Genomic DNA, 57,671 nt, shown 5'->3' on the forward strand with positions numbered 1-57,671 from the left:
GGGTACATCAGGTTAAACCCTACATAGGCATAGGTTATCAACCCTATGGCGGGAATAATGGTATTTTTAAACAGGATATTCACGGTGTTTTTGGCCCTGGTCATTCCTGCTTCCAAAGCTGCAAATCCCAAGTGCATGATAAATACCAATATGGTGGCAACCAATATCCAAAGGTTGTTTATCGTAAATAGTTCTTGATTCATAATTGTAACGTTTTGATGGTTTTAAGCAAGGGGTGATTATGTCTAGCCATTGTAAGGATTACAGGGCTTCTTCCCCCGTATCGTCGTTCCGAATCCTGAAGGCCTCCTGCACATCATAAATGAATATTTTCCCATCGCCTATTTCTCCCGTACGGCCCTCTCTAAGAATACAATCCACTACGGAGTCTTTCAATGAGTCCTGTACCACAATTTCCAGCTTTGTCCTAGGAATAAAAGTAGGCTCGTAGGCTACCCCCCTATAATGCTGTGTCTTGGCGTGTTGTAGTCCCATCCCTTTCACTTCGTAAAACGTCAGGAATTTTACACCCAAGCCCGAGAGACACTTATGAATCTCGTCAAATTTGGAGGTTCTAATTAATGCTTCAATCTTTTTCATTTTATCAATCAAGTCTAAGGATGGTTACTAAATTAGCCTATTTAATCGATTATTTTTGACAAAAGTAAAAAAATAGGTTTAAAAAACAATCATATTATAACTAAAATATGTGGTTTAGTTTGAAAAAGGTTTGAAAAATTACCAAGTAAATGAATTTATGCGTTTTATGCCTATTTTAGGGTATAAAATACCCGAAAATACATGTAAATTAGTCATAAAAAGTAATTTGAGTTTTTGATCCGTAATTAAAATTCAATTAAAAGTTTGAAAAAGATATTTATGAAATAAAATTGGATCAAAATCTGGGTAGATAAAGTCTGTGGTGCCACAATAACTTGATAATTTGATTAATTTTGGGTTTTAAACACTTTTGAACATAAACGTAGCGAAAATGAAACCTACTTTATTGATTTTGGCTGCCGGCTTGGGTAGCAGGTATGGAGGAGACAAACAAGTGGATGGCTTTGGGCCAAATGGAGAGACTATTTTGGAGTACAGCATGTTAGATGCCCTTCGAGCTGGTTTTGGAAAAGTGGTTTTCATTGTAAGGGAAGAAATCCTGGAAATGGCCCGGGAGATGTTTTTGCCAAAACTGAAAGGAAAGGCGGAAGTTGAGTTTGTGGTACAGTCCTTGGATTCCCTGGTTCCGGATAAGTTTAAAAACCCCGAAAGAAAGAAACCATACGGGACTGCCCATGCCCTGCTGTGCGCCCATGAAGCAATCGAAGGACCCTTTGCGGTGATCAATGCGGATGACTTTTATGGTAGAGAAGCTTTTGAAGCATTGGCTTCCTTTCTGTCCCATGAAGTGAGAGAAAACTTGCATTGCATGGTGGGTTATGCCATACAAGACGTCCTTAGCACCTATGGCACCGTAAGCAGGGGGGTATGTGAAGCCGATCCAAATGGAAACCTTATCGGAATGATTGAGCGCACCTCCATTTCCAAAAAAGGAGATAACATTATACATGAGGAAGGGGAAGATCAGGTTGAGATTGCCTTTAACACCCCAGTTTCCATGAACTGCTGGGGCTTTCATCCCTCTATATTTAAAGAAACCCATGCGATGTGGCAGGCATTTCTAGAGAAGAGAGGAAAGGAGCTAAAATCTGAATTTTATATTCCAACGGTTGCCAACCATTTAATAGAGGAGGGAAGAGCCAATGTTAAAATTCTTAAGGGTGGGAAAATATGGTTTGGAGTTACCTATACCGAAGACAAGCCTACTGTAATTGATTCCTTGAAAAAACTACATGCTTCGGGCGTTTATCCCGGAAAACTTTGGTGAACCCAGATACTTACAGGAGAAAAGAACCTGTTATGGAGTTTTTATTGGTTTTTGTTTAGATTTTGTCCTATTTTAATTAGATTTAAAACACCTGTATATTCGGGCTAAAAAACACATCCTAAAACGCAAGAACAATGAAACAACTTTTTTTTTCCAACCGACCTATCGCAACGGATATAGCTTTGCTACTGTTGAGAGTGGGGTCGGGCCTAATGCTACTTACCCACGGCTGGGGTAAAATCACTAACTTTAGTGAAAGGTTGAATAGTTTTGCAGACCCTATCGGTTTAGGCCCTGCCCTTTCCCTTCAACTAGTCATATTTGCAGAATTTTTCTGTGCGATTTTTCTGGCTCTTGGGCTTATGAGCAGGGCGGTACTTATACCCTTGCTGATAAATATGGCTGTCATCACTTTTATCGTTCATGGGGATGACCCATTCAACAAGCAGGAGCTGCCCCTTTTCTTTTTCATTTCCTTTTTGGTACTGTTTCTTACAGGACCAGGGAAGTTCTCCATTGACAATTTAATTCTCAAAAGGAAAAGATACTAAACAATACTAAGGTGGAGGTGACCTAATTTTGGTTCGCCTCTGCCTAAATTATTTATCCAAGGGAATGAAATTGGCTGGAATGTTTAGCGACTTCATGATTTTTTCGGAGCGCTCCGGCCTGGCGTCGGTAATGAACAATTGGCCAAAATCTCCCTTTGCCACCAGCTCCATAAGATGGGCAATCCTGGCATCGTCCAGCTTGTCAAAAATATCATCCAGCAACAACAGCGGCTTAAACCCTTTCTCTTCCTTAAACACCTCAAACTGCGCCAACTTCAACCCAATAAGAAAGGATTTCTGTTGGCCCTGGGATCCGAATTTTTTTAAGGGATAGCCATTTATCAGCAATCTGAAATCATCCTTGTGCGTACCCATGTTGGTTCTTTTGAGTGCTACGTCCTTGTGCAGGCTTTTCCTAAATTGGGCTGGAAAATTATCCTCCTGCATGTTGCTTTTGTAGTGGATGTCAGCCTGTTCTTTTTGCCCCGAGATGGTTTGGTAGTGGCGTATTACTTTTGGTACATAGGTAGCCAAAAATGAACGGCGTTTTTCGTAAATCTCTTGGGAAAGATGTAGGAGTTGCCGATCAAAGGGTTCCAACAAGAGTAGGTCGGTCTTTCCCCTGTCATGGAAAGTTTTTAGCAGCATATTTCTGTTTTTAAGTACCTGTTGATAGGCTAATAAAAACTGGAAATAGCCTTTGTCTATTTGGGAAAGCATGCTGTCAAAAAACTTTCTCCTTTCCTCGGCACCGTCTCTTATTAAGGCATCGTCCCCGGGTGAAATGAGAACCAAAGGCAGAAGGCCGATATGTTCGCTCATTTTAGGATAGGGGCTCCCATTAATGCTAAGTTGCTTTTTTTTGCCCATTTCCACTCCACAGGTTACCTCTAATGGTTTATCCGCCCTTACAAATTGCCCTTTGATGAGAAATCCCAGTTCATCATGGGTGATTTGATGTTGGTCCACTGGGTTAAAGGCACTTTTGGTAAGGCAAAGGTAATGGATGGCATCTAGGGTGTTGGTTTTACCCACGCCGTTCGGGCCTACCAGACAGTTGACGCCTGGGGAAAAATCCCTTTTGGCTTCCGGGAAGTTTTTAAATTGGAACAGGCGTATATTTTTTAGGTACATGGCTAAAAATCCAGGTCGATTTTCACTATTTTCGCAGTAGGGCCTGAAATTTCCTCATTTTGATTATCTTTGGGTCCCAAAGTTAGCATATTTTACACGAATTGATATGGCAAAAAAGAGTTCTAGTACGACAAAATCTAAAGTAAAGTATTCCAAGGAAACCTACACTTTTTGGTACGAGAGTATGTTGTTGATGCGCCGATTTGAAGAAAAGGCGGGTCAGCTTTACGGTCAGCAAAAGATCAGGGGTTTCTGCCATTTATATATTGGGCAGGAGGCTTGTGCCTCAGGAGCCATCACCGCACTGGAAAAAGACGACAAGTGGATTACCGCTTACCGGTGTCACGCCCACCCTCTGGGGCTGGGTACAGATCCAGGAGCCGTAATGGCGGAACTGTTTGGAAAGGAAACAGGTACCACCAAAGGCAAGGGTGGTTCCATGCACATTTTTGACAACAAGGTGAATTTTGCCGGTGGACATGGCATTGTGGGGGCGCAAATCCCCATGGGCCTGGGATTGGGCTTTGCAGAAAAATACAAGGGCACCAAGAACCTTTGCATTTGCTATTTAGGTGATGGTGCCGTAAGGCAGGGGGCATTTCATGAGGCCCTTAATTTGGCCATGTTATATAAGACACCGGTAATATTTGCCATAGAAAACAACGGATATGCCATGGGTACCTCCGTAAAGCGTTCTTCTAATGTAAACGAACTGTACACGTTGGGGGAGGCATATGATATGCCGTCTTTTCCTGTGGATGCCATGAACGTGGAAGAAGTGCACGAAGCTGTGGCAGAAGCTGCGAGCAGGGCCAGAAAAGGGGAAGGCCCCACCTTATTGGAATTTCGTACGTACAGGTACAAAGGGCACTCCATGTCCGACCCGCAGAAATATAGGACCAAAGAAGAGGTGGAGGAATACAAACAAAGGGATCCCATTGAGCAAGTGAAAAAAACTATCATGGACAACAATATCCTTTCCGAAGACGAGATTAAGGAAATTGATGCTAAAGTGAAGAAAAAAGTGGCCGATGCTGTGAAATTTGCGGAAGAATCCCCCTGGCCAAATGGGGAAGATGCCTTCCTGGATGTATATGCAGAGGAAGATTATCCCTATGTAAGGGAATAGCGGGGAAGAAATGCTATTGCCCATTCAGCCATTCCGTATTCCTCTCTTGGAAGCTTTTCGGAATGGCTTGTTTTTTCTTATTGTTTGTGATTCAAGGAAAAACCCTATATTTGCGACTGAAAATTTCGAATCATGTCAAAGAGTAAAGTAAAAAAGCCTAGGAGTAAGGCAGATGAGTCCAATGAACTGTTGGAGAACCCTGACGCCATAGCCACCCGCTTAAGTAGGGGAGAGACATTTCTAAAGCAAAACACCAGGATAGTAGCAGGTGCCATTGTGCTTATGATTTTGATCATAGCAGGAATCCTGTTTTATCAGATTCACAAAGCCAACCAGAATAAAACGGCCCAGGCAGAAATGTTTCAAGCCGTTTATTATTTTGAGCAGGACAGCGTGGAGCTAGCTTTGCAAGGGGACGGTTCCAATAGGGGGTTTTTGTATATTTTGGACAACTATAGCGGGACTGACGCTGCCAATTTGGCCAATTATTATGTAGGGTCTATTTACCTTTCGCAAGGGGAATTCCAAAAGGCTGCGGATCACCTAAAAAAGTTCTCCTCATCCGACTACTTGATACAGGCTCAGGCCTATGCGCTTACCGGGGATGCCTATGTGGAACTTGGTGATACCAGGGAGGCTATACGTTATTACAAGCGTGCCGCTGACCATAAACCTAACCAGTTTTTCACGCCGAAATACCTTTCCAAACTGGCCATTGCTTACGAAGACGCCGGGGAAATCAATAATGCCATATCCACCTATGAACGCATAGAAAACGAATATTTTGATTCTTATGAGCAGACCAATGCCCGAAAGCATCGGGCTAGATTGGAAGGCCTAGCTTCAAATTGATATCCAATTTATCCATTGAAAGAAGAGTATGGCCATCGGTTTTACTCTTTTTTATTTTACCTTAACCTAACAATTAAGATGGCCACTTCACTAAAAAGCCTAAGCACACATTCAGAAAAGAACATTCAGGACATTTCTGATAAAAAATTTGGTATTGTAGTAGCTGAATGGAACGAGGAGGTCACTGAGTCCCTGTACAATGGGGCATTGGAGACCCTGCTTAAATATGGTGCTAAGAAGGAAAATTTATTCCGAAAAAATGTACCCGGTTCATTTGAGTTGCCTTTAGCGGCGCAGTGGCTGGCGGCTCTAGAAGAAATCGATGCGGTAATCTGTCTGGGGTGCGTAGTGCAGGGTGAGACCAGGCACTTTGATTTCATCTGTGATGCAGTAGCGCATGGAATCACCAACGTTGGGTTAAAATTCGACAAACCAGTCATCTTCGGCGTCCTGACTCCCAATACCCAGCAGCAAGCCTTGGATAGAGCCGGTGGAAAGCATGGTAACAAGGGAGATGAGGCAGCTATTACTGCCATAAAAATGCTTGGTTTTTGAATAGCCTGATATTCCTATCCTGAAATTTTTATTCGGTTAAAAAATCGAGCCTGTCCTGACGGCAGTCAGGGCAAGAGGAGAACCTCACACGGAGGGATGATTATCAAAGCGAGATTCCCCCGAAACAAGTTCCCCGAAACGAGTTCGGGGCAGGCTATATGACCGCTGAAAAGAAAATTTAAACACATGAAAGTAATGAAGTTTGGAGGGACCTCCGTAGGGAGGCCCGAGCGAATGCATCAGGTAAAGGACCTGATTACTAGAAGTGAAGATAGAACGATTGTCGTTTTGTCCGCCTTGTCGGGGACTACCAATGAACTGGTGAAAATCGGGGAAGCGCTGGCGGCAGGCAAAAAGGAGGATGCTAAATCCATAATCGACGGGCTAAAGCAACACTACAAGGCTTTTTGCGAGGAACTTTTTCAAAGTTTCAATGGTAAAAACAGGGCATCAAAAATCATTGAGGAACATTTTGAATTTTTGAACATCATTCTCAAAATCTCCTTTAACGAGTCCATCAACAAAGATATATTAGCACAGGGAGAATTGCTATCCACTAAATTATTTTATTCCCTGCTTGAGGAGTTAGGGGTCAAGGCAGTGTTTCTTCCCGCCTTGGAGTTCATGAGTATCGATGAGTACCATGAGCCGGAATTGCAGAAAATCAGGGAAAAACTAGAGAAAGTCCTTTCCAGGTACAAGGAAGATACTATTTTTGTCACACAGGGGTACATTTGCAAGAATCACCGAAATGAGGTTGACAATCTCAAAAGGGGAGGCTCTGACTATACTGCCTCTCTGATAGGTGCGGCGATTTCCGCATCTGTGGTGGAGATTTGGACCGATATTGACGGTATGCATAACAACGACCCCCGTATTGTGGAAAAAACAAAGCCGATCGCAAAACTGTCCTTCGATGAAGCTGCGGAACTGGCCTATTTTGGGGCCAAGATCCTTCATCCCGCCTCCATTTGGCCGGCGCAGTTGCACAACGTTCCCGTGAAGCTTCTGAATACGATGGATCCTGATGCAGATGGTACCACAATTACCTCAGAGGTAAGTGAAAAAGGAGGGGTAAGGGCCATTGCTGCAAAGGATGGAATTACAGCCATAAAGATCAAATCCAGTAGGATGCTTTTAGCCTACGGGTTTCTGAGAAAGGTATTTGAGATATTCGAGCAATACCAAACCTCTATCGACATGATTACCACCTCAGAAGTGGCCATATCCTTGACTATCGATGACGTAACGCACCTGAAGGTAATAAACAATGAGCTTGAGCAGTTTGGCATGGTGGAGGTGGATCATAACTTGTCCATTATCTGTATAGTTGGGAATTCCATAATGGATCAAAAAGGGGTATTGCAGCAGGTGATGAACTGTCTAGAGCCCTATCCTTTACGCATGGTTTCGTACGGGGGCAGTAGACACAATGTTTCGGTTTTAGTGGAGGCTAAATTCAAGGCCGAAGTATTAAAGAGCCTGAATGCAGGACTTTTCAGTTTTGATTAATTAAAACAATAGAAAGTAGTCTGTAAAAACCCCTGAAATCGAGCCTGCCTGGACGGCAGTCAGGCATGACGCAAGCGACGCTCGAAGGGATGATTATCATGGCGAGATTCCCCCGAAACAAGTTCCCCGAAACGAGTTCGGGGCAGGCAGGGGCAGGCTATGTGGCCGCTGAAAAGAAAATTTAAACACATGAAAGCAATGGAAGCAAACCCTCAAAAACCTGGTAAAAGGAAGAGCTGGCTCAAGGATTTGCAAAGTAAATGGGGACTAAATAGCCTTTGGCAGGTGGTGTTGGTTTTGATCGTCTTTGCCTGTACGGGTATGACGGTTCTCCTGATTAAGCAGCCCATTTTTGACCTGCTTGGTGTGGATATGAGCAGGGGTGGTTTCTGGAAAACAGTCCTCTACTTATTGCTAGTGTTACCATTGTACCAATTGTTTCTGCTGGTGTATGGGTTTATTTTTGGCCAGTTTACTTTTTTTTGGAATAAAGAAAAGCAGTTTTTTAACCGGATTGGAAAACTTTTTAAAACCAAAAAGGGGTAAGGCAAACATTGTGGACCTGTTTGGGTTAAACTACTAAAATGGAATTGGGATGAGTTTCCATTTTTGCTTTTTCAGCTTACCTTTGTGCCCGTCCTTTAAAAACCTAATACATGCCAAAAACCAGAGGTCTTCCCTTGGAGGAAGGAGAGAAGCGCAAGCTCAATAAGGAAAGTTTCAGTAAGTTGGCGGGGATATTCAAGTTTGTCCTTCCATATAAAATGCCCTTTGCCATTGGCATGGCATTTTTGCTGTTATCTAGCTTAATGCTGTTGACCTTTCCCTTTGTTGCGGGTAAACTTATTGATGCCGCTACCGGCGAAGGTTGGTGGTTGCAGGATATCAATTCCATAGCTTTGTTGCTGTTGGGGATACTGCTCATTCAGAGTTTTTTTTCCTTTTTCCGGGTCTTGCTTTTTGCCCAAGTGAGTGAAAAATCAATGAGGGATGTACGTCAGGCATTGTATAAGCGACTGGTACAGCTGCCAATGACATTTTTCGACAAGAGAAGGACCGGTGAGCTTATCAGTAGGATCACCTCGGATGTCACGCTGCTACAGGATACCTTTTCTATTACTTTGGCAGAACTGCTAAGGCAGATAGTAACCTTGATGGCGGGGATTGGGTTTTTGTTATATACAACACCAAGGTTAACTCTCTTCATGTTGGCAACTATTCCGGTATTGGTGGTTCTTGCAATGGTGTTTGGCCGTCATATCCGTAAACTTTCCAAAGCAACCCAAGATGAGTTGGCAAGTGCAAATGTAGTAGCAGAAGAAACGCTGCACTCCATCGTCACAGTAAAGTCCTTTTCGGGCGAACAATATGAATCTGACCGCTATGGAAAGGGGCTGAATAAAGTGGTAAAGGTTGCCTTAAAGGCGGCTGGTTTCCGTGGGGCTTTTATCTCATTTATTATTTTTGCTCTATTTGGGGGTATTGTGGCCGTGATTTGGTATGGGGCAACCTTGGTAAGTGAGGGAGCCATGAGTGTGGGAGACCTGGTAAGTTTCGTGCTCTATACCACTTTTATTGGAGGCTCTATAGCAGGCCTGGGTGACATTTATGGTCAGGTTCAAAAGGCCATTGGTTCTTCGGAGAGGATTTTGGAAATCCTAGAAGAGGTACCCGAATCTTTGGATCTTCCCTTTACCGAAAATAGCATATGCGGAGAAATCAGGTTTATGAATGTCGGATTCCGTTATCCCACACGGTCTGAGGTAATGGTATTGGACTCTCTAAACTTTAGTATTAAGGCCGGTGAAAAGGTGGCTTTGGCAGGCCACAGCGGGGCAGGGAAATCCACGATTATACAGTTGCTCCTCCGCTTTTATGACGTAAGCAAGGGGGCCATAGAAGTGGACGGCATAGCTATTCCAGAATGGAACCTAAGGGAACTCCGGTCTAACATAGGGATAGTACCCCAGGAGGTTTTGTTGTTTGGGGGAAGCATCAGGGAGAACATTGCTTATGCAAAGCCAGGTGCAAGTGAGGAAGAAATAATTCTTGCTGCCCAAAAAGCCAATGCCTGGCAATTTATTCAGAAATTTCCGGAAGGTTTGGACACCCTTGTGGGCGAAAGAGGGGTGAAACTCTCCGGAGGGCAACGCCAAAGAGTGGCAATAGCTAGGGCAATATTAAAAGACCCCGCTATCCTTGTGCTGGATGAGGCCACTTCCTCCCTGGATGCGGAGTCTGAATCTCTGGTTCAGGAAGCTTTGGATGAGTTGATGAAAGGCAGAACCACAATTATCATCGCTCACCGATTGGCCACGATAAGGAAGGTAGATAGGATTTTTGTGGTCAAGGAAGGACAAATTGTGGAAGAAGGTAAACACGATGAATTGGCCGATAAGGCTGGAGGTTACTATGCCAATTTGGTTAGGCTTCAGTTTCTTGAACCTGCCTCACAGCCTTCAGACTGATATCCATGCTCTTTACTTGGTGGGTTAATGCTCCTACAGAAATATAGTCCACCCCACATTCCGCTACCTTGGCAAGCGTGTCTTCGGTGATTCCTCCAGAGGCCTCCGTAAGGCAGGTTCCACTTATCATTTCCACTGCTTTTTTCATGGTTTCACAATCCATGTTGTCCAACATGATAAAATCCACTCCCCCAATTTCAAGTACCTGCTGCACCTCTTCGAGGTTCCGTGTTTCGATTTCGATTTTCAGTTTTAGCCTCCTAGCTTTTAAGTAATTTTTTGCGGCGATAATGGCGGCGGGTATTCCCCCGGCAAAGTCCACATGGTTATCTTTGAGCATGATCATGTCATATAGGGCAAATCGGTGGTTTTTCCCTCCTCCAAGGCTTACTGCCCATTTTTCCATCATGCGAAAATTCGGAGTGGTTTTGCGGGTATCCAAAAGTTTGGCTTTGGTATGTTTGATGAGCTGGTTGAGCTTATGCGTATGGGTTGCTATGCCACTCATACGCTGCATGCAGTTCAGTACCAACCTTTCAGTGGTAAGGATAGATGCTGCTTTTCCCTCTACGGTGAGGCCAATGTCCCCTTCCTTCACACTTTGGCCATCTTTCAACAACAAATTCACTTGCAGGGTATAGTCGTAGTATTGAAATATCCTCTTTGCAAGTTCCAGTCCAGCAATTATGCCGTCTTCTTTAATGATAAGTTCTGCCTTACCCTTTTTGTCCTTAGGGATAGCTGCTAGTGTGGAGTGGTCACCGTCTCCAATATCTTCTGCAAAGGCAGATCTGATAAACTGCTCAAACCTCTCGTCTGTAAAATATGTCTTGTTCACGGATCAAAAATAATAAAATTAATCCGCATACAGGTCTAGTTTTTCGTCGGAGAGTTTCAAGCGATCCGCAATTCCAATTCAAAAATTTTAAGTACACCCTTTTCGTCTCTTTTTCCTTTGACCAAAAAAACAAAATTCTTGCCCTCTGAGCTAAAATAGCCAAGGATATACCTCGTTTCGTCGGAGGTTTCCCCATTATGTGCCACTTCGAATTCCTGAGGTGGGTATTTTTTAAAAAAGTCACTCAACAGAAATTCTGCCTGCCCCTTGGAGAACTTGCCAGCATGGTCTCCTAGCCTTAGTTGAAGGTTTTGATGGAAATACTTTGCCAATTCCTTGGTAGAGCCTTGCTGAAAAGCAGAATGGAGAACTTCCATGTAGCTAGGAGCCTCAACGTCAATGCATGCAGCAGCTTTTTCTGTCCTGATTACCACCAACAGGAGTAGGGGGATTATGAGATACCGGTTCATGGTTTTAAGCATTTACAAAATCCAGGCCAAGCTAATCCCTGCTGTACAGGGCACCTATTTTAACTGGTAGAGTTTATTCATTTTATGTCCTGCCTTTGGACAATAAGCCTTATATTTGTCGCTGCTATTTATAGTATTGCGATTGGGGTAAAGAAAATAGAATTAAGCCCCTTTCTGTCCTTTTTTGAGAACAAGAAAATTCTGAAAATGAACAAGAAAGTTTTGCTAATGATTTTGGATGGATGGGGTTTGGCACCCAATCCTGATGTTTCAGCGATTGATAAAGCCAAGACTCCTTTCATTGATAGTCTTTTTGAAAATTACCCACATTCCAGGCTAGACGCTTCTGGGCTTGCGGTTGGGTTACCCGAAGGCCAAATGGGCAACTCCGAGGTTGGGCACATGAATATTGGAGCCGGCCGGGTGGTCTATCAGGATTTGGTGAAGGTAAACAAAGCGGTGGAAGATGGAGAGTTGAAAGAGCAGCCCACGTTAAAAGCCGCATTTGAAGAGGCAAAAAAACATGGCAAAAAGGTACATTTCATAGGTTTGGTTTCTGACGGTGGAGTTCATTCCCATCTTTTACACTTAAAAGGGCTTTGTGATGCAGCAAAGGCTAACGGGGTAAATGATGTATTCATCCATGCCTTTACAGATGGAAGAGACACAGATCCCAAAGGAGGTATTGGTTATCTAGCCCAGGTTCAGGAGCATTGCAAGGCTTCTGTAGGTCAAGTGGCCTCTGTAACAGGCAGGTACTATGCCATGGACAGGGACAACCGCTGGGAAAGAGTTAAACTTGCCTATCAGGCATTGGTGCACGGGGAAGGTGAAAAATCCAAGAACATCCTAAGCGCAATAAATAAATCCTATGAGAACGAGGTAACTGATGAATTTATACGTCCTATTATACAGGTGGATGAGGAAGGGAAACCAGTAGGAAATATTGAGAATGGGGATGTGGTGATCTGCTTCAATTTCAGGACTGACAGGGGCAGGGAGATTACACAGGTACTCACTCAAAAGGACTTTCCGGATTATAATATGAAGAAACTGGACCTTTATTACGTGACGCTTACCCTGTACGATGAGACTTTCGAGAACGTGCACGTGGTATTCCAGAAAGACAACCTAAGCAACACTATAGGAGAGGTATTGGCCAGACAGGGTAAGCGGCAAATCCGGATTGCAGAGACCGAAAAGTACCCCCATGTCACCTTCTTCTTTTCCGGGGGTAGGGAAAAGGTCTTCGAAGGGGAATCCAGGATACTTTGCAACAGCCCCAAGGTGGCAACCTATGATTTGCAGCCTGAAATGAGTGCCTTTGAAATCGCCAAAAAAATCAATGCAGAACTGCCTAAAAAGGAGACGGACTTTATTTGCCTGAATTTCGCCAATGCCGACATGGTGGGGCATACAGGGGTGTTTGAAGCCGCTGTGAAGGCTTGCGAGGCTGTGGATAAGTGTTCACAATCTGTAATAGAGACTGCCTTGGAAAATGATTATTCCGTAATTGTGATAGCAGATCACGGCAACAGCGATTGTATGGTTAACCCGGACGGAACCCCAAACACAGCCCACACTACAAACCTAGTGCCTTGCATCATGGTAGATGGGCATGACAGACTTGAAGTAAAAGACGGTAAACTGGGAGACTTGGCACCTACCATTTTGACCATGATGGGAATAGATATTCCCGGTGAAATGACTGGAGAGATCCTCCTAAAATAGAATGTGGAGACTTATTTTGCATAATTTAGGGGCTTTTCTTGTTCTTTTCGCTACTCTTTCGGGTTGCAGACAAGAGGAAGAAAGGCCCTTTTCTAATCCCATCCAGATCGACCAATACTTTTCTATTAAATCCCTTATCGAAGAAAAATTACCCCATATGGATGGGATGACTTTGGAAAAGCAGTTGATGGTGGGAAATAATATGGAGCAGAGTAGTGAGCAATTAAACCCCGAAGATTGGAGAAGGGAGTTGGATATCTTCATTCATGCCGATATTAATAAAGCTTCCCTCGCCAACGCATACCATACCGAAGAAAGCCAAAATAGAATCAGCCATATCCTTAAAGAGGGTGAAAAAGGGGAGATCAAAGAAATGAATGTCTATAAAAACAAGGACAATGCAATTGACAGTGTCACTTTTGTCCGCAAGAAGGAAAACCTTTTTTTTCTGTCCTTCACGGAAGGTTCTCTAACCCTGGAAGGGGACACGCTTAAATCTTACCGGATAAACGGGTTGCAAAAGGTATGGTTTTTACCTAGAAACCAGATGCAGGTGAGGGGAACATTGATTCCTTAAGAAATGTAATTTTTTTACCATAGGATTTCAATCCATGTTACTTATTTACCTACTGACCTGAATTTTTTCTTAAGCGAATGCAAAGAAAACCAACCAGGTAAGGATAAGGATAGGGATCAATATGGGGATAGAAAACCGAATGATGTATCCAAAAAAGGAGGGCATCCTGATACCGCTTTGTTCGGCGATTGATTTTACCATAAAGTTCGGGCCGTTTCCGATATAGGTCATGGCACCGAAGAACACAGAGGCAATGGAGATGGCAAGGAGTTCAAAGGAGGAATCGTGGTAAAGATCGTCTGCGAAGTCTTTTACCTGAGCCATATTGTTGATGTCTGCACCCTGAGAAGCCATAGCTGCGGCCAGAAAGTTGAGGTAGGTAGGGGCATTGTCCAAGAAGCCAGATAAGATCCCTGTTCCCCAATAGAGGGTGTTGTGGTTTATCAAAGCTGACCCTTCCTCAGACTGGGCAAAGGTCCCCACTAATTCCAAGGCCGGCATCATGGTGCCGAAAATCCCAATAAAAATAAATGCCACTTCTCGGATAGGTTCGAAATTGAATTCATTGCCATCCAAAGCCTGTTTATCCGCAAACTTATAAGAGAGAAATACTACGCTGAACATGATGATTTCCCTAATGAAGGAAAAACGCTGTCCATCAAAATGAATGGCCGGCACCCAGTCTATTTTGTTGGGGTCAAAGAAAACGGAAAGAATGATAATGGTCAACCAAACGAAATTCTTGCTTCCCTGAAGGGACACCTTGTTGCTGTAAGTTTCAGGTTGCTCTTTATCAGAATCATCGCTTGCCCTTCCGAGTTTCTTGTCAACCACAAAGAACAATATGGAGAGCAGGGATAGAGCAAGCACCCAAGCCGGCCAGTTATGTTCCAGCGTCCAGATGAAAGGAACCCCTTTCAAAAAGCCCAAAAAGAGGGGAGGATCACCTATTGGCGTCAGGGAGCCACCAATGTTGCTTACCATAAAGATGAAGAAAATAATATGATAGGGCTGGATATTATGGCGATTAAGCCGTATAAATGGCCTAATCAGCAACATGGAGGCACCTGTGGTTCCTATCAAATTAGATATCAATGCCCCAATCACCAAAATCCCCACATTGACCAATGGGGTGGAAGCTTTGTCCACGTTGATAAGGATTCCTCCTGAGGCAACGTAAAGTGAGGCTAAAAGAGCTATGAATTGAACGTATTCTGCAAGTGCATGAAAAGGATGGTGGGTATTCTGCAGTACAAACAGATAATACCCTACTACGATTACCGCTAAAGCCACAGCGATCTTGGGGTAGTTATGATGCCAGAAATGTTCATAGAAAAGAGGGCCAGTGGCTATCATTAGCAATAACACCACAAAAGGGATCACTAACCATCCCGGTGCCGGTTTTCCGTGATGGGCATCCTGGCCCTCGTGGGCGGATTCATCCCCATCAAACTCTTGAGAAACATGGGTTTTCTCTGCCACTGATAAATGAGCATGTTGTGCTATGGGGGCACCTAATCCAGGTTGATTACCTCCTAATAGGATTAATGTAAACAGGACACAAAAAGTGGCAATATGTTTCATCAAGGGGATAGGTTAAATCCGTCTAATTATCAGAATTGAGAATGTCCAAAAGGTAGGTAGGCACTTTCCAGACGTATTGAAACACTAAACTACTTAATTTGATTGAATTCTAACAACTTTTTGGAAGTAGGTGGAAACTGTAGCTTTTGGCCCCAGCTTTTTGCACCTACTCCTTTAAGGTTACAAAAGTTGTTTCAAGGCAATTTCTAGAGAGGTTTGGGCGATTTTGGTTCTTTCACCGTTCGCTTGGTGAGACTTTTTAAGAGCTGCGTAAATGGTATTGCTCACATCTTCAAATATTGCCTCGTCGGTAATCACTCCCTTTTCCGACATGAGGTAGGCAAAAACCCTGGATATACCTGTATTCGAAATGAAATCGGGAATTAGGGAGAGGTTGTTGTCTGCGTAAATACCGATTGGCCCCAAAAATATATCATCTTCCGCAAAAGGTATATTGGCCCCACAAGTGATTAATTCCAAACCCGAGTCCTTCATTCTGGATACCTGGTCTTTTGTGACCAACCTTGATCGGGCTGCTGGTATAAAGATTTCCGCGCCCACATCCCAAATCCGCTCATTGACCTCCTCAAAAGGAAGCAGGTCTTTGGCTACCAACTTGTTTTTTTCTTTGTTGATGAATAGTTCCTTTACCTCTTCAAGGCTGAAACCCTCCTTGTTAATCAGCCCACCCTCACGGGAAATGACACCGACTATTTTCACCCCTTGAAGGGCCATAAAACAGGCTGCAGAGGCACCTACATTTCCCCATCCCTGGATAATTGCCCTTTTACCTTTCAACTTTCCGCCCCACAATTTGTAATAGTGCTGGACAGAAGCTGAAATGCCAAAGCCAGTAATCATATCGGAAACCCTGTATTTGTTAGAACCATCCGGGATATATTCGGGATTTTCCAGGATTTTAGATACCCCTTGCCTAAGTTGGCCAATCTTGCGTATTTTCTCCGGCTCTGAAGCCTTAAAATGGCCGTTTACAATCCCCTCTTGTGGATGCCAAAGCCCAAAACCCTCTGTCATGGGAATGATTTCCGACACCTCATCAATGTACAAGTCGCCCAAAGTGCCGAAATAACTCTTCATCAAGGGCATTGTTACGGAAAACCAGCGTTTTAATACCTCATGCTTCCTCGGGTCTTCAGGGTCGAAGTTAATGCCTGCCTTCGCGCCACCAATCGGGGGGCCAGAGACGGTATATTTCACTTCCTGGGTTTTGGCCAACTCGATCACATCCCTTTTGTCCAGTCCTTTTTCCATGCGTGTACCACCACCGGCGGCACCGCCTCTTAAGGAATTAATAGCAAGCCAACCTTCTGCCTCTGATTCACTGTCGCTCCATTCAAAAACGATTTCAGGTTGTTTATTCTCGAATTTTTTTAGTAGTTCTTTCATGTGTTTATAATTGATTTTTATTTGCCACATGGAATCTCGCAATCTTAATCATCCCTCCGTGCGTCGCTTACGTCATGCTCGATTTCATCTGATTATAATTTTTTTTTAAAGGCCAGATGGAATGCCCTGGATAATCATCCCCCTGTGTGAGAACTTTTCTCATGGGCATTTCATCTGATTATAATTTGTTTTTTAAAGGCCATATAGCCTGCCCCTGCCTGCCCCGAACTTGTTTCGGGGAACTCGCTTCGGGGGAATCTCGCAGTCTATAATCATCCCAGTGTGTGACGTGCTCGTCATGCCCTGACTGCCGTCAGGACAGGCTCGATTTCGTAACCAAATAGTAATTTTCATTTGGATGCGATGAACCTTATGGCTTTTCCTTCTCCTTCTAATAGTGAAGAAAAATGTCGTTTAGAATCCGTAAATCAGACCCCCGCAACTGTCTTTGCAGGCCCCAGTGACTGAGGCTAAGCAATTATTTTCTCCATTCAGCCTCAAGGCACCCAAAAAGGCAAATATCAATGCCTCTTTTAACGATATAATTGATTTATCCGGAAGGGAAATACGAATTGTTTCCGGCAGCCGCCTCTCCAATTGGGAAATAAAATAGCGGTTAAAAGCACCGCCTCCTGTAGGCATCAAAGTCCCTCTTTTCCCTTCCAAACAAGCGACTATCCTAGTTACGTAATGAGTGGTTAAAGTTGCCAGGATATCTTCCGGCTTTAGCCCAACCCCTTCCAAAATTGGGAAATAATGTTGTTCGATGTCTTCCCTGCCCAGGGATTTGGCACCAGATCTTTGGTAATAGGACAGACTTTCTAGCTGATTAAATAAACGTTGATTTTCGTTTCCAGTTTTGGCAAGTGCGCCATTTTCGTCGAAATCCTTTCCTAACTTCTGGGCAAAATGATTAAACAAAAGGTTAAATGGACAAATGTCGAAAGCAAGAATTTCATTTTCCTCTTTTATGGAAATATTGGCAATTCCCCCAAGATTGAGACAAAACTCAGCTTCCGGGAAAAGGTGTAGATCACCGATCGGCACTAAGGGGGCACCTTGCCCACCTAATTGTACGTCCAGGCTACGGAAATCATTGATTACGGGAAGACCACTAGCAGCATGAAGTGCCCATCCATTACCGATTTGCAGGGTTAAGCTTTTATCTGGTTGATGAAAGACAGTATGGCCATGGGAGGCTATCGCAAGTGGTGCTATTTTCTTGTTTTGGCAAGTTTTTTTCACCATTTCACCCATCCATCTCCCGAATTTAATGTCAAGTAATGCCAGGTCATTGGCATTCAAAAAGTGTGCTTCTTTCAGTTGTTTCTGCAAGGTTGCCGGAAAAGGGATGGTGTCCCCAAAATGAAGGGTGAAGTCCCATTTTTCGGTTTTCCTAAAAGTGGTGAACACAAGATCCAGACCATCCCCAGAGGTGCCTGACATAAGTCCTATCATCGGATAAACTGAAGATGCATCCATTTGGGTTAAAGTTTGTTAAATTGGCACCTGTAAAGTTAAAATTAATCAGGTGCATGGATAGTGCTTTTTTTAAATACCTATTTTTACCCACTTTAAAATTAGCAGACAATACGTTAAGACAAATTAAGTCAAATTAATATAGTTTGAAAAATTTTATTATAGATATAGGAAATTCCAGGATTAAGGCTGGTCTTTTTGAGAAAGATAAGCTTGAAATGGAATGGACCTTGACAGACCTGGATGCGCTAAAGAATCTTTCCTCCACATTGTCCTTCGAAAGAGCAATGATAAGCTCGGTAAAATGGGACCAAGAAGAATTGGAAGAAGGATTGAATTTCCCCTTTACCTGGTTCAATCATGACTTAAAACTGCCGATTACCAATGTCTACAAATCTCCCTCTACATTGGGGCTTGACAGAATTGCCGCTGCCGTAGGTTTGGCATTTTTCAACCCGGGTGGAGAAAGTTTGGGCATTGATATGGGCACTTGCATTACATATGAGTTCCTTGACGGAGAGACGATTTACAGGGGGGGAGGTATTTCCCCTGGAGTAAGCATGAGGTTTAAGGCCATGCATAGCTTTACGAGCAGGCTTCCCTTGGTGGGGTTGGCAAGTGAGCCTCCCGTTCTCGTGGGAGCCACCACGGAGGAATGTATGCAAAGTGGGGTGTTTTTTGGAGTGATGGGTGAAATTCATTATACAGTAGAGCGTTATCGAAAAGATTACCCCGACCTCAAGGTTTATATTTGTGGAGGAGATGCCCCCTACTTTGAAAGCTTAACAAAAGACTACATATTTGTAATCCCTAATTTGGTTCTGTACGGATTGAATAGAATATTAACTTACAATGTCAGTATACCATAGACGAATTCTAGCGGCACTTTTTGGGTGCTTTGTTTCCATATCATCTTCTTTTGCGCAATCCACCACCTCTACCTACAGTTCCTTGGGCATAGGGAAATTCAATAATTCGGGATTCACTCAGAATAAGGCCATGGGTGGCCAAGGTATAAGTTGGGGTAATTCATTTTCCATCAACCATGTGAACCCTGCGGTTTCCGTAAAAAATTCAGCATTTAACTTTCAGGCCGCGTTAAATTATGTTAATGTTCAGGCTGCTACTGAGGAGAGTTCCGAAGAGATAGACGGAGGAGGATTAAGCTACGTGGCTATGTCCTTCCCTATTGTACCAAGGCGTTGGACGGCCGGTTTAGGGCTAAATCAGGTGACCGGGGTGGATTATAACCTTACCGTGACTGCTCCTGTGGCTAATTCAGACTTGTTTTCACAAAACACCATAGAGGGAAGAGGGGGGCTCAGTGAGGTTTATCTGCAAACGGGTTTCCTGATTATGAAAAATTTGAGTCTTGGGGTTCACGGCTCCTATCTTTTTGGATCCACCATCCGCACGAACCAATTAGTGCTTATGGATGAGGACTTTCAGGGTGTGGGTATTTCCTCAGAATTGTTTGAGAGAACCAACTTCAGTGATGTTTCTGTAAAAGGGGGTATTTATTATATGATGCCGTTGGGTCAGCAAAAAGTGTTGAATTTCGGTGCCACTTATCAGGTTTTTGGAGACGTTAGAGGAAAAGAGTTTGCAAAAATGGCAGAAATAGGCCAAGCTAGTATCCCAAATTCTCCCGGAGACGTTTTGAGCGACGATGTAGAGGGGAGTATTTTCATACCCAACAGGTTAGGGTTTGGTGTTTCTTATGAAAAAATTGATAAATTTGTAATAGGCCTTGAAATGCAACATCAAGATTTCAGGGAATATAGGGGCTTTAATGGATTGGAGGGCAACTTAGACGAATCCTTTAAGCTAAGTTTGGGTGGACAGTATACTCCTGATGCCTTCTCCATGGAAAGCATGTTTCAGAGGACAAGGTTCAGGGCAGGTCTCGAATATGAGAGACTGCCATTTGTTCTGAACAACACACAGGTAAATGACCTTGGCATTAATTTTGGTGCCTCGATACCTGTACATACCCTGTCCCTATTAAATTTGGCCGTTAAAGTGGGGACAAGAGGAACTACTGATAATGGATTGGTGAGGGAGAATTACTTTAAGGTTTCTTTAGGAGTTTCGATAAATGATAATAGTTGGTTTTACAAAAAAGTATTTGAGTAATGTGGACAAACATGAAAATTAAGTTTACGATTATTGGCTGTCTCTCCTTTCTAATGGTGGGATTTTCACATGCACAAGCAAATTGGAACTGGCCAGAAGATGCCCAAATGGAGGCCAAGGCCAGGGAGTATAATGCTGCCTATACGGATTACCGGAAGTCCGGTGAATTCTTAAAAGCGAGAGAAGGCTTACATTGGTTGCTGACAAATGTTCCTGATTTAAATGAATCACTTTATATCAATGGTGTGGATATTTATGCCAAGGCCTCTGATATGGTTGATGATGAAGATCAGGCAAGGGAATTTCAGGACTCTGTAATCACCCTTTATAATGTGAGAAACGAGAAATACGACAATGAAGCCAGGTGGATTGAAAATAAGGCTTATTACGCATACAGGTTTTTCAAGGGTGACAAAGACAGGGTAGGAGATGCCGTAGAGTTGTTTGACAGGGTAGTCGAGATACATGGGAAAATTACTACTCCCCAATTAGTGGCGGCTTACTTTGATGCGATTTACAGGCACTTTGCATACAATCAGGCCTATACACCAGAAGAGGCATTGACTAAGTATGAAGAACTGATGGCTATGCTTGAGGATGCAGAAGAAGAGGGAAAGGATGTGGCTACTCCTAAAGCCACCTTGGAACAGCTGCTGGTAGCTATGGACATAATTGATTGTGACTTTATCAACAATAGCCTAGGTCCCAGGTTGGAAAAAGACCCTGAGAGTATGAAGCTAGCAAAGCAGATCTTTGAATATTCTGTTCAACATAAATGCACCAATACGCCTGCCTTCCTAAGTGCTTTGGAGGTAATTGACAACGCAGACCCTACATTTACGACCTCTCAGGTAAGAGGATTGCGTTACATGCAAAACTCTGAATATGATAAAGCAGGTGAGCTTTTTGAAAAAGCCCTCACGCTTGCGGAAACGGATGAACAAAAAGCTGAGATCCACTGGGATATGGCAAAGGTTCATGCAAACCTGAACAGAAAAGGACAAGCTAGAAGTTCAGCCCTGAAAGCCGCGGAATTCAACAAAGAGGAATTCGAAAAACGAGCACATGGATTTGTTGCAGGCATGTACATGAGCTCTTCTTCCGATTGTAGAGGTGGACAAAGCAGGGTAAAAGATTATTCCATATATATTGCTGCTTATAACGCCTATGCCAAGGCCGGTGATTCTGATGGGATGAGAGAGGCAAAATCCAGGTTCCCTTCCAAAGAGGAGCTTTTCACTGAAGGCTATCAGGTTGGGGATGAAATTAATACTGGATGCTGGATTGGTCAAACGGTAACTCTTGCAACTAGAGATTAAAGTTGGGTAAAACCTTCCTATTTATCATTTTCACAAAGGCGGTCTTGTACCGCCTTTTGTTTTATCTTTGTAGTATTAATTGTCCTGTTTCTAAATGAGGCTTATCGTATTGGCTATAGCAGTGGTTTTTGGCGCTTTTATTTCCTGTCGGGAAGATGTGGATAAACGTCAATTGGAGATTTATGAAGGACCTTCCAGGATAGGCTATGATATTGTTTTGCACCACAGTGATTCTGCCATTGTCCGTACCAAGCTGATGGCAGATGAACAGTTGGAGTTTCAAAATGGGAATTTGGAGTTTCCAGAGGGGATACTCATTCATTTTTTTGAGAAGGATGGAGAGCTGAGCACTACTATAAGGGCAGACAAAGGGTATTACGACCGAAAAAATCATTTGTATAGAGGAGAAGGGGACGTACAGGTTCACAATTTACTCAAGGAACAAAAGTTGAACTCAGAGGAGTTGTTTTGGGACCCTGGGAAAAAGAAGATTTATACCGAAAAATTTGTTACCGTGGAGGAGCCCTCCCGAATCATTAAAGGTACGGGAATGGAAGCCGATGAAGGGTTCAATGAATATACCTTCACCAAGGTTACCGGAATAATCGAAAATGCCTTTTAATGTATGAAATCGAGCATAACATGAGCGACACACGGGGGCATGATTAACCTGGCGAGCCTCTCCCGAAATAAATTCCCCGAAACGAGTTCGGGGCAGGCAGGGGCAGGCTATATGACCGCTGAAAAAAAAATTATAAACAGATGAAATTACTTGACTTTGTTTTATTGCCATTGGCGGCAGCACTTGTGATAATTGGGGCTCATGTTACCCTACAGCATGGAGTGGGGGCATCCTATCCCATCTTTATGTTTTCGGTAGTGTTGTTGATTTGGTTTTTGTATAGAAAAAGAAAGATGGAAGAGAAGGAAAGTCAGGATGAAAACCTGAAAGGTAAGCCAAGGAAGAATTCCAAGCCGAAGAAAACCAAATAGAAAAAATGGAAACCAATTATCTTCTTTTTGTTCTCATTACTCTTACCTTTTCCGCCTTGTTCTCCGGATTGGAAATCGCTTTTGTTTCTGCCAATAGATTGCATATAGAGCTTCAAAACAAACAGGGAAAACTCCTTGGGAGGTTACTTTCAACCTTTATCAAAAACCCCAGCCAATTTATTGGCACCACCTTATTGGGGAATACCGTGTCTTTGGTGCTTTATGGGATTTTCATGGCCTATTTACTGGAGGGGCCTATCAGCAACCTGCTACCCGATGGGGTGGAACACCCTGCAAGTATAATAATCCTCCAGACGGTAATTTCAACTATCCTGGTTTTGGTTACGGCAGAGTTTATTCCTAAGAGCATCTTCATGCTGAACCCCAACAATATGCTATACATTTTTTCTCTCCCTTTCTCCCTGGTTTATTATTTGATGTATCCGGTGGTATGGGTGGTAGTAGGCTTATCCAAAATTTTTATAGTCAATGTGCTCAACCTGGATTACAACGAGGACAAACCTGTATTTAGAATTACTGACCTCAATAGCTTTATCCAAAACAATCTCGAAACCAAAGGGGAGGAGGCTAAAGCGGATATAGACACCAAAATTTTTGACAATGCCGTGGAGTTCAAAACCATAAGGGTTCGAGAATGTATGGTGCCCCGAACAGATATAGTAGCCGTGGAAGAGGAGGACAGCATTGCAGAACTCAAACAAGCGTTTATCGACAGCGGGCATTCCAAAATTATCGTATATAGGGAAACAATCGACGATGTAATCGGGTATTGCCACCATTTGGAACTTTTTAAGAAACCTAAATCCATAGAAGAAATCCTTACACCAATAATCATTGTGCCCGAGTCTGCACTCGCAAACGAATTATTGGTTCAGTTTATTAAGGAGAGGAAAAGCCTGTCCTTGGTGGTGGATGAATTTGGAGGAACAAGTGGGATTGTAAGTATGGAGGATATCATAGAGGAAATTTTCGGGGAAATAGAGGATGAATATGACAGTGACGATTTGGTCGAGCAGCAACTCTCCGAACAGGAATTCCTGCTCAGTGCCAGGCATGAGATTGATTATTTGAACGATAAATACAATTGGACCCTACCCTCTGGGGATTTCGAAACCCTCTCCGGGTTTATACTTTCCCTGACGGAGAATATACCTCAAAAAGGGGAAACGGCAGTGTATGGCCCCTTTACCTTTACCGTGGTTGCAAAACAGGAGCATCGTATTGATACTGTAAAACTTAAGATAAACCCTGCATAGTAAATAATTACTTTGTTTATTGCTCCGTTATTATTTTGAATTTAGCAGTAGATGCTATTATTTTGCGTCACTTCAAAAAAAAGAAGCATGGCATTAATAAAACAAATAAGACAAAGAACAGGACTAGCGATCGGTGTGATAGCAGTCGGGCTTATATTCTTCCTGGTCGGAGGCGACATCCTAGGGCCGAATTCGATGATACTGGGAGGTAGTAGGACCACAGTGGGAGAGATAGCTGGTGAAAAAATATCTTACGACGAATACATTGCTAAAATAGACCAAAATAAGGTGAATTTTCAGCAGCAGACGGGGAGAAACCCTACTGAGAATGAGCTTTCTAGTATCAGAGAACAGGCTTGGCAGGCCTTGATAGTGGAAAAGGTATTTTCCACACAGTATGAAAAGCTCGGGCTGACGGTAACGGATGCAGAGCTGGTGGACATGGTTCAAGGCAAAAACATCATTGCAGAATTGAGAAGGGAATTGACCAATCCGGAGACGGGTGAGTTTGACAGGCAGCAATTGGTGGCTTTTCTTCAGTCCCTGGAAACGGCAGACCCTGCTCAGCAGCAGTTTTGGGCACAGCAGGAACGACTATTTGCAGACTCCAGGCTAAGGATTAAATATGACAACATGTTGGCAACTGCAGAATTTGCTAATTCGGCAGAAGCTAGGTTGCAGCATAAAATGGCCAATACCGTTGCGGATGTGCAGCATTTGTTCATTCCGTATTATTTGATACCCGATAGTGAGGTTACTGTATCTGACAACGAACTAAAAAGCTATCTCAATAAGCATAAGTCAAGGTTTAAAGCAACAGAAAGTAGGGACTTGGAGTATGTGAGGTTCAGTTTGGCGCCAAGTGCTGAAGATTCCGCCACAGTAAGACGTGAAATTACTACCTTGACAGAGGAGCTTATGGAGACGGATCAGGATTCTGTTTTTGTTAACAGGAATTCAGACATATCCAATCCTTTTAGGAGCATATTGCCTGGGGAGAATCTTCCTGCGGCACTCAGGGACAACGTGGAGGAGCCGGTGGTTGGAGAAACCTACGGACCATTTTTAACCAATAGGTCTAGTTTTGCTTCCTTTAAGATCACTGAGCAATTTGATGGTACTCCAAGAATGAGGGCAAGCCATATCCTACTTAGTACGCAAGGATTGGAGGGGGATCAAGCCGCTGCCATCAGGGCTCAAGCTGAGGAAATCTTGCAGGAAGTTCAGGAAACCGGTAATTTTGAAGTGGCAGCACAGCAATACGGTCAAGATGGGACAGCTCAAAGGGGAGGAGATTTAGGATGGTTTGCTGCTGAGGATTTTGTGGATGAATTTGCGGATGCCGTTTTTTCTGCAAGAAGTGAGGGGATCATAAACCGAGTGGTGGAGACGGAATACGGATATCATATCATTAAGGTGACTGAAATGCCCAAATCCACCACCTATAAGGTTGCCATTTTGGAAATGGACTTGATCGCAAGTGACGTCACTAGAAACGACGTATTTAGGAATGCGGATTCCTTTGCAGCAAATGCCTCCAATGCGAATACCTTTCGGAGTCAGGCCGAAGCAAATAATTACCAAGTGACCCAAGCCAGTGGAGTAGGTGCCACTGCCAGGTCCTTGAATAACATGACTGGTGCAAGAGAGATCGTACGCTGGTCCTTCAATGATGCCTCGGTGGGGGACGTTTCCCATGTTTTTGAATTAGATGATGCCTATGTGGTGGCTTTGGTCACCGCTAAGCGTGAAGCAGGAACAGCAACTCTAAATGACCCTGAAACGCGAGAATCTGTGACAGCAGAAGTAAGGAACCAGAAAAAAGCGGCTAAAGTTGCCGAAAGGCTCCAAGGGAAGGAATCCCTTGAGGCTATGCAGGAGGAATTTCCTGAAGCCTCCTTGGGCAGTACCCCAGATCTCAAAATGAATGCAAGCGTCATACCAGGCGTTGGGTTTGCTCCAAAGGCAGTAGGGGCGATATTTGGACTGAAGGAGTCAGGCCAAATTACCAAGCCTATCCAAGAGGAAGTGGGGGTGATCGTTGCCAAATTAAACAACTTGACCCCTGCAGCTGAAATTGCTGATTATACCCGGTACCAGAATGAGTTGGTGAACAATGCTTCGCAACGTTCTGCCTACATGATTATGATGGCGATGGAAGAATTGGCGGATGTCAAAGACTATAGATACAGGTTCTTTTAGAGATCCCAGGATAGAATTATACAGGTCCCACCTTGATGCAAGGTGGGATTTTTTTGGTTCAATTGGGATTTAATTTTGGCGTTTGATGGTTTTAAGGGTATGGAAAAAAAATTTGACATAGCATCCTTCAAGGGTAAATTAGAGGAGCAGTCCTCTTTTCCTACACTTTATATGTTCAAGTTTATCGTTCCAAGTGGAAAAGAGCATGAAGTGGCAAACTTATTGCCTAATAATGAAATGACCCTGAAGGTGTCTGCTAAGGGGAACTATGTGAGTGCTACTATTAAAGCCATGATGCCCAGTAGTGACTCCATCATAGAAGTTTACTTGCAGGCGGCTGAAATTGAGGGTGTGATTTCATTATAACAAAAATTACGCTACCATGTGGAAAGAACAAGACAACCAACTTCAAAAAACTTTTGAATTCGATGATTTTACAGAAGCCTTCGCTTTCATGACAAGAGTGGCATTTCTAGCCGAAAAGCAGCAGCACCATCCGGATTGGAGCAATGTGTACAACAAGGTTTCCATTCACCTATCCACCCATGATGAAGGCAATAAAGTTACCCAAAAAGACAGGGACTTAGCTAAGGCAATAGATGAAATCTAATGGGCAGTAGTTCTCCCGTGCATTTGTATTTGGTCCCAACACCGATAGGGAACTTGGAGGATATGACCTACAGGGGAGTGTCCATTCTTAATGAGGTGGACGTAATACTTGCCGAGGACACCAGAACCAGCGGGAAATTGCTCAAACATTATCAGATCAGAAAACCCCTTCAAAGTTACCATATATTCAATGAACACCAGACGGTGGAAAGGCTGGTGCAGAGGATGATAGAAGGGGAGGTAATGGCGCTGGTGACGGATGCAGGTACTCCGGGAATCTCCGACCCTGGTTTTTTATTGGTGAGAGCAGCACAGGTGGCCGGTTTAAATGTAAGTTGTTTGCCGGGTGCAACTGCTTTCGTTCCTGCTCTGGTGAATTCCGGTCTCCCCAATGACAAATTTGTTTTTGAAGGGTTCCTTCCCCATAAAAAAGGGAGAAAAACCCGGTTGGAGTTCCTAGCCCACGAGGAGAGGACCATGTTATTCTACGAATCTCCCCATCGGCTACTTAAAACCCTTACCCAGATGAAAGATTTTTTTGGTGAGGACAGGATGGCCTGTGTAAGTAGGGAGCTCACCAAGATTCATGAAGAAAATGTGAGGGGTTCATTGAATGATTTAATTGCTTATTATGAAACCAATACCTTAAAGGGAGAAATAGTGTTAATTGTCGCTGGAAAAAAATAACATGGATTTAAAAGAAATTGCAAATGCTACCTGTAAGATTGCTAAAAAAGCAGGAGCTTTTATCAGGAAGGAAAAACAAGGTTTCAGCCTTGCCAATGTGGAGCTGAAAGGCTTTAATGACTTGGTATCCTATGTGGACAAAGAGGCTGAAAAAATAATCGTTTCAGAGCTCAGTACATTATTACCCCAAGCAGGGTTTATTACTGAAGAGGGAACCGAAAGTGACCCAAACCAGGAATATACTTGGATTGTGGATCCCTTGGACGGGACCACCAACTTTGTGCATGGGATTCCCATATTTGCTGTTTCTATCGCATTAGCCAAGGGCGAAAAAATCGTAGCCGGAGTGGTATATGAGGTAAACCTGGACGAGTGTTTTTATGCTTATGAGGGAGGCGGGGCTTTTTGTAATAATGACCCCATCCAGGTAAGCTTTGTACGCAATATTTCAGAAAGCCTAATTGCACATGGCTTTCCCTATGATGATGGGGGGAAAATGGGTGAATACCTTCAGTTTTTACAACACCTACTCAAAAACTCCCATGGCCTGAGAAGGCTTGGCAGTGCTGCAGTGGATCTTTGTTATGTTGCTTGCGGCAGGGCTGAGGGCTATTTTGAATATAACCTTCAGTCCTATGATGTGGCTGCTGGTGCTTTGATTGTAAAAGAGGCAGGAGGTAAGGTAAGTGACTTTAGTGGCGGAGATGACTTTATTTTCGGTGGACAAATTCTGTCTACAAATGGCAGTATCCATGAAGAACTTAGAGCGTCTCTGAATCACTATTTTACTTTATAATAGTAAGCATGGCAGGTATTTCTGTTTTTGATATGCTAAAAGTGGGTGTAGGCCCATCCAGCTCCCATACTCTGGGGCCGTGGAAAGCCTGTCAACGTTTTTTGGATGAGTTGAACCCTTCCCTTCTCCAAAGTGTAAAAAAAGTGAAAATAGTGCTTTATGGGTCCCTTTCACTTACAGGAAAAGGTCATGCCACCGATAAAGCCGTAATGTTAGGACTAAGTGGAACGGATCCAGTTACCTTGCCTATTCATGCAATCACCAAACTCATATCCAAAATTAAGGAGGAAAAGCAATTGATATTGGGGGGAAAGCACCCTATACCTTTTGATCCTTTGATCGATATTGTATTTGAGAAGGAATCGCTGGATTATCATGCAAATGGATTAAGGGTTATGGCATGGGTTGGGAATGAGGAAATAAGTGCAACCTATTATTCCATAGGTGGTGGATTCGTCCAGAAGGAGGGGGAAACAGTTGCTCCCGGCCTAGATGCTGGAATTTTTCCCTTTCCGATTGAAAGGGCTAACCAAATACTCGCATATTGTAACAAGGAGGGGAAGAAGATATCGGATATCGTGTTGATGAATGAACTGGCCATCAGAAGGCCTAAAGATTTGGGAGATGGGCTTGAAAAAATTTGGCAGGTGATGTTGGAGAGCATGTACAAAGGCTGCCATTCGGAGGGATACTTGCCGGGGGGCCTGGAGGTAAAAAGGAGGGCTTTCGACCTACATGAAAGGCTTATGCCACAAAAAACCTATGTGGATGCACCTACATGGTTAGGAGCTATTCGCAATACCAGCGTGCAGTTCAGGGAAGTCTTGAAATGGGTAAGTAGCTTCGCCTTGGCCGTGAACGAAGAAAATGCAGCTATGGGTAGGGTAGTGACAGCTCCCACCAATGGAAGTGCCGGGGTTGTTCCTGCCGTATTGATGTACTACTTGACGATAGAAAACCACCAAGCAGGAATGGAGCAAATTCGCGAATATTTGATGGTGGCATCTGAAATAGGTTCCCTTTTCAAGAAGGGAGCAACCATATCCGCAGCTATGGGAGGATGTCAAGCTGAAATTGGGGTTTCCAGTGCTATGGCCGCGGCAGGTTTGTGTGAATTGATGGGTGGTACTCCTGGACAGGTGCTTATCGCTGCGGAAATTGCAATGGAACATCACCTGGGCCTTACCTGTGACCCCATAAGAGGGCTCGTACAGGTGCCATGTATAGAGCGGAATACCATGGGGGCTATAAAGGCTATAAGTGCCGCTGAACTTGCCCTAGAGACGGATGAAAAACATACCAAGGTATCCTTGGATAATGTCATTCAGACCATGTGGGAAACCGCAAAGGATATGAACGGAAAATATAAGGAAACGAGTACCGGAGGTTTGGCATTGACCGTCAACTGGGTAGATTGCTAAAGAAGTAAGGACCAAAGTTTTTTAAGAATCTCAACCTTATCCATTGTTATCCCCAAATTTTGTGGATAAAAAAGACCCTCCGCCAAAGCAGTCTGGTTCTACTGTGGGTGAATTGACAGATATAAGGGCACCAATCTCCCCATAATTGTTCAGGATTCTATAGTCTCCATTGGCTCTAGATTACCCAAAAAGGAGACTCAGTCAATCAAATTAGATAGCTTGAGTACCTTGACTATTCTTTTCCTTAATCTTCCAAAGCCTCCACCAAGGGGTATTCGGTGCATCGTGGTGCTCGTAATGGTATCCAAAAAAATAACAGCTCAGGAAAGCCCACAAATGATTTTCATGCTGAGATCCGGAGTGGTGCTTGTTGTTATTTTCCCCTTTATGGGGTAGATAAGTCCCAAAGTAAAAGAGTTGAAGGGTCGATAGAATGGCAGGGAGCATCCAGAAAAATATAAGGTTTTCCTGGGGGAGAAAAAGCTTTAATAAGTTGAAGGTAAGAGCCATAAGAAGCACTTGCCAGAAGTTGACATAGGTAGTAATAAATGAAAAATACCAAGGAAAAAACCGCCCACTGTGGTGAAAATCTGGGTCTTTATCCGTAGCAACAAATTTATGGTGTTCATGGTGTTTAGGAAATAGTTTCCAGTAAAAGTTGTAGGAAAAGAGAATAGCAGACACCCATCCTATTCCGTGGTTCAATTTTTTATTGCTAGAGACAACGCCATGCATGGCGTCATGGGCGGTGATGAATAGCCCGGTATAAAGGTGGGTTTGGATTACAATACCAAGATAGGTCAGCGGGTTGGTCCACGAAAAATTCATGCCCAATAAAAAAACAAGACTTATCCACCAAGCCGTAATAACTGCAAGGGAAATGAGCAGACCCTTAGGGTCAATATTTTTGGATAGGGAATAAGCTTTTGTCATGATAACAGAAAACAAACTCCATTAAAAAAACATTCAAAAATCAAAAGCTGAGCAGTCTTTCCCTAACTTGCTCCATCAACCACATGGGTGTGGAGGTGGCGCCGCAAACCCCGACAGACTGATTTTCACCAAACCAGTTTGGGTTTACCTCTTCTGGATTGGAGACGAAGTAAGTCTGGGGGTTTTTCTCTTTGCAAACGTTGTACAATACTTTTCCATTGGAGGATTTTGTGCCACTCACAAAAACGATATGGTCGAACTTAGCCGCAAAATCCCTAAGCTCCTTGTCTCTATTGGATACCTGACGACATATTGTATCATTGGTATTAATGGTGATACCGTTTTCCTTGAGCACCTCGTTGATTTCGTAGAATTTATCCGTGCTTTTGGTGGTTTGACTGTATAAGGTGATTTCTTTCGGTAAGGAGGGAATATCCAACTCACTGATATCTTGAAAGACAACCGCTTTATTCTGGGTTTGGCCAAGCAATCCAATCACCTCGGCATGACCATGCTTGCCATAAATATAAATCTTTTCTTCTTTGTCAAAAGAGTTTTTAATTCTGTTTTGGAGTTTAAGTACCACGGGGCATGAAGCATCAATAAGGGTCAAGTTGTTTTTGATAGCCAGTTCATAGGTGGAAGGAGGCTCTCCATGGGCTCTGATCAGCACTTTTTCGTCCTTCAACTTCCCTAGTTCTTCATGGTCAATGATGATAAGTCCTTTGCTGGTAAGTCTTTTTACCTCCTCGTCATTGTGCACGATATCTCCGAGGCAGTACAAATTTCCTGTCTCGTCCAATATTTCTTCCGCCATTTCTATGGCATAAACTACACCGAAGCAGAAACCTGAATTGTTGTCTATATCTACACGCAGATTTAACATACCCTATAAACTTCCACTTTAGTGAATTGTTTTGCTTTCTCTGATTTTTTCATAAATGGTTTGAACCATCAGAAGCATTCCCAAATTATAAACACTATCTTCTATCGGAACTGTTCCAATTCTTATGGAAAGGTTCTCTTCATTGTTGTACCAAACAATGGACTCGTCGATCCAAGAACCTGTGAGAATGCCATTCACGAGCATGAAAGGGATTAATGTCACTAGATAGGACAGGAAGAAGCGACCAAAATATTTATTTCGAAAGAGCAATAAATGAATGGCTAAGACTACTGCGGTAAAGATAAAACTCACCCCAGTGTACCATTTATCCAGGTGTGCCACCCCAACTATAAGGCACATGCCAATAAGTAGGAATAATAGCGGTAGGGAAATAGATTTTAAAATGTCCTTTTTGACAAAATAATTTAACACCTCGTAGATGAAGATGCAGGCGAAAGGAACTATTAGGAAAAATGCCCATTCTTCAATGGGAAGGCTTAAGAAATAGATTCCCAAAATATAGCGAGGGTTAAAGCCCCAAATGCCCATTTCTGTGAACAAATGGTCCCAAACTATAAAAACCAGTGCCATGGCAAGAATTGCAGGAAACAATGCATACCACTGTTTGTGGTATTGTATCCGGTGCTCGAAAGATTGAGCAAGGGGGTAAGACACGGTGAAAAGCATCAATCCCAAATAATAGTATGGTTTGGGCATTAACCTATTCCCAGTTTAAATCCAAAATAGGTGCTTACCAAAAGTGAAAATTTTCTCGCATTGGGAATCCTTATCCTTTTTTGGGTAATGGTTTCCGGTGGTAGGCCCTTTATTTTAAAAAATAGTTTTAAATAATAGAGGTATGCTATCTTTACGCCCATCTTAGCTCCAGAAGGCAGTTGGTTGATGCCAATCAGGGCTTCGTCAAAATCTTTCTGGATGTCGGATTCAATATTTTTTTTGATTGCCAGGTTAAAATGCTTAAAGTCTACTCCCGGGAAATACACCCTTCCCCTATCTTCGTAATCACTTTTTAGATCCCTCAAGAAATTAACTTTCTGAAAAGCTGCGCCCAATTTACATGCAGGAGATTTCAGCTTCAGGTAATTTTTTTCATCACCTTCGCAAAACACTTTCAGACACATGAGGCCGACCACTTCTGCGGATCCGTAGATATACTCTTCGTAGCTTTTATCGTTGTACCTACTAACATCAAGATCCATTTCCATGCTATGAAGAAATGCACGAATGAGATCATGATCAATCCGATACCGATTTACTATCAACTGAAAAGCATGCAAAACAGGATTTAAACTGATTTGGTCTTTTATGGCCTCAAAAGTGGCCGTTTGGAAAGTTTTTAGAAGTATTTCCTTGTCATGGTCATGAAAGGTATCCACAATCTCGTCGGCATATCGGACAAAACCATAGATGGCATAGATTGGGTCGTGAAACTTTTTGTCAAGGGTTTTAATGCCTAAAGTGAAGGAGGTACTGTATCTTTGGGTAATTAGCCGGCTACAGGCAAAAGTGGTTTCATCAAAAAGCTTTTTTGGATCCATCGCACATACAATTTAATAAATTTTTTCCATACTATGTTCTTTTATCAATTCATTTGCCACCACTCTGCCAGAAATTAAGGATGGTGGAACCCCAGGGCCTGGAACGGTAAGTTGTCCTGTATAATACAAGTTGGATACTTTTTTGTTTTTGAGGCTCGGCTTTAAGATTGCCGTCTGAGTAAGGGTATTGGCCAACCCATAGGCATTCCCTTTATAGGCATGGTAATCTGCCATGAAATTGGAATGGGCATAGGATCTTTTATACACTACATGTGGTCTAATTTCCTGATTCGTCAATTCCTCCAGACGGGTCATGATGATATGGTAATATTTTTCCCTAATTTCTTCATTGTCTTTTAATCCTGGAGCAAGCGGAATGAGTAGGAATAGGTTCTCTTTGCCTTCAGGAGCCACGGAAGGATCTGTCACTGATGGAGCAGACACATAAAAGAGTGGGTTTTCAGGCCACCTAGGACGGGTATAAATGGCATCTGCATGAGGCTCCAGCGGCTGGTCAAAGAACAAATTGTGGTGGAGTAGGTTTTTTAATTTTTTATCTATACCCAAATAAAACAAAAGTGAGGAGGGCGCCATTACCCTTGAGTCCCAATAGCTGGGAGAATAATTGCTGTAGGCCTTTGGGATCAGGTTTTGATCAACATGATGATAATCTGCGCCAGCTATTACGGCATCCACAGGAATATTCTCTCCATTGGACAATAGCACGCTCTTGGCCTTGTTATCTTGGATCTCTATGCTATTTACCTCGGCGTTGTATTTAAAATGCACCCCTTTTTCTTCTGCTAAACTTACCATCCCTTCTATGATCTTATGCATTCCACCCATGGGATACCAGGTGCCCAGGGCAATATCTGCATAATTCATAAGGCTATATAAGGCTGGGATTTTTTCTGCTGTTTCTCCTAGAAAAAGCACAGGAAACTCCATTAATCGAATGATTTTTTCATGCTTGAAAAATTTCCTAACGTGGGAGGACATGGACTTAAAAAGGTCCAGCTTCAAAGCATCAAATAATAGCCTGGGTTTGGCAAATTCCATTAAAGACCGGCTCGGCATGTTGACAAATTCTTGAATGCCTACTTGGTATTTGTACTTGGCTTGTGCCAAAAACTCCTCCAATTTTTCCGCAGCACCTTTTTCAATTCCTTCAAGTAGGGATTTGAATTCATCCAGCTTAGCGGGAATGTTTAAAAACTCCCCTTCCCCATAAATAACCGCATAGGAAGGGTCCAATCGAATCAGATCATAATAGTCTGAGGTTTTCTTCCCAAAACTTTCAAAATATTGGTCAAATATATCCGGCATCCAGTACCAACTAGGTCCCATGTCAAAAACAAAACCCTCGGCGGCGAACTTTCTGGCTCTGCCTCCGGGGGTACTATTTTTCTCTAAAATTGTAACCTTATATCCTTTATCAGCAAGATGCGTTGCGGCGGAAATCCCTGCGAACCCAGCTCCAATTACCACCACATGTTTTAATGGCATACTAGTTATTAGTTTGGTACACGCTAAGCTCGTCTTTTAATAGCTTCCTTGCAATATGTATTCTGTTTTTTACAGTCCCTATGGGAATATTTAATTTTTCGGCAATTTCATGGTATTTGAACCCACGGAAGTGCATCATGAAGGGATCTTTGTAAACATCGTCTAAGCTATTAATAGCCTTGCTGATGTCCTTCATCGCAAATTCCCCATAAGCGTCATTTTCGATTACTACAGAGCCAGAGTTGATAAAGTGAAGATTGTCAGAAGTATCCACAAAGGTTCCTCTTCTTACCATACGCTGGTAATTGGTAATAAAGGTATTCTTCATGATGGTATATAACCAAGCTTTGAGGTTTGTCCCATCTGTAAACTTGTCCTTGTTAGTGAAAGCTTTCACCATGGTGTCTTGCAAGAGATCATTGGCATCGTCCATATCTCTGGTAAGCTTTAGGGCGAAGGGCTTCAGGGATTTTGTGAGTTTGTTGAGAGAGTAGCTAAATTCTAAAGTTGTCATGGTTTTGTTTTTTGTTTAATCAAATGTATATAATGTTAAACAATAAACCAACACCTTTGTCTAACTTTTTTTTATAAAATTTAAACAAAAATGGAGATCGAAAGACAATTCAACCAAAAAAGCCTCTTTAAGTAGTTTAAAGAGGCTTTTTTGAAATATATAAATAAATAATTTTTTTTGCGAAAATGTAAGGTTGTTTAATAAATAAGAAAAAAAGTTAAAATTTATTCAGGAGGCGAAAATCAGGAAAGCTACAGGAACGGTCAAGACCAAGCCTTTTTTAAAAACCGCAACCAGTTCCCATGCATGACTAGAGCAATATCTTGTTCCGAATATCCCCTTTTGGCTAGCATATCGGGGATTCTGCTCAAGTCGCTGATGGTTTCTAAGTCATAGGGGCTTTGTTCCCTTCCGTATGCACCATCCAGGTCGGATCCAATTCCGATGTGTTTTGCATTTCCAGCAATTTGACAGATATGATCCATGTGATCTACTATGACCTCCAAGTGACAGCCCATTTCCTTTGGGAGGGATTTTCCCTTAATCCATCCCGGAACCATCATCCATGCATCCAGGGCTCCACCAATCACGGCCCCCCTGTCAATCAGGGCTTTTATTTGTTCATCGCTAAATTGCCTGTTATGGTCAACTAATGCTCGGCAGTTATTATGGCTAGCCCATACATGCCCATGGAAGTGGTCAAGTGATGGCCAGAAGCATTCATCACAGAGGTGAGTGGCATCCAGAATAATATTCAGGCGTTCCATTTCACGGAGTAGTTCCTTGCCTTTTTTCCCCAATGGAGCGGAGGCATCAGTGCCATAAGCATACCTCCCCGGACCGTAGTGCGCCGGCCCAAGAGCTCTCAGCCCTCCTTCATAGGATTTTTCCAGATAGCTTACATCCACAATAGAATCGGCCCCTTCTAGAGAGAGGATATAGCCCACAGGTTTTTTTTCCTCTTTTCCCCCCTCCCACAGCTTTAAATGCTTCTCCAAGGAGGGTAAATCGGTGATGGGAGCCATTTCACCCAGGTTTTCCATTACCTTATAATAAGCCAATTGCCCTTGAGTCTGTGCCCATGCCTGAGCAGGGGAATGCCATCCGGGAAGGGAACTCCCCTTTTCTACATAGCGGGCAATTTGAGTGGCAACTACAAGCCCTATTTCTGCCTCTCTAAGGGCTGGCAATGAAACAGTTGCATTTCCCCTGTCCACTTTGTCGGTAAGTCCCCTTTCTCTTTCGTTTATTTCTTCCACGCTGAGGGTCAAGTCCCGGTTCCATTCCAAGGCATTCATGCTCAGGTCTAAATGTGCATCTATGGTAAACATATTGGTGTCTGTTTTTGAAATTGCATGGTCTCAAAAGTTGATTTTTTTATCGCGAGCAATGGTTTTCCATTCCCCGGTAATTTCTCCATCGACCATTACATGGACACTATCGTACATGGAGACGGTGGGGCAAATATGATGAGGAACCCCATATAGCACTTGGCCTATTTGATAGGCAGTGTCATCTTCTACTTTGAGCACCAGATGTTCCTCGCTTTGACTTAATGGAGTAAGACTTGAAGCATTTTGGAAATACACCCTATTTTCGATTGGATTCTCAGGTGCTATTGATTTATGTCCCAAGTCCACACATATTATTCCCTCGGCAGGCTTCGATACGACTCTGCACATTACGGCGGCAGCTGGCTCAAAATCCAGCTCCTGCAGGATTTCTTGATATCCTGCATCCCAGTAGATAAATGTGCCGGGTGCACAGATGACATTTTCCCTTTGTGCATGAATACTGAAAGTAGTGGAACCTCCAGCTATCATTTCAAGCTGATAACCTTTTTTTGTGAGCAGTTCCCATGTTTCTTGAAGTGGTTGAAAGGCGGCATCACAAGCTTTTTTCCTTTTCTCCCAGTCCACATCCCTTAGGTGGCCATCATACAGGTGAAAACCTTTAAGGAGTAGATTTGGGAGGGTTTGGCAATATTCGAAGAGCTCCAAAGCACCATCACCTGGCGAAATCCCCGTTCTGTTGGTTCCGGCATTTATATCCATATAGGTGTTTAGCTTTACGCCATTCGTAGCACCTAAGGAATTGAGTTCCCCTGCTACTTGTATATGATCTACTAGACAGGCCCAAATTACATTAGGGTGCTGTTTGATCAACTCAAGCCATCTCTTTTGTTTTGGCCCCACAGGTTGATATGCGAGAAGGATATCTTTGGCTCCGGCCTTTAGCAACATTTCAGCTTCTGCGATAGTGGCACACTTAAATTTATCGATGCCAGCCTCCATCATTAGCCTGCAGCCTTCAATGGATTTATTGGTTTTTACGTGTGGCCTTAGCCGCTTTGCATTGCCTACTTTCGCAATGGCTTTTTGAATATTACTTTTGGCCTTGCTTAAATTGACGATCAAAGCAGGGGTGTCCACCTCATCCTCATGGGTGAGTTGGTACCAGTTTAACTTAGAAGTTTCCATCCTATTAGGCTAATTCAAACAAAGCTTCGATCTCCACTGGGATGTTTCCCGGCAATGAGCCAAATCCCACGGCGCTCCTTGTGCCTATGCCCTTTTCTTTTCCCCAAATCTCTGCAAAAAGCTCACTGCAGCCATTGATAACAAAGGGGTGCTCTTCAAACTCCAAGGTGCAATTTACCATTCCCAGGACTTTTATGACCCTCTTCACCTTGTTCAGGCTACCCAGGTTGGACTGGATAGTGGAAAGCATGGTAAGCCCGACCTGCCTTGCGGCCAATTTGCCTTGTTCTTTGTCCATGTCCTTACCCACCCTTCCTTTTATCAATGAGCCGTCATCCTGAACTGGGCCATGCCCGGAGAGATAAAGGTGTTTTCCGTCAATTAAATAAGGGATATATACACCCATTGGCGCCGGCGCTGGTGGCAAAGTTAGTCCTAGGGCTTTTAATCGTGATTCTGCTGAAGTAGATTCCATAATTGTAAACTGTGGTTGATGATTAGAAAGGGACTAAGTTAAAAAATTATATGCAAAGCAAACACCCCAAGCAAACCCAAGATAGATGCGATGGTTTCTATAAGTGACCAAGAAAGGAGGGTTTGCCGTACAGAAAGGTTAAAATACTCCTTTACCAGCCAAAAACCACCGTCATTGAAATGGGAAAAGATGATGCTGCCGGCACCGATGGATAATACCATCAGGTTGGGATCTGCGGCTCCAGAGGCAACTATAGGCGCAACCATGCCGGCAGCGGTGAGGGCAGCGACTGTGGCAGAACCAATGGATACTCGAATTGCTGCCGCCATTAACCACCCCAATACCAATGGATGGATAGGCCAATCCTGAAGTGCCGTGGCCAAATCTGCGCTTATGCCACTGGCTACCAGTACTTCCTTAAATGCCCCCGATCCGGCAATTATCAAAATCACCAATGCGATTTCTTTCACAGCCTGCCCATATTCATCCATAATGCGGGCAATGGGCTTTCCCTGAAAAACCCCAAGAGAGTAAGTAGCAAAGGCCAATGAAAAGAGCATTACGGCAGATGGGTCTCCAATTAACCGTAATACTGGGTAGAAAGTATGTTGATCCTCTATATACAAAAGCAGCAAAGAGGTACTTATCAATAAAAACACCGGGAGGAGGGAGGATAAAAGGCTGTTAGCCAATGAAGGCAAAGTATGGGATGGCTTATTTTCCCCCCTAAAGGAAGCTAGTGGTTTGGACACTATGCCCTTAATCCAAGAAGTGTTGGCAATAAGGGGGCCTGAAACAATGATAATGGGTATAGAAATGATCAGCCCGTAAATTAAGGTGAGCCCCATGTTGGCATCAAATTGAACCACCAAAGCTACCGGTGCCGGATGTGGAGGCAAAAGCCCATGGGTAACGGATAATGCAGCTAACATGGGAACCCCCACAAACATGGTGGGGATTTTATACTGATAGGCTATGGTAAAAACAAGGGGTACTAGCAACACAAAACCCACGCTGAAAAATAGGGTAATGCCTACCACAAATGCCGTCAAGCCAATTGCCCAATGTATCCTCTTTTTGCCAAATAATTGCGTGAGGAAAATGGCAATACGCTGGGCTGCCCCGCTTTCTGCAACAATTTTACCCAGCATAGCACCAAGTACGATTACGATCACCAAAGAACCGAGCAGGTCACCTATGCCCTTTTGGATTGCTCCCATTATCTCCTCGAGAGGAATGCCCAGCAGGATTCCCGCAAAGAGGGAAACCACTAAAAAGGCCAGAAAAGGCTCAATCTTGGCCCAAACAATAAACAAAATCAGCAGGAGAATGCTGAGTCCAATTGCAAGGAAAGTCATGTGAATCTGGATTGCTTTTAATGTTAAAAAGTACTACATTTTTTTTTCTTTGCCTAATTAGCCTTGGCTTTGCCAAGCAGGTTCACTGGAGATATCTTGTTTTTTCCCTCTCTTGCCGCTGTTTTGCACCTTCCAAATTAAGGGAATGATTTCATCCATTTTAGTACGAACCTTCCGGCGGAACTTTCAATGAGTATGACATAAATTCCCGGAGATAAATATCTAAGTGGATCCAAATCCATCTGGTCTTTCAGTCCCTTCCAATGGAAGCTTTCCCTTCCCTTGGTGTCATTTACCCAAATCTCCAAGGCATCCTGAACATGAGGAAGAGTAATGTGCAGTTCCCCACTAATGTATGGATTGGGGTAAATCTTGACTTCATTTTTCCTGTACGGAAACCCGTTGAGTCTGTATAGAGGACTTTCACTGATCTGGCCATCCTGGGTTTCTGCCATGATTTTATAATAATGCACTGGCATCCATCGGAGAATTGTAGAGTCAACGATGTAAAATTTTCCTTCACCAAATTGGCCAGCCTCTAGGCTGTCGATAAGGGAGAAGTTCAGCCCATCCAGTGACCTGTAAATATAAAAAAATGTTCCTGTCTCTGCTTTTGTTTCCCACTCTAGATAAGCCCCCTCCTCCCCATGCGTGACCCCTCCTCTAGCCCAGACCAATGGAAGAATACTGAGTTCCCCTGTGCTGGCAAGGGTGAAGGTATTTCCTGACAGATCCGAGAAGTTGACTTGCCTTTTGCCCCATATTTCTCCCATGAGAATTTCCGCCTCCAGGTGGTAACCTTCTGCAGGGTCCCCTATGGCCGAGATCCTTAAATCCTTTATGTCCTCCAGGATCATGTCGCTGGACTGAATCCATATTTCCCCCGTGCCTCCATCCTCCTCAAAGCCTTCTATTTCGAAAAAGCTGTTGAGGTGATACAGCATTTGGGTGCCATCCGAGTCCGAGAACTGGGCCTGATGATCTACCCCCTCCCGTTGTTGGTAAGCGATGCTCAGATTGGGGGAGTCGGAAAAGGTACTTCCAAGGACTTTGATGGTTCTTGGTTCATTCAAATACTTATCGAAAAAGGGGAAACTTCCATTGGTAGGGGTTAGTAGCTCAGGAGGAAAAGCATAATGGAGCTGATGCAGGTTCTCCCATCGGCCAGCATGATAGTGGTAGGTGCCTTCCCCACCGAGGTTGATGAACAATTGGTTGTCCTGAAAATCGAGCCAGCCCTCCAACATTTCAAAATTTCCTGCCACCCTTAAGTCCTCAAAGAAGGCAATGGTGCCGAAAGAATTGGAAATGGTAAGGTCATTCCAAATTACCCCGGAGGCCCTTATCTCTTGGTTGGCGTCTCCATTTATTACAACTTGAGATGCTCCAGTATGAACATTGGTTTCGGGAGACAGAAAAAGGTCACCACTAACCTGGAGCAATTCCGGTAGGTGGAAAGTGCCTGCGCTTTCCAGGTTCAGGTCATGGTATTGGAGGATTTCTTGGGATGCGGCAATGGTGGAGGTTAGGGCGAACTGGTTGGGACCACTACCTGCATAGATCACTTCGCCCAGCAATTCCACCTGCATGGCATCCAGTTCTGGTGCCTCACCCCTCAGTTCAAGTTTGGCACCAGGCTCCAGAATAAAGGAGCTGGCGGGTCTATTTTCGGTTCTCCTTATAATTTGGTGGTGGGGTTGGCTGGCTTCTGAAATTAACCTGGCTCCTGATTTTATCACAAAGGTTCCAAAATCTTGAGCCCCAAAGCTATCATGAATGTTAAAGGAGAAGGTGGATGTGCGCAAGGTTCCATTGTTGCTTACGGTTTGCAATACAGTGCCAGATCTTATTTCGAAATAATTTGCCTTAAAGGCAGCATTTACGATTAGGGTTTCACCAGGATTAGGGTCAAAAATGACTTGAAACCTACTAAGGTTGTTTTGGGCACTCCAGGAGGTTCTATCCACCACAGTCCTCGAGGCTCCCCTAAACACGACAGAACCGGTTTCTGGATAGATCCAGTCAGCTATTGGGGAAGTACCGTTGTTGAGAAAAAACTCATCCTCATCTACTTGAAAGCTGTGCAAGGAACCATAAATATTAAGTTCAAAATTTTGCAAATTTAGCTTTTTGCCCGCACTCGCGGCTCCATAAAGATAAAGGCTTTTCACCTCTTCGTTTTTGGTAAGTCTGATCTCATTCTCCTTGAGGATAAACACGTCGTTGTTTCTGTCCGGGGGATTGGTGGGAAGTACCCAGTCATTCCCGTTCCAGGTCAGCCAGGAATCGGCTTCATGCCAATCCCCTGATTCCTTGTTACTTTTAAATGCTCCTTGGGAGATGTCGATTTGGGCAGGGCAGACAATTGGAATGATAAATAATAGAAGGGCGCTTAAAAAAGGGCCATAGTCAGGTAAATTATACCTCCTTAAAGATATGTCTGAAACAATATGCATCTAAAAATGAGAAAAGCAAACCAAAATAAGTAATCAAAAGCAATTTTAAAAGTAAATACGTCAAAAAAATATGTTTGAAATGCAATTTTTTCACAAATATTACTTTTGCCTATTGAATAGATAGTAGCCTCTCCTAAAGGGAGCAAAAAAAGATCATTTATTCTCGTAAATTTGCCAGCAACTTAGGCCTCATTTCAACTACTGGTTCATGCATTTTCCGATTCTCACTCATTTGCCATTGTACAAGGGTATTATCTGCTTGGGGTTGTCCTTGATTTTAATGCTTCCTTCCTTAGCCCAGGACAATGATGCCTACCGTATTAGCTTGATCACTTGTGACCCTGGGGATGAATTGTACTCCACCTTTGGGCACAGTGCGATTCGGGTGGTGGATGCAAATTCCGGACGGGATTTGGTTTTTAATTATGGTACATTTGATTTTAATACTCCTTTTTTTTACGTGAAATTTGTAAGGCGCACCCTAGACTACCAACTCGCCGTCACCACTTTCGAACAATTTCTTTACGAATACGAATATTTTCAAAGAAACGTAAGGGAACAGGTCCTTGACCTTTCCCCTGAACAGCAACTTCAGGTGATGGATTTCCTGAGGACTAATTACCTTCCAGAAAACCGGAAATACAGGTATGATTTTTTTTATGACAACTGCAGTACGCGAATCAGGGATATGATGGATTCCCTGTTTGGGGAAAAGTTACAGTGGAATGAACCCGAAGATCCGGAGTCTAAAACTTTCAGGGAAATGATAGATGAGTATGTTTATCCCCTACCCTGGTCCGACCTTGGCATAGATCTGGCCTTGGGGGCAGTAATTGATGTAGAGGCAAACGAATGGGAAAAGCAATTTCTTCCAGATTATTTGGAAGCAGCCTTTGACAGGGTCACTATAGTGGGGGATGGGCCTTCCAGGCCTTTAGTAAAGGAGAGAATCGTGGTTTATGATTTTCCGGAAAGAAATAGAGGAGGAATGAATTTACTGAACCCCTATTTGGTGTTTTGGGTCTTTGGATTGGTAATTGGGATACTCACCTTTAAAGGATTTAAGACCAAAAAACTATACCTTGGTGTGGATCTGGGTATTTTTACCGTACTGGGATTGTTGGGTTTGTTGATCACTTTTATGTGGTTTTTCACCGAACATAGCCAAACTAAAAATAACTGGAACATCCTTTGGGCATTCCCATTGCACTTGGTACTGGTGTATGGGCTGGCAACGGGCAAAAGCTGGGTAAGAAAGGGTTTGCTGGTTGCCTTGATCCTGGCTGATTTGGCATTGGTGTTTTGGATTTTGGGATTTCAATCTTTTCATCCCAGCATCATGCCTTTGCTGCTGGTGATCATTCTGCGCACCAATTTCCTGTATTATAACCTTTATCGCTGGAAAAGCTTTCCTCATTGATCATGAATTAAACTTTTCCCTAATGGAAGAGTGTTAGATATTACTAAACCGACTTTTGAAAATGGGCTTTTCGATAATTTCTGATTACCAACCTACCGGGGATCAACCACAGGCTATAAGTGAGCTTGTGCAAGGGATTAAGGACAGGGAACCCTCCCAGGTGCTGTTGGGGGTGACTGGTTCTGGCAAAACTTTCACCATTGCCAATGTCATTCAGGAGGTTCAAAAACCGACCTTGGTATTGAGTCATAACAAGACACTTGCAGCCCAGCTCTACGGGGAGTTCAAGCAGTTTTTTCCAGAGAACAAGGTGGAGTATTTTATTTCCTACTATGATTATTACCAACCTGAGGCCTTTATACCGAACAGTGGCACCTACATCGAAAAGGATTTGTCCATCAATGAAGAGATCGAAAAGCTTCGGCTTTCTGCTACTTCTGCCTTGCTATCTGGCAGGCAGGACGTAATTGTGGTAGCTTCCGTTTCCTGCATCTATGGTATTGGTAACCCGGAGGAGTTTGGAAAGAACGTAGTGAGGCTGCAGGAGGGGGACAGGGTTCCTAGGAATCAGTTTTTGTTCAAGTTGGTGGAGATTCTTTACAGCAGGACCACAGGTGAATTTAGCCGAGGTACCTTTAGGGTAAAGGGGGACACTGTGGATATTTTTGTTGCTTATGGCGACTTTGCTTATAGGGTTTTCTTTTGGGGAGATGAGATCGAGGCAATACAGCGTATAGATCCCCAGACTGGAAAGAAGATTTGTGACGAACGTATGGTTTCGATATTCCCTGCTAATTTGTTTGTCACTGGAAGGGATGTGATAGACGTGGCTATCAGAGAAATTCAGGACGACCTGATGGCCCAGGTAGGCTTTTTTGAAAGGGACATGAAGGTGATGGAAGCAAAACGCCTCAAGGAAAGGACGGAGTTTGACCTGGAGATGATCCGTGAATTGGGTTATTGTTCTGGAGTGGAGAATTACAGCAGGTATTTTGACAGGAGGCAACCGGGCACTCGCCCTTTCTGTCTGTTGGATTATTTCCCGGAAGACTATTTGATGGTGATAGACGAGAGTCACGTAACCGTTCCCCAAATCAGGGCCATGTGGGGAGGGGACAGGTCCAGAAAGGTGAACTTGGTGGACTATGGGTTTCGTCTGCCCTCTGCATTGGACAACCGGCCTTTGAAGTTTGACGAATTTGAGGACTTGACCCCTCAGGTAATTTACGTCAGTGCCACCCCTGCTGATTATGAGCTAAATAAGTCCGGGGGTGTTGTGGTGGAGCAGATCATTCGTCCTACCGGCCTATTGGATCCGAATATAGAAGTAAGACCCAGCGGCAAGCAAATAGATGATCTGCTAGAAGAAATCGACCAAACCATTAAGCATGGCTTTAGGGTTTTGGTAACCACATTGACTAAGAGGATGGCGGAGGAATTAAATAAGTTCCTGGAAAGGGCAGGAGTGAAGTCCAGATATATACACTCGGAGGTGAAACCTTTGGACAGGGTAGAAATTTTGCGAGAGCTGAGGTTGGGGGTGTTTGATGTGCTGGTAGGTGTAAACCTGCTTAGGGAAGGGTTGGATCTACCAGAAGTGGCCTTGGTGGCCATACTGGATGCGGACAAGGAAGGATTTCTGAGAAACGAAAGGAGCTTGGTGCAGACCATTGGCAGGGCCGCCAGGAATGAGCATGGCAGGGTGATTATGTATGCGGATAAGGTCACCCAATCCATGCAGATGGCCATGGACGAAACTAACCGAAGGAGAAGCAGGCAAAAAGCCTATAATGAGGAACATGGCATTACGCCAAAGACCATTATGAAATCTAGGGAAAGGATTCTAGGTTCCACCAAAGTTGCCGATAGTAAAAAGAATGCCAAAATCTATTCAGAGGATTTTAACGCTGAGTCCAACGTGGCTGCGGATCCGGTGGTTCAGTACCTTAGTAAGGACAAATTGGAGAAATTGATCCAACAGACACAGAGAAGGATGGAACAAGCTGCCAAGGAACTTAACTTTATGGAAGCGGCACGGCTTAGAGATGAATGGCAGGGATTGAAAAACAGGCTGGCAGAACTTAACCAAACTTTAGGAGCATGAGGGTACCATTCGTGATTTTAATCGTACTTGCAGGCTTTTTAAATGGAAAATGCCTTGCTCAGCAAGCTGAGTCTAGTGTTTTAGTTTCCGGGGCCCTCGATCTGGTAAAGTCGGATGTACCCGGAGTGATTAGGAGGTATCAAATAGGTACAGAGGTAAATTATTTTTATCTTTATAATCTTTCCTTTTCCGGTGGATATGAATTTAATTATGCCAGACCCAACCAAGTTAGCTTGGGGGTCCGGTTTTACCCTTGGGAACCCTTATTTGTAAGGGTTAGGGGATTAATTGGAAGTGAGTCAGACTTCTCATTAGGGGCAGGATATACCCATAATTTGACCTATAGGCTCAGGTTGGAGGGCATGGTGGATTACTATGCCATCACAAGGGTAATAGGTCTGAGAGCAGGCATAGCAATATTGATAAACTAATAAAGCGATGGATCTCCGGCAGGTAGAAAGGCTTGCCCAGCAAGGGGAGGGTCTTACCATAGAATTCAAGAAAAAAGCGGCGCACCCAGAAAAAATCGTCAGGGAAATTATTGCATTGGCCAATACAAAAGGGGGCTACCTGTTGTTGGGAGTGGATGATGACGGTACAGTAAGTGGGCACAAATATATTGAAGAGGAGATCTATGCCCTGGACAAAGCCATACAAGAAATGATTTCCCCTCCCATCCAAGTGATTACTTTTAAGTTAGAAGTAAGTCAGAAAAAGGGGGTAGCCATCTACGAGGTGCCAAGGAGTAAAGACAGGCCACACTATTTATGGGAAAACAACAGGAAAAAAGCCTTTATTCGGGTAGAGGATAAGAGCATACAGGCAAGCCGGGAAATGTGGCAGATCCTAAAACGGCAACAATGGAATTCGGATATAGTATTCAAATATGGCCGAAAGGAGGAAATACTAGTTAAGGCCCTAGAACAAAAGCAATCCATTACCCTTCAAGAATACATGAAACTGGCAAAAATCCCAGTCTATATGGCTTCAAAAACCCTGGTCAAATTGGTGCTGGCAAATGTTCTGGAAGTGATCCCTAAGGAGTATGGAGATGTTTTTGTCATGAAGTCTCCTCATTGACCTGATCCATGGCTTCTTTGATCAGATCCTGCTCAAATCCCCTGAACATAAGAAACCGTTGTACTTTCGCCTTTTTTTTCAGGGGGTTGGTTTCCTTGGTTAGTCGCCACTTTCTTTCGGTCAGGTAAATCAGGGTTTCCCAATACTCCTCCTCATTTATTTCGTTTAATGCGGATTTGATGTAGATTTCAGGGATTTCCCTGAGCTTAAGCTCTTGTCTTATTCGAACTTTACCCCATTTTTTTATACTAAATTTACCCCTTACAAAAGCTGATGCAAACCTGTTTTCATTAAGAAAACCTTCAAGCGCAAGGCGTTGGAGAAGGAGATCCACCTTTTCTTCCGGATATCCATATTCCTCCAATTTAGTTTTTATTTCCGATTTGCACCTCTCTTGATAGGCACAGTATGCAGCTATTTTTTCTTCAGCTTTTAGGGGTGAAATTTTCTTTTTCGGCATATGCCCGAGGTTTCTTTTTTCTAAAAGTGACATTTTGCGTAATTTAGGCCTCTTGAGCAGAAACCTTCTGTAAATATATAAAACCTTAAAGAATTTATCATGAGAAAAAAAATAGTGGCGGGTAATTGGAAAATGAATGGAACCCTTGAAGAGGGGCAGAAGCTCACTTCGGAAATCGTAAACATGGTAAAGGACGAAGTAAAGGGTGAGGTGATCATTGTCCTTAATCCTCCTTATGTGCATCTTCAATCTGTGAAGAAACTCATAGGTGATGCGGGAAATATTTTCCTGGGAGCACAAAATTGTTCCGACAAATCCGCTGGGGCATATACCGGCGAGGTTTCTGCCTCCATGTTGGCCTCTATCGGGGCTTCCTATGTAATCATCGGGCACAGCGAAAGAAGAGAGTATTTCAAGGAGGCCAATGAGGAGTTGACAGGAAAGGTAAAGCAGGCATTGGGTAACAGGCTTTTGCCGATTTTTTGCTGCGGAGAACCCCTTGAGATTAGGGAAAAAGGCAATCATGTGGAGTACGTGACCCAACAGCTAACCGAAAGCCTGTTTGGTTTTTCGGAGGGTGAAATGAAAAAAATTGTCATTGCCTACGAACCTATTTGGGCTATTGGCACAGGTAAAACGGCAAGTTCAGAGCAAGCTCAAGAAATGCACGCTGCCATACGGAAACACCTTGCCGGAAAATTTGGAAAAGCCTTGGCTTCAGAGATTTCCATCCTGTATGGAGGAAGTTGCAAGCCGGATAACGCGGAAGAAATTTTTTCCAAACCCGACGTGGATGGAGGCTTGATAGGCGGTGCCTCCCTGAAAAGTAGGGATTTCGTGGATATTATCAAGTCATTTTAAATTACCCATTCTAAACCCCAACTACGCTTCCCTCCAGCAGCGTGGTTGGGGTTTTTCAACTCTCCATAATGGATTATCTGGTTTTTAGAATTACCTGTGCACCACCCTTTGACGAAATATTGATTGCTGAACTGGCCGCTGTTGGTTTCGAGTCATTTATGGAAACGGATAATGGTATAGAAGCTTATGTGGGCGAACCGCATTTCGACAAGGAGGCCTGCGAGGAGGTATTCCAAAAATATTCGGATGCAGACATAATGTATGTCCAGGATGTTGTTCACAAAGTGAACTGGAATGAGGAATGGGAGAAAAATTACGATCCTATATTGATAGGCCAGGACGTGTATGTCAGGGCTTCCTTTCATGCTCCAAAAGATGATGTAAGGTATCAAATAGTGATCAACCCTAAAATGTCCTTTGGTACAGGTCATCATGCAACTACTTACCTGATGATGCGTTTGCTTTTGGAGCAGGATTTATCAGGCAAAAAAGTGTTGGATGTAGGGTCAGGAACAGGTATTCTGGCCATCCTTGTTGCTAAAATGGGGGCCAACTTCATACAGGCCTTCGATATTGATGAATGGTGTGTGGAAAACGGAAACGAAAATTTCGCTATCAATGACCTGCTTCTGAAAATGGAGAAAGGTACCATCCTTGATGTTGGTCCCAAAGGTCCATTCGATGTAATATTGGCAAATATCAATATGAATGTCCTAATGGAGGAAATGAGTCACTATGTTGGAATATTGAATCCTGGTGGAAAGTTGATTATCAGTGGGTTTTACCGGGAGAATACTTCCGGCCTGGTCCATTTGGCAGAAAAGTTAGGGTTAGCAAAAGAAAAGGAGGCCGAAAGGGAGCAATGGGTTGTTATCCAATTTCAAAAACCTATGCAGGTCATTAAGGCTTAACACCTACACCTACCAATAAAAGAACCGATCCTTTTTGTGCCATCAAAAAGGATCGGAATGAGTTTTCCAAGGAAGATGTGTTTGTAAATTACAAGTTAAAGTACTTTACAACCTCCTGATAATTGTCAAAATCAATGTCCGGCAACTTGGTTCTGGAGTTCGGGGAATTGGCTATTGGGATGGTAACTACCCTCACTTCCCCATAATTTTCACCCGGTCCTTCAAACCTATCTATTCTCACACTTATGTTGTTCGAAACCCTCAACCACCAAACTCTATAGGTGCTGTTTGCCGCATTGCCTTTTCCTGGTATGGGATAGATGAGGCCAAAATCCGTATTTACTAAATAAACGAATATCATCAAATTATCAATTTGGGGTCCTAGGCCAGGTAGAGTAATGAACATATTTGCTGAATTGATGAAATTATGCCCCCCAATTACAAATAATGTGGCTTCGGCACCTGGAGGCCCTTGTTCACCCGGAGTTCCTTGTTCCCCCGGAGGTCCTTGCTCCCCAGGGGTTCCTGGTTCCCCAGGAGGTCCCTGCTCCCCGGGGGTTCCTGGTTCCCCAGGAGGTCCCTGCTCCCCGGGGGGGCCTTGTTCTCCGGGCCTACCGGGGTTTCCCGTTTCACCTTGTGGTCCCTGCTCCCCTTGTTCCCCTTGAGGCCCCTCTGGTCCCTGTTCCCCGGGAGGCCCTTGTTCACCCTGAGGGCCACGCTCTCCTTGTGGGCCTTCTGGTCCTTGAAATATTTCACATGAAACTACTAGAAAGAGTAGTGAAAGCAGAAATAGAGGTAAATGCTTTCCCATAATTGAAAGGATTATCGTGTAAACAACATAAATACAACCCCTAATCCATCTTTAGGGTAACAATAAATCACAAATTTATGCTAGTAAAAAACATAATTTAAATCTATAATAATTAATTGAAATAAAAAACTTTTCAAAAAAAATTTGTAAGGCATTGTTAATGAGTGGATAGGAAAAAATCAATGGGTAAAAAAAATTTTTCCCCATCCAACTAAATATTGGTTCTTATTGGTTCCGGATATTTCGCACATATTCAAACCACCACCGGATGCCGGGATCCTCTGCTGAACCATCACCTGCTAAATCATATCGGTTGGTCCCTCCCACTGTACCTACCTTGCCCCCTTGACACCATGGGTTGGAGTGGAAAAACACAGACAATCCAGGGATTTCAGCAGCCTCATCCACATCGATGAAATGGACGGCCTGTCCCTCGGGGGGATAGACTCCCGGGGGCATAAATTTTCCTGTCCATCCCCCAAACATTTCCACATTTACAATGGGCTTATCAGGTACCCCGTTGGCCTTAAAGTAATCATAGTGCCATTTACTGTGCTGCCCATTCTCCACATCATCATCGAAGGTGTCAAAGAGCAGCACTTCAACGTGTTCCGATTTGCCGATCTGTACATTGCTGTCATCGTGATATCCGCCTGCTCCCACGATAAGGTCCTGTGCGTTGGATTTTGCTAATCTGCATAGGTCAATCATATTTTGGGGGTCGTTGAAATCATAGAACTCGCATTTCTTATAATAGGAGGAATTGTGCTCGTTGGCAATGTTCAGGATCACATTTGGGTTTCCATTTAGTTTTTTTGCCACTGTTTTGACAGCATTTTCTACCCCTTTTGCATTTTTGATTTGTAAGTCCCCTGACATATTGGCCATCACCCTTTGGTAAAAAATACCAATAATGGCAACCATATTCCTTTCTTCACAGGCGGCCACTATTTCTTCTACTCTTGTCCAGTGAGAGTCATCTACTTTTTTTCCGTTTTTCCTGAATGGCTCACTATAGGCCCCTGAGGAGCCCTGTAAGAATAAGGTTACGGTATTTACCCCATGCGCCTTGTAGTCATCCAGCTGGTCGATAAGGTGCTCCGTCAGTTCATCCGACTGTGAGGCACTTGCCACCCTGATCCCCCACATGTCAAAGGGCTGCTGGTTTAACTTGAACCTTTCCCCCTCAATGGCCAATTGGGCAAAAGCCGGGGGAGCAATGGAGGATAAGATTATACCTAAAAGGAAGATTACTTTAATACTATGCATGTCATTTTGGGTAAGGTGAAGAATTTATTGCTAATTCTAACTTGAAGGGGCTTAGCGATTTATCAAAGCAGCGTAGTTGATGTCAGTCCCTAATTCGAAATCCTTATCTTTTTCTATTGGCAAGGAAGTATTCAAGGCCATGTAGCACCATACCATCCACGCCTTGTTTTAATAAATTTCAGGCCTGTCTCCGAAAGGGAAACAGGCCCGGGATGCTATTGAAATATTTGGTGTAAGGTCCTCGACATGGGTAATAAAGTTACCCTAGCCGTAACCTTTCTGTCTATTTTCCCATAAACTTATTGATGAGTTCTTGGGAAATCCCCGTATAGGAATACCCACCGTCATGAAATAGGTTTTGCATGGTGACCATACGCGTATAGTCGGAAAACAGGGTGATAATGTATTCCGCACAGGCCTCAGCAGATGCATTGCCTAGTGGGGAAACCAAATCCGCAAAATCGAAGAAGTCGTCAAACCCGTCTATTCCGGAACCTGCTGTGGTTTTGGTGGGGGATTGGGAAATGGTGTTGATCCTTACCTTTTTAAATTTGCCATACCTTAGGCCGTAATTCCTGGCGATGCTTTCAAGAACGGCTTTAGCCTCTGACATGTCGCTGTAGAATGGGAAAGCCCTTTGTGCAGCAATATAGCTAAGCGCTACTACAGAAGCCCATTCGTTCAAAATGTCCTTCTTTTCGGCTACTTGTAGCATTTTATGGAAGGAGATGGCGGACACATCATAGGATTTTTGTACCCAATCGTAATTTAAGTCCCCATAAGACCTTCCTTTTCTGACGTTGGGGGACATGCCTATGGAGTGGAGGATAAAATCAAAATTTCCACCTAAATAGGATTTTGATTCTTCATAAAGTTTCTCGATGTCCTCCACAGAAGTGGCATCTGCGGGGATGACGATAGTATCGCAGGCTTTTGCCAGTTCTTCTATTGCCCCCATCCTCATTGCGATTGGGGCGTTGGTCAAAACAAATTTGGCACCTTGTTCTTTGGCCTTTAGTGCAGTTTGCCAAGCAATGGAATTCTGGTCCAATGCGCCAGTAATAATACCTTTTTTTCCTTTCAATAAATTTTCAGGCATGATGTATAATCGGGTTAGAAATGTATTCGGTTGAACTACAATCTACAAAAATAAAGAATAATATTTTAATATTATGCCTAATTCCTTTAATGGAATTTAGCCTGCCAATAGTTCTTTGGCACTTTTGATGGCACTTTGTGGGGGATTGGCCCCGGCGATCATCTTGGCTATTTCCAAAAGCCGCTCCTCCTGTTTGAGTAATTTTACCTTGCTGAAGGTTTTTTCCTGGGAATTGTCTTTGTAGACAAAGTAGTGGTAATCCCCTTTTGCAGCTACCTGTGGCAAATGGCTGATACAGATGACCTGGTGATTGGCGGAGATCTTTTTCATCATGTTTACCAGTTGCAAAGCTATTTCTCCAGATACCCCAGTGTCAATTTCGTCAAAAATCAATGTGGGTAACGCCACCTTATCCGCCATGATGTGCTTAATCGCAAACATCAACCGGCTAAATTCACCCCCTGAGGCCACTTGACCTAGGGGTTGGGGGCTTACTCCTTTATTGGCCGAAAAGTAAAATTCCACTGCATCCATTCCTGAGGATTCCGGTTGCACTTCTTTTCTCCGGATTTGAATTTGGGCATTTTCCATACCCAACTGTTGAAGTATAGCAAGAATTTCCTTGTTGAAGGCCTCAAAGACAGAAGTTCTCTTTTCTGTCAATACCCTGCCTTTTTCCAATAAGGTTTTCTCTGAATGGCTGTAGTCTTTTTCCAGTTCCCGCAAATTTTCCTCCAGGTTGTCCACTTGGAAAACTTTGTCCGCCAACTCTTCCCCTATACCAATGAGCTCATCCGGATGCTCAAGACCATGCTTTTTTTGCAATTGGTAAACTTTGCTCAGCTTTTCCCGGATGGTTTCCAGTTTTTCGAAATCCACCTCTACGTTTTGGTCTTCCTGGTACAAGGTCTCCTGTATGTCCCTCAACTCGATAAGGGCTGATTGGAACCTCTCTTCCAATTGTGCAAAGGACTTTCCGTATTTCCCCAAATCCTTCAACTGTTGCCCGGCATGAGACAGGTGGTTGAGCGCACCATAGTTTTCATCTTCAAATAATGCGAAAATTTCATTGATTTTCGCCTTTATTTCTTCTGCATTTTCCATGATGGACTGCTCCTCTTCCAATCGCTCAACTTCTCCTTTCTCCAGGGAAAGTGCCGAGATTTCTTCCAACTGAAATTTGTTGTAGTCTGCCTCTTTTTGCAATTCCAATGCATCCGCCTTAAGACGTTCAAAGGCTTTTTTGTCGGCTTGGAATTTTTTAAAAGCCTCTTTGTAATCAGCTTGTTCCTTTTGAGACTGGCTGAAGCCATCAATTAGGCCAAGCTGATAACTTGCCGCACCCAATAGCAAGTTTTCATGCTGGGAATGGATGTCCATCAAGCTCTTGCCGAGTTGTCTTAACACCTCCAAACGTACCGGGGTATCGTTTACAAAAGCCCTGCTTTTTCCGGATGGTGCGATCTCCCTTCGTATGATGCAGGTGGGTTCATTATCCAGTTCCTCCTCCTCAAAAAACGTGGAAAGTCCATATGCGGCAATTTCAAATTCACCTTCAATGACACATTTTTTTGATTCGTCATACAGTACCTTTGTATCGGCTCTGTTTCCTAATAAAAGCCCAACCGCACCCAGCATGATGGACTTACCAGCACCGGTTTCTCCGGTAATCATATTTAGCCCTGGTGCCGGGGCCATCTCCAATTTTTGAATCAGGGCATAGTTGGAAATACTCAGATGCTTTAGCATGTGTGGTTGATGGTTTAAAAAATTAAAGTTAAAAAGTTTTGATTATCCCTTTAGGATATCGTTGTATTTTCTTGCATTGTTGGGGTCTACTCTCAACAGGACTTCCACTGCCTCCTCCCGGATTTCCATAGGTGCGCCTTTTAATACCTTGCTTATTTCGTCCGATTTGGCATCCATAAAGCTAATGGTCAATATGCTGTTGGGTTGCACCTGGTTAGCTTCGGAAACTTTCTTAATGGCTTCCAGGATGTTTTTATAGGCCTCCTCTGGCTTCGTGGTAAGCATATCCATTCCTCTTCGGTGATAGAGGTAGTAAGCGTCCCTTATGGGAACCATCACCTGTGAGGCAAACAAGTCATTAGAAAGCCAGTACCTGTTCCTTTTGTCGGATGGATTTTGGTTCCAACCCGGCCTTGGTGATTGCTGTGCATTAGCCACTATATTACTGGCAATCTCAAAATAGGGATTGCCTCCTCTGGGGGAAAAGGAGTCGTAGTCAAGGCCAAGGGCTATATAGGCATAATAGGCTAGCAAGCTGGTGACGTTGTTCAAGTAAGAAAACTGGTTGAATTCCATAGGCTGGGATTCAGTATATTCAAAAGTCCAGTTCCTGTCGGCAAAATTGAACATCAGGCTTTCGTAGTTCGACCCATAGACTGGTCTTACTGTCTGGATTTGCACCGTAGCCGAAAACAACCCGACCTGAGGCATATCATTAATGGTGATAAGCAGGTTGCCCTTAATCCGTTCTTCAGGCCTGAACTCATCGTCTGTCCAGTTTCTCCCATTCAGAAACTGCTCGAAGGCCGTCTTCATATTGTCAAAAATTTCCCTGTCTTGGGTCCTGGCCCTTTCGCTGTTGATGGTCACGTTAAAATTTAGCTGCTGGGCAGGAGATTGCCAAGTGATCCACATGCATATAGCAAATAATGAAAGGAAATACTTTTTCATATTATTATAATTTCTTTTTAGCGCTCATATAGCCTGCCCCGAACTCGATTCGGGGAACTTGCTTCGGGAGCCTGTCCCTGCCTGCCCCGAACTCGTTTCGGGGAACTCGTTTCGGGGGAATGCCCTAGATAATCATCCCCCTGTGCGAGAATTCTTTCTCATGGGCATTTCATCACAAAGGCCATTTTAAGGTTAAACGATAGTAATGCTTATATAATTTCATCCCAAAGGGTTAAAATTACCGTCAAAACTACGCCTTAGAACGAGGGATTTCGTTTAAAATCCTTTTGGCGACATCAGTTTTGCTCATCACCTCTGTTTGAATGGGTGAGCCACCTCTTTTAATGAGGGTAACCTTATTGGTATCATGGCGAAATCCTGCCCCTTCGTCTCTGAGGCTGTTCAATACCACCAAGTCAAAGTTTTTGCGTTCCAGTTTTTCCTTGGCATTGGCTTCTTCATTTTCGGTTTCCAAAGCAAAACCAATATGAAATTGACCTTCTCCTTTACTTTTACCCAGTGTCTCGGCAATGTCTATATTTTTCTTCAGGGGGATGTTCATCTCAGACCCGGATTTTTTTAGTTTTTCGCTGGAAGTAGTCACAGGGGTATAGTCGGCTACTGCGGCAGCAAAAATAATCACATCGGCAATTGGGTGCCGAAGAGCGGCTGCATCGTACATTTCCTTTGCACTGGTCACGGCTACCACCTCAATCCCGGGGTGAGTGGGGGATAAAGAAGAGGGTCCTAATATTAAGGTGACCTTGGCCCCCAAGGCAGCAGCAGTATCTGCCAATGCAATTCCCATTTTTCCACTGGAGTGGTTACTTATATATCTTACTGGATCTATGGCCTCCTGGGTGGGACCCGCTGTTATCAAAAATGTCCTGCCTTCTAAGGTTTGGGGATTGTCAAAATGATTAAGGGCGGCCTCAAGGATTTCTTCCGGTTCCAGCATTCTGCCCTTACCCGAAAGCCCACTTGCAAGGTCACCCGTTCCAGCCTCAAGCACTATTACCTGATATTCTTCAAGCCGATCGAGGTTGGTTCTTACGCTTGGATGCTTATACATGTCGAGATCCATGGCAGGAGCTACCATGACGGGGCATCTGGCAGAAAGGTAAGTCGTGAGCAGCAGGTTATCGCTCTGCCCATTTGCCATCTTGCTGAGGGTGTTGGCACTTAAGGGGGCAATTATCATCAGGTCTGCCCAAAGGCCTAGAGATACGTGATTGGTCCACTCTCCCGTACCTTTGTCGTAAAAGTCATGGAGAACTGGGTTTTTTGAAAGGGTGGCTAAGGTAAGGGGGGTAATAAAGTCAAGAGCAGAGGTCGTCATGATGACTTTGACCTCTGCTCCTTGCTTTACCAGTAATCTTATTAAGGAAGCACACTTGTAGGCTGCAATTCCTCCAGTAATGCCCAAAAGTATTTTTTTGCCTTTTAAAGACATGTGTTTATTCCGAAACCTCTTCGTCGGGGTGCCTAAACATCACCTTATCCTCCAAAAACTCTTCAAGAGCCAAGGTGGTGGGCTTAGGCATACGCTCATAAAACCTGGAAATTTCAATTTGCTCCTTGTTTTCGAATACCTCCTCTAAGTTGTCCACGGTGGAGGCAAATTCGGAAAGTTTGTTGTTGAGCTCCTCCTTCATGTTGGAAGAAATTTGCTTGGCTCTTTGAGATATTATATGAATGGACTCATAAAGGTTGCCTGACTTTTCGGCAATCTTGTCCAAATCTCTAGTCACTATGGATGGATTCACGGCCATAAATTCTATAAAGTTAATTTTGTAATTTAATTTTCTGCATTTCTCAGCATTTCTGCTGCTTCTCTGTTTCTCTCTTCTTCTTCCTGCATTCGCTTTCTGGCTTCAGCAGAACGCTTCTCGTAATCCTCTTTGACCTTATAATGGGAGTCCAGTTCCGTTTCTGTCCTGGCGATCATGTTTTGAACCTTTTTCCCGTAGTTGCTGTCGGGATATTTCTTGAAGAAGTTTTCGGCGAAGGTTATGGACTGCTTAAGCCTTTCTTCCTTTTTGTCAAAAACACTTCGCTCTGCATAAGCAGAACTTACTTCTACAAGTTTGTAGGCCAACTCTTCATTGTACTTGCTGTCTGGGTAGGACTTGGCAAAATTCTGGAAATTGATGATGCAGGCACGGTAAAATTCACCTGGAAACAACCCATCTGTAAGCTTGTAGTACATTTTGGACTCTTCAAAGGCTTTTTCCTCAAACCTTTCCTGCAAATCATCCACCATGCTCAGAGCCCTTTCATAAGAGTCGGATTCGGGGAATTTATTCATGAAAAGCTGAATGGCATTCACTGCATCTTTACTACTTCTTTGGTCTAAGTTAAAATCGGGAGAATCCAAATAGAGGGCATAAGCATGCATAAATAAAGCCTCCTCTGCCAAGGGGCTTCGGTTATAAGTGTCGTGAAAGGTCTTGAAATATCCTGCCGACTCGATGTATCGTTTGGTTCTAAAGTGGGAATATGCGTAATTAAACTCCGCCAACTCTGCTTTTCCACTCCCCCTGATTACAGGAAGTACCCTGTCATAAAGAATAATGGCCTTGTTATATTCCTTTTTATCGTAATACCTATTAGCAGCCTCGTAGAGTTCATCCCAATTGGTACTCTTCTCTAGCTTGTAAAACTCACCACAGGAACTAAGACCGTAAGTTAAAATTAGACAACCGAAAAGGGTAATGATTTGATTTCTCATAATTAGTCCGCAAATATAATAGATAATATACGCTATACCAAGAGGTTTACGCATAGATGATGCAGGATGTACAACACTACTTTTTCACAACGAGTTTCTTTGTGACTATATTTTTGTTGTCCACGATTAATGTGTAGAGGTATACCCCTGGGTTGAGGTCAGTGACATTGATTTCCAGGGTGTTTTGGGTGGGGTCTAACTTGAAGTCGTAGATAGGGTTTCCAATGAAACTATCCACTACAATTCTCGCATTCACGTTGGGGTTTTTGATTTGGTAATCTAATCGGGCTATCCTGTTACTTGGGTTGGGGTATACACCCCCCACATCGATGTCTTTGTGGCTGACCAAATTCTCATCCGCATCAGCCAACACCGTATAGACACCCTCTATAATGAACATATCCCTGGGGTTTTCGGTATTGAAGAAGTGGAGGTCAAAGGTG

At 43.5% G+C, this 57,671-nt stretch carries 57 protein-coding genes (2 of these 57 only partly in view); 28 read left to right on the forward strand and 29 right to left on the reverse strand.

Annotation, left to right across the window (positions count from 1 at the left end; translation table 11 throughout):
* Positions 1-203, reverse strand: the 5' portion of a protein-coding gene (locus DB520_RS05515; RefSeq protein WP_114748597.1) for an ammonium transporter. It extends 1,030 nt beyond the left edge of the window; only the first 203 of its 1,233 coding nucleotides appear in the window; the start codon lies at positions 201-203; the stop codon falls past the left edge of the window.
* Positions 204-261: 58 nt separating this feature from the next.
* Positions 262-600: a P-II family nitrogen regulator gene (locus DB520_RS05520; protein ID WP_114748598.1), complete on the reverse strand. Its 339-nt coding sequence runs from the start codon at positions 598-600 to the stop codon at positions 262-264.
* A gap of 391 nt (positions 601-991) precedes the next feature.
* On the opposite strand from DB520_RS05520, the gene DB520_RS05525 reads away from it, so the two are divergent.
* Both DB520_RS05525 and DB520_RS05530 read left to right on the forward strand, forming a co-directional pair.
* The gene (locus tag DB520_RS05525; RefSeq protein WP_114748599.1) at positions 992-1,888 is read left to right on the forward strand and encodes a nucleotidyltransferase family protein; all 897 of its coding nucleotides are present in this window, start codon (positions 992-994) and stop codon (positions 1,886-1,888) included.
* Between the two features lie 134 nt (positions 1,889-2,022).
* Positions 2,023-2,439 (forward strand): DoxX family protein, encoded by a 417-nt coding sequence (locus DB520_RS05530; protein ID WP_114748600.1) that lies wholly within the window; start codon positions 2,023-2,025, stop codon positions 2,437-2,439.
* Positions 2,440-2,487: 48 nt separating this feature from the next.
* Here the strand turns inward: DB520_RS05530 and recF are convergent, their stop codons facing one another.
* A complete protein-coding gene (gene recF / locus DB520_RS05535) occupies positions 2,488-3,573 on the reverse strand; it encodes a DNA replication/repair protein RecF (protein WP_114748601.1) in 1,086 nt (361 codons plus the stop codon).
* Between the two features lie 106 nt (positions 3,574-3,679).
* Here recF and pdhA point away from each other — a divergent pair, with 106 nt between their 5' ends.
* The 6 genes from pdhA (at position 3,680) to DB520_RS05565 (ending at position 10,089) form a co-directional block, all read left to right on the forward strand.
* Positions 3,680-4,702: a pyruvate dehydrogenase (acetyl-transferring) E1 component subunit alpha gene (gene pdhA / locus DB520_RS05540; protein WP_114748602.1), complete on the forward strand. Its 1,023-nt coding sequence runs from the start codon at positions 3,680-3,682 to the stop codon at positions 4,700-4,702.
* Positions 4,703-4,834: 132 nt separating this feature from the next.
* The gene (locus DB520_RS05545; RefSeq protein ID WP_114748603.1) at positions 4,835-5,554 is read left to right on the forward strand and encodes a tetratricopeptide repeat protein; all 720 of its coding nucleotides are present in this window, start codon (positions 4,835-4,837) and stop codon (positions 5,552-5,554) included.
* Between the two features lie 78 nt (positions 5,555-5,632).
* Positions 5,633-6,109 carry a 6,7-dimethyl-8-ribityllumazine synthase gene (gene ribH, locus DB520_RS05550; RefSeq protein ID WP_114748604.1) on the forward strand — a complete coding sequence of 159 codons (477 nt, stop codon included), beginning with the start codon at positions 5,633-5,635 and terminating at the stop codon, positions 6,107-6,109.
* A gap of 186 nt (positions 6,110-6,295) precedes the next feature.
* A complete protein-coding gene (locus DB520_RS05555) occupies positions 6,296-7,621 on the forward strand; it encodes an aspartate kinase (RefSeq protein WP_114748605.1) in 1,326 nt (441 codons plus the stop codon).
* A gap of 189 nt (positions 7,622-7,810) precedes the next feature.
* The gene (locus DB520_RS05560; protein WP_232834858.1) at positions 7,811-8,167 is read left to right on the forward strand and encodes a DUF6787 family protein; all 357 of its coding nucleotides are present in this window, start codon (positions 7,811-7,813) and stop codon (positions 8,165-8,167) included.
* 110 nt (positions 8,168-8,277) lie between these two features.
* Positions 8,278-10,089 (forward strand): ABC transporter ATP-binding protein, encoded by a 1,812-nt coding sequence (locus DB520_RS05565; protein ID WP_114748606.1) that lies wholly within the window; start codon positions 8,278-8,280, stop codon positions 10,087-10,089.
* On the opposite strand, the gene nadC is transcribed toward DB520_RS05565, so the two are convergent.
* Positions 10,046-10,927 (reverse strand): carboxylating nicotinate-nucleotide diphosphorylase, encoded by an 882-nt coding sequence (gene nadC / locus DB520_RS05570; protein WP_114748607.1) that lies wholly within the window; start codon positions 10,925-10,927, stop codon positions 10,046-10,048. The two genes, DB520_RS05565 and nadC, sit on opposite strands and share 44 nt — an antisense overlap.
* 56 nt (positions 10,928-10,983) lie before the next feature.
* A complete protein-coding gene (locus DB520_RS05575) occupies positions 10,984-11,397 on the reverse strand; it encodes a DUF4783 domain-containing protein (protein ID WP_157971946.1) in 414 nt (137 codons plus the stop codon).
* A 207-nt stretch (positions 11,398-11,604) separates the two neighbouring features.
* Between DB520_RS05575 and gpmI the strand changes: the two genes are divergently transcribed.
* Together gpmI and DB520_RS05585 are read left to right on the forward strand one after the other, a co-directional pair.
* Entirely contained in the window at positions 11,605-13,128 is a 1,524-nt protein-coding gene (gpmI, locus tag DB520_RS05580; RefSeq protein ID WP_114748809.1) for a 2,3-bisphosphoglycerate-independent phosphoglycerate mutase, read from the forward strand.
* 1 nt (position 13,129) lies between these two features.
* Entirely contained in the window at positions 13,130-13,705 is a 576-nt protein-coding gene (locus tag DB520_RS05585) for a Rossmann-fold NAD(P)-binding domain-containing protein (protein WP_114748609.1), read from the forward strand.
* Between the two features lie 69 nt (positions 13,706-13,774).
* On the opposite strand, the gene DB520_RS05590 is transcribed toward DB520_RS05585, so the two are convergent.
* The 3 genes from DB520_RS05590 to DB520_RS05600 form a co-directional block, all read right to left on the reverse strand.
* Entirely contained in the window at positions 13,775-15,289 is a 1,515-nt protein-coding gene (locus DB520_RS05590; protein ID WP_114748610.1) for a sodium:proton antiporter, read from the reverse strand.
* A 180-nt stretch (positions 15,290-15,469) separates the two neighbouring features.
* Positions 15,470-16,696, reverse strand: coding sequence for a Glu/Leu/Phe/Val dehydrogenase dimerization domain-containing protein (locus DB520_RS05595; protein ID WP_114748611.1), 1,227 nt, complete (start codon positions 16,694-16,696; stop codon positions 15,470-15,472).
* Positions 16,697-17,110: 414 nt separating this feature from the next.
* Entirely contained in the window at positions 17,111-18,178 is a 1,068-nt protein-coding gene (locus tag DB520_RS05600; protein WP_114748612.1) for an anhydro-N-acetylmuramic acid kinase, read from the reverse strand.
* Between the two features lie 143 nt (positions 18,179-18,321).
* Between DB520_RS05600 and DB520_RS05605 the strand changes: the two genes are divergently transcribed.
* The 12 genes from DB520_RS05605 to DB520_RS05660 all read left to right on the forward strand — a co-directional run bounded on the left by DB520_RS05605 (position 18,322) and on the right by DB520_RS05660 (position 29,615).
* Entirely contained in the window at positions 18,322-19,044 is a 723-nt protein-coding gene (locus tag DB520_RS05605; protein WP_114748613.1) for a type III pantothenate kinase, read from the forward strand.
* On the forward strand, positions 19,028-20,311 hold the full coding sequence (locus DB520_RS05610) for a hypothetical protein (RefSeq protein ID WP_114748614.1): 1,284 nt from the start codon (positions 19,028-19,030) through the stop codon (positions 20,309-20,311). The genes DB520_RS05605 and DB520_RS05610 overlap by 17 nt, the downstream gene beginning before the upstream one ends.
* Before the next feature lie 11 nt (positions 20,312-20,322).
* Positions 20,323-21,630 (forward strand): hypothetical protein, encoded by a 1,308-nt coding sequence (locus tag DB520_RS05615; RefSeq protein WP_114748810.1) that lies wholly within the window; start codon positions 20,323-20,325, stop codon positions 21,628-21,630.
* Positions 21,631-21,724: 94 nt separating this feature from the next.
* Positions 21,725-22,252, forward strand: coding sequence for an LPS export ABC transporter periplasmic protein LptC (gene lptC / locus DB520_RS05620; protein ID WP_114748615.1), 528 nt, complete (start codon positions 21,725-21,727; stop codon positions 22,250-22,252).
* A gap of 140 nt (positions 22,253-22,392) precedes the next feature.
* Positions 22,393-22,623, forward strand: a complete 231-nt coding sequence (locus DB520_RS05625; protein WP_114748616.1) for a hypothetical protein — start codon at positions 22,393-22,395, stop codon at positions 22,621-22,623.
* Between the two features lie 5 nt (positions 22,624-22,628).
* Positions 22,629-23,900, forward strand: a complete 1,272-nt coding sequence (locus tag DB520_RS05630; protein ID WP_114748617.1) for a hemolysin family protein — start codon at positions 22,629-22,631, stop codon at positions 23,898-23,900.
* Positions 23,901-23,987: 87 nt separating this feature from the next.
* On the forward strand, positions 23,988-26,102 hold the full coding sequence (locus DB520_RS05635; RefSeq protein WP_114748618.1) for a peptidylprolyl isomerase: 2,115 nt from the start codon (positions 23,988-23,990) through the stop codon (positions 26,100-26,102).
* Between the two features lie 99 nt (positions 26,103-26,201).
* On the forward strand, positions 26,202-26,468 hold the full coding sequence (locus DB520_RS05640; RefSeq protein WP_114748811.1) for a DUF493 family protein: 267 nt from the start codon (positions 26,202-26,204) through the stop codon (positions 26,466-26,468).
* 16 nt (positions 26,469-26,484) lie between these two features.
* On the forward strand, positions 26,485-26,712 hold the full coding sequence (locus tag DB520_RS05645; protein WP_114748619.1) for a 4a-hydroxytetrahydrobiopterin dehydratase: 228 nt from the start codon (positions 26,485-26,487) through the stop codon (positions 26,710-26,712).
* The gene (rsmI, locus tag DB520_RS05650) at positions 26,712-27,398 is read left to right on the forward strand and encodes a 16S rRNA (cytidine(1402)-2'-O)-methyltransferase (RefSeq protein ID WP_114748620.1); all 687 of its coding nucleotides are present in this window, start codon (positions 26,712-26,714) and stop codon (positions 27,396-27,398) included. The genes DB520_RS05645 and rsmI overlap by 1 nt, the downstream gene beginning before the upstream one ends.
* 1 nt (position 27,399) lies before the next feature.
* Positions 27,400-28,194, forward strand: coding sequence for an inositol monophosphatase family protein (locus DB520_RS05655; protein ID WP_114748621.1), 795 nt, complete (start codon positions 27,400-27,402; stop codon positions 28,192-28,194).
* An 8-nt stretch (positions 28,195-28,202) separates the two neighbouring features.
* Positions 28,203-29,615: an L-serine ammonia-lyase gene (locus tag DB520_RS05660; protein WP_114748622.1), complete on the forward strand. Its 1,413-nt coding sequence runs from the start codon at positions 28,203-28,205 to the stop codon at positions 29,613-29,615.
* Positions 29,616-29,825: 210 nt separating this feature from the next.
* Here the strand turns inward: DB520_RS05660 and DB520_RS05665 are convergent, their stop codons facing one another.
* From DB520_RS05665 to DB520_RS05715, 11 genes are all read right to left on the reverse strand, one after another.
* Entirely contained in the window at positions 29,826-30,548 is a 723-nt protein-coding gene (locus DB520_RS05665; protein WP_114748623.1) for a fatty acid desaturase, read from the reverse strand.
* A gap of 40 nt (positions 30,549-30,588) precedes the next feature.
* On the reverse strand, positions 30,589-31,434 hold the full coding sequence (locus DB520_RS05670) for a 4-hydroxy-3-methylbut-2-enyl diphosphate reductase (RefSeq protein WP_114748624.1): 846 nt from the start codon (positions 31,432-31,434) through the stop codon (positions 30,589-30,591).
* Positions 31,435-31,452: 18 nt separating this feature from the next.
* Positions 31,453-32,151 carry a lycopene cyclase domain-containing protein gene (locus tag DB520_RS05675; protein WP_114748625.1) on the reverse strand — a complete coding sequence of 233 codons (699 nt, stop codon included), beginning with the start codon at positions 32,149-32,151 and terminating at the stop codon, positions 31,453-31,455.
* Positions 32,151-32,993: a phytoene/squalene synthase family protein gene (locus tag DB520_RS05680; protein WP_114748626.1), complete on the reverse strand. Its 843-nt coding sequence runs from the start codon at positions 32,991-32,993 to the stop codon at positions 32,151-32,153. The genes DB520_RS05675 and DB520_RS05680 overlap by 1 nt, the downstream gene beginning before the upstream one ends.
* A 12-nt stretch (positions 32,994-33,005) precedes the next feature.
* Positions 33,006-34,499, reverse strand: a complete 1,494-nt coding sequence (locus DB520_RS05685; protein ID WP_114748627.1) for a phytoene desaturase family protein — start codon at positions 34,497-34,499, stop codon at positions 33,006-33,008.
* A gap of 1 nt (position 34,500) precedes the next feature.
* On the reverse strand, positions 34,501-35,013 hold the full coding sequence (locus DB520_RS05690; RefSeq protein ID WP_114748628.1) for an RNA polymerase sigma factor: 513 nt from the start codon (positions 35,011-35,013) through the stop codon (positions 34,501-34,503).
* A gap of 263 nt (positions 35,014-35,276) precedes the next feature.
* Positions 35,277-36,344: a dipeptidase gene (locus tag DB520_RS05695; RefSeq protein WP_114748629.1), complete on the reverse strand. Its 1,068-nt coding sequence runs from the start codon at positions 36,342-36,344 to the stop codon at positions 35,277-35,279.
* A gap of 30 nt (positions 36,345-36,374) precedes the next feature.
* A complete protein-coding gene (locus DB520_RS05700) occupies positions 36,375-37,493 on the reverse strand; it encodes a D-TA family PLP-dependent enzyme (RefSeq protein ID WP_114748630.1) in 1,119 nt (372 codons plus the stop codon).
* A gap of 4 nt (positions 37,494-37,497) precedes the next feature.
* Positions 37,498-37,968: a RidA family protein gene (locus DB520_RS05705; RefSeq protein WP_114748631.1), complete on the reverse strand. Its 471-nt coding sequence runs from the start codon at positions 37,966-37,968 to the stop codon at positions 37,498-37,500.
* 38 nt (positions 37,969-38,006) lie between these two features.
* Positions 38,007-39,326 carry a GntT/GntP/DsdX family permease gene (locus DB520_RS05710; RefSeq protein ID WP_114748632.1) on the reverse strand — a complete coding sequence of 440 codons (1,320 nt, stop codon included), beginning with the start codon at positions 39,324-39,326 and terminating at the stop codon, positions 38,007-38,009.
* A gap of 137 nt (positions 39,327-39,463) precedes the next feature.
* A complete protein-coding gene (locus DB520_RS05715) occupies positions 39,464-41,782 on the reverse strand; it encodes a T9SS type A sorting domain-containing protein (protein WP_114748633.1) in 2,319 nt (772 codons plus the stop codon).
* Between the two features lie 208 nt (positions 41,783-41,990).
* Between DB520_RS05715 and DB520_RS05720 the strand changes: the two genes are divergently transcribed.
* From DB520_RS05720 to DB520_RS05735, 4 genes are all read left to right on the forward strand, one after another.
* Positions 41,991-43,202, forward strand: a complete 1,212-nt coding sequence (locus DB520_RS05720; protein ID WP_317047748.1) for an Lnb N-terminal periplasmic domain-containing protein — start codon at positions 41,991-41,993, stop codon at positions 43,200-43,202.
* Between the two features lie 61 nt (positions 43,203-43,263).
* A complete protein-coding gene (gene uvrB / locus DB520_RS05725; protein WP_114748634.1) occupies positions 43,264-45,306 on the forward strand; it encodes an excinuclease ABC subunit UvrB in 2,043 nt (680 codons plus the stop codon).
* The gene (locus DB520_RS05730) at positions 45,303-45,737 is read left to right on the forward strand and encodes a hypothetical protein (RefSeq protein WP_114748635.1); all 435 of its coding nucleotides are present in this window, start codon (positions 45,303-45,305) and stop codon (positions 45,735-45,737) included. The genes uvrB and DB520_RS05730 overlap by 4 nt, the downstream gene beginning before the upstream one ends.
* Before the next feature lie 7 nt (positions 45,738-45,744).
* Complete coding sequence (locus tag DB520_RS05735; protein WP_114748636.1) at positions 45,745-46,386, forward strand: AlbA family DNA-binding domain-containing protein; 642 nt, start codon at positions 45,745-45,747, stop codon at positions 46,384-46,386.
* Here the strand turns inward: DB520_RS05735 and DB520_RS05740 are convergent.
* Positions 46,367-46,846 (reverse strand): regulatory protein RecX, encoded by a 480-nt coding sequence (locus DB520_RS05740; protein ID WP_232834859.1) that lies wholly within the window; start codon positions 46,844-46,846, stop codon positions 46,367-46,369. The genes DB520_RS05735 and DB520_RS05740 overlap by 20 nt on opposite strands.
* Positions 46,847-46,945: 99 nt before the next feature.
* Between DB520_RS05740 and tpiA the strand changes: the two genes are divergently transcribed.
* Both tpiA and prmA read left to right on the forward strand, forming a co-directional pair.
* Positions 46,946-47,707, forward strand: a complete 762-nt coding sequence (gene tpiA, locus DB520_RS05745) for a triose-phosphate isomerase (protein ID WP_114748638.1) — start codon at positions 46,946-46,948, stop codon at positions 47,705-47,707.
* A 68-nt stretch (positions 47,708-47,775) separates the two neighbouring features.
* Positions 47,776-48,618 carry a 50S ribosomal protein L11 methyltransferase gene (prmA, locus tag DB520_RS05750; RefSeq protein WP_114748639.1) on the forward strand — a complete coding sequence of 281 codons (843 nt, stop codon included), beginning with the start codon at positions 47,776-47,778 and terminating at the stop codon, positions 48,616-48,618.
* 88 nt (positions 48,619-48,706) lie between these two features.
* Here prmA and DB520_RS26525 read toward each other — a convergent pair whose 3' ends face one another.
* The 9 genes from DB520_RS26525 to DB520_RS05795 form a co-directional block, all read right to left on the reverse strand.
* The gene (locus DB520_RS26525) at positions 48,707-49,429 is read right to left on the reverse strand and encodes a collagen-like domain-containing protein (RefSeq protein ID WP_157971947.1); all 723 of its coding nucleotides are present in this window, start codon (positions 49,427-49,429) and stop codon (positions 48,707-48,709) included.
* Positions 49,430-49,654: 225 nt separating this feature from the next.
* Positions 49,655-50,698, reverse strand: a complete 1,044-nt coding sequence (locus DB520_RS05760; protein ID WP_114748640.1) for a cellulase family glycosylhydrolase — start codon at positions 50,696-50,698, stop codon at positions 49,655-49,657.
* Between the two features lie 283 nt (positions 50,699-50,981).
* Positions 50,982-51,797, reverse strand: coding sequence for an enoyl-ACP reductase FabI (locus tag DB520_RS05765; protein WP_114748641.1), 816 nt, complete (start codon positions 51,795-51,797; stop codon positions 50,982-50,984).
* 96 nt (positions 51,798-51,893) lie between these two features.
* Positions 51,894-53,546 carry a DNA repair protein RecN gene (gene recN / locus DB520_RS05770; protein WP_114748642.1) on the reverse strand — a complete coding sequence of 551 codons (1,653 nt, stop codon included), beginning with the start codon at positions 53,544-53,546 and terminating at the stop codon, positions 51,894-51,896.
* Positions 53,547-53,588: 42 nt separating this feature from the next.
* Positions 53,589-54,497 (reverse strand): type IX secretion system protein PorD, encoded by a 909-nt coding sequence (gene porD / locus DB520_RS05775; protein WP_114748643.1) that lies wholly within the window; start codon positions 54,495-54,497, stop codon positions 53,589-53,591.
* A 250-nt stretch (positions 54,498-54,747) separates the two neighbouring features.
* Positions 54,748-55,950, reverse strand: a complete 1,203-nt coding sequence (coaBC, locus tag DB520_RS05780) for a bifunctional phosphopantothenoylcysteine decarboxylase/phosphopantothenate--cysteine ligase CoaBC (protein WP_114748644.1) — start codon at positions 55,948-55,950, stop codon at positions 54,748-54,750.
* 4 nt (positions 55,951-55,954) lie between these two features.
* On the reverse strand, positions 55,955-56,269 hold the full coding sequence (locus tag DB520_RS05785; RefSeq protein WP_114748645.1) for a DNA-directed RNA polymerase subunit omega: 315 nt from the start codon (positions 56,267-56,269) through the stop codon (positions 55,955-55,957).
* A gap of 26 nt (positions 56,270-56,295) precedes the next feature.
* A complete protein-coding gene (locus tag DB520_RS05790) occupies positions 56,296-57,228 on the reverse strand; it encodes an outer membrane protein assembly factor BamD (RefSeq protein ID WP_114748646.1) in 933 nt (310 codons plus the stop codon).
* Positions 57,229-57,304: 76 nt separating this feature from the next.
* Positions 57,305-57,671, reverse strand: the 3' portion of a protein-coding gene (locus tag DB520_RS05795; RefSeq protein WP_114748647.1) for a T9SS type A sorting domain-containing protein. It continues 347 nt past the right edge of the window; 367 of the gene's 714 nt are visible here — the last part of the coding sequence; its start codon lies off the right edge, out of view; it ends in the stop codon at positions 57,305-57,307.

The sequence above is a fragment of the Pleomorphovibrio marinus genome (assembly GCF_003347495.1).
Lineage (GTDB): Bacteria > Bacteroidota > Bacteroidia > Cytophagales > Cyclobacteriaceae > Pleomorphovibrio > Pleomorphovibrio marinus.

Bases quoted from the DNA above. Each gene is read 5' to 3' on its own strand.
- DB520_RS05715 (WP_114748633.1), bottom strand. From the start codon at position 41,782: ATGCATATTGTTTCAGACATATCTTTAAGGAGGTATAATTTACCTGAC.
- DB520_RS05700 (WP_114748630.1), bottom strand. From the start codon at position 37,493: ATGGAAACTTCTAAGTTAAACTGGTACCAACTCACCCATGAGGATGAG.
- DB520_RS05680 (WP_114748626.1), bottom strand. From the start codon at position 32,993: ATGGATCCAAAAAAGCTTTTTGATGAAACCACTTTTGCCTGTAGCCGG.
- DB520_RS05615 (WP_114748810.1), top strand. From the start codon at position 20,323: ATGAAAATTAAGTTTACGATTATTGGCTGTCTCTCCTTTCTAATGGTG.
- recN (WP_114748642.1), bottom strand. From the start codon at position 53,546: ATGCTAAAGCATCTGAGTATTTCCAACTATGCCCTGATTCAAAAATTG.
- DB520_RS05705 (WP_114748631.1), bottom strand. From the start codon at position 37,968: ATGGAATCTACTTCAGCAGAATCACGATTAAAAGCCCTAGGACTAACT.
- DB520_RS05585 (WP_114748609.1), top strand. From the start codon at position 13,130: ATGTGGAGACTTATTTTGCATAATTTAGGGGCTTTTCTTGTTCTTTTC.
- DB520_RS05525 (WP_114748599.1), top strand. From the start codon at position 992: ATGAAACCTACTTTATTGATTTTGGCTGCCGGCTTGGGTAGCAGGTAT.
- DB520_RS05640 (WP_114748811.1), top strand. From the start codon at position 26,202: ATGGAAAAAAAATTTGACATAGCATCCTTCAAGGGTAAATTAGAGGAG.
- DB520_RS05790 (WP_114748646.1), bottom strand. From the start codon at position 57,228: ATGAGAAATCAAATCATTACCCTTTTCGGTTGTCTAATTTTAACTTAC.
- DB520_RS05625 (WP_114748616.1), top strand. From the start codon at position 22,393: ATGAAATTACTTGACTTTGTTTTATTGCCATTGGCGGCAGCACTTGTG.
- DB520_RS05740 (WP_232834859.1), bottom strand. From the start codon at position 46,846: ATGCCGAAAAAGAAAATTTCACCCCTAAAAGCTGAAGAAAAAATAGCT.
- DB520_RS05645 (WP_114748619.1), top strand. From the start codon at position 26,485: ATGTGGAAAGAACAAGACAACCAACTTCAAAAAACTTTTGAATTCGAT.
- recF (WP_114748601.1), bottom strand. From the start codon at position 3,573: ATGTACCTAAAAAATATACGCCTGTTCCAATTTAAAAACTTCCCGGAA.
- DB520_RS05565 (WP_114748606.1), top strand. From the start codon at position 8,278: ATGCCAAAAACCAGAGGTCTTCCCTTGGAGGAAGGAGAGAAGCGCAAG.
- DB520_RS05785 (WP_114748645.1), bottom strand. From the start codon at position 56,269: ATGGCCGTGAATCCATCCATAGTGACTAGAGATTTGGACAAGATTGCC.
- rsmI (WP_114748620.1), top strand. From the start codon at position 26,712: ATGGGCAGTAGTTCTCCCGTGCATTTGTATTTGGTCCCAACACCGATA.
- prmA (WP_114748639.1), top strand. From the start codon at position 47,776: ATGGATTATCTGGTTTTTAGAATTACCTGTGCACCACCCTTTGACGAA.
- gpmI (WP_114748809.1), top strand. From the start codon at position 11,605: ATGAACAAGAAAGTTTTGCTAATGATTTTGGATGGATGGGGTTTGGCA.
- DB520_RS05630 (WP_114748617.1), top strand. From the start codon at position 22,629: ATGGAAACCAATTATCTTCTTTTTGTTCTCATTACTCTTACCTTTTCC.
- DB520_RS05660 (WP_114748622.1), top strand. From the start codon at position 28,203: ATGGCAGGTATTTCTGTTTTTGATATGCTAAAAGTGGGTGTAGGCCCA.
- ribH (WP_114748604.1), top strand. From the start codon at position 5,633: ATGGCCACTTCACTAAAAAGCCTAAGCACACATTCAGAAAAGAACATT.
- DB520_RS05555 (WP_114748605.1), top strand. From the start codon at position 6,296: ATGAAAGTAATGAAGTTTGGAGGGACCTCCGTAGGGAGGCCCGAGCGA.
- DB520_RS05560 (WP_232834858.1), top strand. From the start codon at position 7,811: ATGAAAGCAATGGAAGCAAACCCTCAAAAACCTGGTAAAAGGAAGAGC.
- DB520_RS05665 (WP_114748623.1), bottom strand. From the start codon at position 30,548: ATGACAAAAGCTTATTCCCTATCCAAAAATATTGACCCTAAGGGTCTG.
- DB520_RS05530 (WP_114748600.1), top strand. From the start codon at position 2,023: ATGAAACAACTTTTTTTTTCCAACCGACCTATCGCAACGGATATAGCT.
- DB520_RS05690 (WP_114748628.1), bottom strand. From the start codon at position 35,013: ATGACAACTTTAGAATTTAGCTACTCTCTCAACAAACTCACAAAATCC.
- DB520_RS05635 (WP_114748618.1), top strand. From the start codon at position 23,988: ATGGCATTAATAAAACAAATAAGACAAAGAACAGGACTAGCGATCGGT.
- DB520_RS26525 (WP_157971947.1), bottom strand. From the start codon at position 49,429: ATGGGAAAGCATTTACCTCTATTTCTGCTTTCACTACTCTTTCTAGTA.
- DB520_RS05575 (WP_157971946.1), bottom strand. From the start codon at position 11,397: ATGAACCGGTATCTCATAATCCCCCTACTCCTGTTGGTGGTAATCAGG.
- DB520_RS05595 (WP_114748611.1), bottom strand. From the start codon at position 16,696: ATGAAAGAACTACTAAAAAAATTCGAGAATAAACAACCTGAAATCGTT.
- coaBC (WP_114748644.1), bottom strand. From the start codon at position 55,950: ATGTCTTTAAAAGGCAAAAAAATACTTTTGGGCATTACTGGAGGAATT.
- DB520_RS05675 (WP_114748625.1), bottom strand. From the start codon at position 32,151: ATGCCCAAACCATACTATTATTTGGGATTGATGCTTTTCACCGTGTCT.
- tpiA (WP_114748638.1), top strand. From the start codon at position 46,946: ATGAGAAAAAAAATAGTGGCGGGTAATTGGAAAATGAATGGAACCCTT.
- DB520_RS05670 (WP_114748624.1), bottom strand. From the start codon at position 31,434: ATGTTAAATCTGCGTGTAGATATAGACAACAATTCAGGTTTCTGCTTC.
- DB520_RS05590 (WP_114748610.1), bottom strand. From the start codon at position 15,289: ATGAAACATATTGCCACTTTTTGTGTCCTGTTTACATTAATCCTATTA.
- DB520_RS05655 (WP_114748621.1), top strand. From the start codon at position 27,400: ATGGATTTAAAAGAAATTGCAAATGCTACCTGTAAGATTGCTAAAAAA.
- DB520_RS05760 (WP_114748640.1), bottom strand. From the start codon at position 50,698: ATGCATAGTATTAAAGTAATCTTCCTTTTAGGTATAATCTTATCCTCC.
- DB520_RS05765 (WP_114748641.1), bottom strand. From the start codon at position 51,797: ATGCCTGAAAATTTATTGAAAGGAAAAAAAGGTATTATTACTGGCGCA.
- DB520_RS05735 (WP_114748636.1), top strand. From the start codon at position 45,745: ATGGATCTCCGGCAGGTAGAAAGGCTTGCCCAGCAAGGGGAGGGTCTT.
- DB520_RS05600 (WP_114748612.1), bottom strand. From the start codon at position 18,178: ATGGATGCATCTTCAGTTTATCCGATGATAGGACTTATGTCAGGCACC.
- DB520_RS05610 (WP_114748614.1), top strand. From the start codon at position 19,028: ATGTCAGTATACCATAGACGAATTCTAGCGGCACTTTTTGGGTGCTTT.
- porD (WP_114748643.1), bottom strand. From the start codon at position 54,497: ATGAAAAAGTATTTCCTTTCATTATTTGCTATATGCATGTGGATCACT.
- uvrB (WP_114748634.1), top strand. From the start codon at position 43,264: ATGGGCTTTTCGATAATTTCTGATTACCAACCTACCGGGGATCAACCA.
- DB520_RS05545 (WP_114748603.1), top strand. From the start codon at position 4,835: ATGTCAAAGAGTAAAGTAAAAAAGCCTAGGAGTAAGGCAGATGAGTCC.
- pdhA (WP_114748602.1), top strand. From the start codon at position 3,680: ATGGCAAAAAAGAGTTCTAGTACGACAAAATCTAAAGTAAAGTATTCC.
- lptC (WP_114748615.1), top strand. From the start codon at position 21,725: ATGAGGCTTATCGTATTGGCTATAGCAGTGGTTTTTGGCGCTTTTATT.
- DB520_RS05695 (WP_114748629.1), bottom strand. From the start codon at position 36,344: ATGTTTACCATAGATGCACATTTAGACCTGAGCATGAATGCCTTGGAA.
- DB520_RS05720 (WP_317047748.1), top strand. From the start codon at position 41,991: ATGCATTTTCCGATTCTCACTCATTTGCCATTGTACAAGGGTATTATC.
- DB520_RS05710 (WP_114748632.1), bottom strand. From the start codon at position 39,326: ATGACTTTCCTTGCAATTGGACTCAGCATTCTCCTGCTGATTTTGTTT.
- DB520_RS05730 (WP_114748635.1), top strand. From the start codon at position 45,303: ATGAGGGTACCATTCGTGATTTTAATCGTACTTGCAGGCTTTTTAAAT.
- DB520_RS05520 (WP_114748598.1), bottom strand. From the start codon at position 600: ATGAAAAAGATTGAAGCATTAATTAGAACCTCCAAATTTGACGAGATT.
- DB520_RS05685 (WP_114748627.1), bottom strand. From the start codon at position 34,499: ATGCCATTAAAACATGTGGTGGTAATTGGAGCTGGGTTCGCAGGGATT.